The sequence below is a fragment of the Pseudomonas sp. REST10 genome (assembly GCF_029542605.1).
In the GTDB taxonomy this organism is placed as follows: Bacteria; Pseudomonadota; Gammaproteobacteria; order Pseudomonadales; family Pseudomonadaceae; genus Aquipseudomonas; species Aquipseudomonas khazarica.
This window is the reverse complement of sequence record NZ_CP035677.1, coordinates 4,152,244-4,199,216: the sequence shown is the minus strand read 5'-3', so window position 1 is coordinate 4,199,216 and position 46,973 is coordinate 4,152,244. Positions and strand designations below refer to the sequence as shown.

The window sequence follows — 46,973 nt, the reverse complement described above, 5'->3', positions numbered from 1 at the left end:
AGAACTGGGCAAGATCAATAGGATGCACGGTGGCAGCAGGGCGTGGGGGTTGGTTCGTTTGGCGACTGCCAATTTACCCACTCCCCTGACTGTCAACGCGCTCTTCCCCCAGACTCCGCGAAGAACCTTTTTTATTGCCTGCGATTCCTCGCGACAGCCCGGTGGGCCGTCGCCAGGCGACTGCAGCAAGCGCTCCCGGCAATTTCCTGTACCCATCGTCCGGGCTTCTAGCGGGCCTCTCCGGCAGCCTGTACCAGCGTTACGCGGGTCGGCTGCGTGGCTGTGCGCGTGTTCGCCTTTGCCTTGCCAGAGATCATGCAAATTGCCCGAGGGTTTTTTCCTGACTCGGCGAAATGCAATTCGCGTCGTATCGACGGCTTTAATTAACTTGTTGTTATTAAAGAATTTTTTGTTTTCTGAAAAGCTGGCACAGCGCTTGCGATAGTACTGGTGAACCTGCAGCCAGGAGTTGGTTTGCAGATTGTCTGGAATGTACAGGAGTCAACCATGAAACAGCCAATCACCCGTTTTGCCGCCGCCACCCTGACCGCCGCTGCGCTGAGCCTGCCGCTCGCCTCGGCAGCCTTCGCTCAGCCGACCATGCTGGCGGCCAATGACACCGTGGACAAAGCCGAGCAGGCGGTATCCGACACCTGGATCACCAGCAAGGTCAAATCCACCTTCGTTGCCGACAAGGACCTGAGCGCGCTGGACATCAAGGTCGAGACCAACCAGGGCGTGGTTTCCCTTTCCGGTGTAGTGGCCACCGATGCCGAACGTGATCTGGCCATCGCCAAGACCAAGGAAATCGAGGGTGTGCGTGATGTATCCGCCGATGCCCTGAAGACCGCCGACTGATACCCGAGCCGGCCGGGTCCACACCCGGCCCCCTCTTGAGTTCTGGGAGAACCACCATGAATAGCGACATCATCAAAGGCAAATGGAAGCAGCTCAACGGTCGCATCAAGGAGCGTTGGGGCAACCTGACCGATGACGACGTGGACGTCGCCGAGGGCCACAGCGAATACCTGGCCGGCAAGCTGCAGGAGCGTTACGGCTGGACCAAGGAAAAGGCCCAGCAGGAGCTGCGCGATTTCAGCGACAAGCTCTAGGCAGGGATAGCCGTGGGCAAGGATGCCGGGTCGCACGGATAGCGACGGGCACGGATGTCGAAAGGCCTCGCCGGTGAATCTGGCGGGGCCTTTCCGTATCCGGGATTCACCAGCTCGCCCGATGGCGAGGCGGCATCAACCTCCGCGCTTGCTGCGGATATCGGTCAGGCGGCCGCCCTCGAAACGCAGGAAGTGGTACATGCCGTTCCTGGGGCCGTAGATCCACTCTTCCACGTTCACCTCGTTGCGAAAGCCGTAGGCATCGGTGACTTCCTTGTAACCGAGAAAGTCCCGGCTGACGGGCTCGCCGCACTTGTGCTGGACCTCGCTGGTCGGCGCATCCTTGCTCACCAGCGCGCTGCCGCAGCGGTAGGTGGAAGACGCCTGCGCCAGGACGGGCAGCAGCAGTAGCCAGAGCAGATGGTTGCGCTTGGGCACGATGAACTCCTTGTCAGTGCTCTCGGCGGCGTTCGATTTCCACCAGGCGGTTGCCCTCGAAGCGCAGGATGCTGAGCATGCCGTTGGTAGGGCCATACACCCACTCCTCGATCCGGTACTCGCGCCTGTCGTAGCTGCCCAGCGTATAGCCTATGGGGCCACGGTACACTGGCGTCCCGCACTTGCGCTCCACCTCGAAGGCGCGATCTCCCAGGCTGACCAGCTGGCTGCCGCAGCGCATCGTTTCCGCATGGACGAGAGGGCTGCCGATGCTCGCCAGCAGCGTTGCCAGTACCAGCAGTCGAGGGTGTTTCATCATTCGCTATCCAGGTGCAGGGGCGTCAGTACACGTCCATTGGACTCGGGTTCTCCCAGGTTGACATCGATCAGGTAGACCCGTTCGTCATCCAGTTTCCCTTGCTCGACCAGATAGGCCTTGATCGCCGCCGCCCGTTGCTGCGCCAGCTGGCGCAGCAGCAGCTTGCTCTGGGCCCAGGAGTCCAGCACCGCCTTGCGCATGTTCTGGGTGCGTTGTTGCGCATCCAGCTCGGCCCACTCGGCGGGCGGCTGCTGTTTCAGGCGGGTGCGGTAGATGCCTTCGAGCAGCGCCGCCTGTTCGTCCTCGCCCACCTCGAGCTCATCCGCACTCGCCGGGACCTTGTCACCGCGGCGTTGCAGCACCTTGTACCAGGTGTCCTGGAATTCGCGTTGCAAGCGCTGTTCGGCCAGGAGCGGGCCATCCGCTTTCGCTGCGCTCTGGCCTTCGACTTCCAGGCGCAGCGCCGGACGTTCCTGCAGGGCCTTGGCGAGGGTATCCAGTGCCTGGCGGGCATCCGCGTCGAGGTCGGCGGAGCCGGCGTCGAAGGGCACCGTGCTCAGGTCGGTATCGCCGCCGCCACTGACCAGCCCGGCAACGAACTTGAACGGCGCCTGGGCGGCGCGCAGCACCAGGTTGCGCAGGGTCTGCCAGACGATGGGCATGACGCTGAACTGCGGGTTGTTGAGGTCGCCCTGGACCGGCAGCTCGATGGCGATGCGGCCCTGGGTGTCCTTGAGCAGCGCGACTGCCAGGCGAATCGGCAGGTCCACGGCATCCGGGCTGTCGACCTTTTCGCCCAGCTGCAGGTTTTCCACCAGCACCTTGTTCTCGGCATTGAGTTGGCCCTGCTCGATGCGGTAGTGCAGGTCGAGGTTGAGGCGGCCCTTGCGGATGCGATAGCCGGCGAACTTGCCGGAGTAGGGGGTGATGGTGGTCAGTTCGACGTTCTTGAAGCTGGTGGCGATATCCAGGCTGTTGAGTGGATCGAACGGCGTCAGCTTGCCCTTGATGCTCATCGGCGCGTAGCGATCGACCTTACCCTTGATATCGACGCTGGCGGCCTGCGGTTTCTGGTTGTCGAGCACGCCGATGCGGCCATTCATCTGCTGGATGGCGGTGGCGAAGCTCGGGGTCAGGCTGAAGTCGGCGAAGTTGGCCGAGCCGTCGTTGATGGCCACGCCACCGATATGGATCGCCAGTGGCTTGCCATCCTCGACCTTGTCCCCGGCCTCCGCCGGTTGCGGCACGATCAGCTCACTGACGTTGGTGCTCAGGTTCTCGTTGATCACGAAGCGCGCGTAGGGCTGGTCCAGTTCGACCCGCTCGATGGCCAGGCTTTCGCCATGACGATAGTCGAGGCCATTGACCCGCACCTGCTTCCAGCGCACGAAGTCGCGCTCGCGCAGGGTGTCGAGGGTGTGCAGCTGGTCGATCCTGGCGTTGCCGGTCACGCTGAGGGCCAGCGGCTCGGTGCTCTTGAGCTGCACGTCGAGGTCGCTGCCGAGCATCCCGCTGCGCAGTTCCAGGCGGATGAAGGGGCTCAGGTAGGCTTGGGCGAGGCGCAGGTCGATGTCTTCCGTGGTGACCTTGAGGTGAGCGCTGGTGGGGCTCAGTTGCACATCACCCGACGCCTGCAGCTTGCCTTGCTTGCCCAGGCCGGTATCGAGGCGGAGGTCGAAGGGCTTGTCGCCCAGGCTGTCGAAGTTCTTCAGGTCGAGGTTCAGCGGCCCGACCTCGACGGCGACGTCCTGCTCGGGAACGCGATCCGCCAGATGAGCCTTGTAGTCACGCAGTTGCACATCCTGCAGCAGCACCTGCCAGGGCTTGCCCTCGTCGCTGCCCTCGGGCTCCGCCTGTTCGGCGGCTGCAGGTTGTCCGGATGCCGGTTTGGCGAACAGCTTCTGCCAGTCCAGTTGGCCGTCGGCTTCGCGCGCCGCCCAGGCTTCCAGGCCCTGGCTGCGCACCTGGCCGATCACCACCTGCTGCTTGGCCAGGTCCAGCGTGCTGTCGTCGACATCCAGGCGCTGGAGCCTGACCAGCGGTTTGCCGGCGGGGTCGTCGATGGCGAAAGGGGCCAGCTGCAGCTTGAGCTTGCTCAGCTGCAACGCGGTGCCGTCGGAGAGGTCGAGGTGGTAGTCAGCGCTGACGTCGACCTGGCCGTCCTTGAGCACCAGCGGCACGGCATCACGGACGTAGGGCCAGAAGGTGCTCAGGTGGCCGTCGCTGACGCTCAGACTGCCGCTGGAGGTGATCGGCGTCAGGCTGATCTGCCCGCGCCAGTCGATCTGCGCACCGTTCGGGCCGCTGGCAGCGAGCGTCATCTGCGCGTTGTCACCGGCCAGCGTGCTGAGGTTGTGCAGCTCGAGGTCGAGCTTGTCGTAGGCGAACTCTACTGGTTCGCTGGGGCGCAGGTCCTGGAAGCGCAGAGCATTCTCGCGCAGGCGGATGCCATCGATGCGCAGCGGGAACGGTTCGCTGCTGGCGGACTCCGGCTGCGGCTCGCTTGCCGGCAGCTTGAACAGTTGGGTCAGGTTCAGCGTGCCGTCCTTCGCGAACAGGACCTCGGTGCGCGCGCCATCGAGTTGCACCTCGCTCAGGTGCAGCGCCCCCGTCCACAGGCTGTCACTCTGCAGGTTGGCGTAAAGGCGCCGGAAGCTCAGCTGTTCCTCGCCGCTGTCGCCGATACGCAGCCCCCAGAGGCTGAGTTCGAGGCTGAACGGGTTGAGCTGCACGCGCTCCAGCGTGGCGGGCACGCTGGCATAGTTGGCCAATTGCTGGTTGACGACGCGCAGGGCGATGCCCGGCACGATCAGGAAGCCGATCAGGCTGTAGAGGAATACGGTGATCAAGAGTGCGCTCAGCGCGCGCTTCAGTCCTTTGGGCATGGCTTGGCGACATCTATCCAGACGGGGAGACGACTTGGAGTATGGCACGGCGGTTCAGTTCCGGTCGTGCTTGCGTCCTGCTCGGCGATCAGAGATGCAGGATCAGCGTTTTCAGCGGTGGCTTGCCGTCATGCGAGGGGAAGTCGCCCGCCGGTGCGATCACCTGGCACTCGCGCACCGGGCGGCCGAGTTTCTCGGCGCAGCGCAGCACCTGCTGGCGCCAATCGTCCATTTCCACCTTCGCCAGGTTGTTGCAGCACACCAGGGTGCCGCCGTCTGCGGTGGCCAGCAGCGCCGGCTTGAGCAGGCTCTGGTAGTCGCGCAGCAGGTCGACGGTGCCGAAGGCGCTCTTGGCCCAGGCTGGTGGGTCGAGAAACACCAGGTCGAACTGGCGCGGTTGCAGGCGCGGATAGCTCGGCAGCTTTTGCCCGCGACGACTGGTGATCGGCAGGCCGGCGAACTGGCGAATCGCCGGGAAGTAGTCGGACTGGATGAACTGCATGCCTGGCAGCCCGGGGTTGAGGGCACCGTTCTCGCGGCCCACGGCAAGGTTGCCCTGGGCGAAGTCGAGGTTGGTCACGTCCCGGGCGCCGCCGGCCGCCGCGCTCAGGCCGACCCCGCAGGTGTAGGCGAACAGGTTGAGCACGGACTTGCCGGCACTGTTGGCCTTGATCCAGCCGCGTGCGTTGCGCAGGTCGAGGAACAGCAGTGGGTCCTGCCCCGCGTGACGGCCGCGGACCCGGTAGTTGAGCCCCCATTCCTGGCCGAGCAGATCTTCCAGTGCCGCCTCCGAGGGCTGGAACAGCGTGGGGTCGCGGTCGATGCGCGAGTTGCCTCTGCTGCGGTCGTTGTAGACCAGCAGCAGGGGCTGGCCCAGGTGACGCTCGACGATGTCGGCGAGGCGCTGCAGGTCATCTGTCGGCAACGGCTGGTGGAAGCTCTGCACCAGCAGCTGTGGGCCGTAGCGGTCGACGGTCAGCCCCGGAGCCCCTTCCTGGCTGCCATGGAACAGGCGGTAACAGTTGGTGCCCTGGGCGTGCAGTTCGGGCAGAAGGTGTTCGCGGGCGGCGAGGGCGGCGCGCAGCGCCTGGTCAAGAGCGGACATGCGCGGCATCTCGGGACGGTGAAAGGGCGGCAGTCTAGCAAGAAATCCGCCTGGCTTCCGCGCGGGGTCGTGCCGCTGCGGCTCAGGGGCGTTACGTCAGGCGCCGTCGGGCACGTTGCGCCGCGCTGTTGCTCACCGCCCAGCGCAGTAGCGTGGCGGTACGCCTCACGCTGGCGCGAATCAGCGGGCGACGCCAGTCGGGCTGCCGCTCGCCAAGCAGGTCGCTGGCCCAGTCCGGCAACAGGTCGACGCCGGCCTGCATCATCAGCTTGCCGAAGGGCTTGGCGAGCATGCTGGGTACCGGGGCGGCGTACAGCAGCCGCACCACTTCCCGGGTGCGTTCATCGCAGAGCAGTTGCGGGCGCATGCGTTCGAGGTAGTCGGCGATCGCCTGGCGGGACGTGGGAACGTCCTGCGCCCCCAGGCGTTCGGCGGTCAATGCCACTTCGCGGTAGTAACGGTCCTGTTCGGCCACCGGCAGCTGCGGGTCGACGTAGCGCAGATATCCCTCCAGAAACTGGCTGACCTCGGAGACGTGCACCCAGGTCAGCAGCTGCGGGTCGCTGGCGGCATAGGGGCGGCCATCCGGCGCGTTGCCGACCACTTGCAGATGAATGGTGCGGACCTTTTCGATCAGCTGCTCGGCATCCTGGCGGCCGCCGTAGGTGGTGCCGGCGATGAACAGGCTGGTGCGGCGCAGGCGCCCGATCATGTCCTGGCGGAAGGTGGAGTGGTCCCAGACGCCAGCCAGGGCCAGCGGGTGCAGCATCTGCAGGAGCAGGGCGGAGACGCCGCCGACCATCATCGACGTGAAGTCGGCGTGCACCTCCCAGACCATCGACTGCGGGCCGAACAGACCGACGTCGCCGCGTGGCTGGTCGAGGTCGAGCACCCCCAGTGCGGCGCCGGTGAGGCTGTGTACCTGTTTTTCGATCTGGCGACGTAGGCTATCCATGGCGCGCATTCTCGGCGCTTGGCTGGTCTACGGCAAGCTCAGCCCGGCCCTTTCGGACCGGGCTGAGGGTCAACGGTTCAGCCGTTGTTCGGTGAGGCTGTCGACGACGCTGGGGTCGGCCAGGGTGGAGGTGTCACCCATGTTCTCCAGCTCGTTGCAGGCGATCTTGCGCAGGATGCGGCGCATGATCTTGCCCGAGCGGGTCTTGGGCAGGCCTGGCGCCCACTGGATCAGCTCCGGCTTGGCGAAGCTGCCGATCTCCTTGCCGACCAGGGTCAGCAGGTCCTTCTTCAAGTCCTCGGACGGCTCCTGGCCACTCATCAGGGTGACGTAGGCATAGATGCCCTGGCCCTTCACATCGTGCGGGTAACCGACCACGGCGGCCTCGGCGACGGCGTCGTGCAGCACCAGGGCGCTTTCCACCTCGGCGGTGCCGATGCGATGGCCGGAGACGTTGATCACGTCATCGACACGACCGGTGATCCAGTAGTAGCCGTCCTCGTCACGGCGCGCACCGTCGCCGGTGAAGTAGTAGCCGGGGTAGGGTTTGAAGTAGGTGTCGATCATGCGCTGGTGGTCGCCGTAGACACTGCGGATCTGGCTCGGCCAACTGGCCCTGATGGCCAGCACGCCCGCGCCGGGTCCGTCGATTTCCTTGCCTTGCTCGTCGAGCAGCACCGGCTGCACGCCGAAGAACGGACGGGTCGCCGATCCCGGCTTGAGGTCGGTGGCGCCCGGCAGCGGCGTGATCAGGATCGAGCCGGTCTCGGTCTGCCACCAGGTGTCGACGATGGGGCAGCGGGTGTCGCCGACCACGTGGAAGTACCATTCCCAGGCTTCCGGGTTGATCGGTTCGCCAACGGTGCCAAGCAGGCGCAGGCTTTCCCGTGAGGTGGCCTTCACCGGGGCTTCGCCTTCGCGCATCAGCGCGCGCAGGGCGGTGGGCGCGGTGTAGAAGGTGTTGACCCGGTGCTTGTCGATCACCTGCCAGAAACGCGAGGCGTCCGGGTAGTTGGGCACGCCTTCGAATATCAGCGTGGTGGCGGCGTTGGCCAGCGGGCCGTAGACGATGTAGCTGTGCCCGGTCACCCAGCCGACATCGGCGGTGCACCAGTAGATGTCGCCTTCGTGGTAGTCGAACACGTACTTGTGGGTCATCGCCGCGCCGAGCAGGTAGCCGCCAGTGGTGTGCAGCACGCCCTTGGGTTTGCCGGTGGAGCCCGAGGTGTAGAGGATGAACAGCGGGTCTTCGGCATCCATCGGCTCGGCCGGGCAGTCCGCGCTGACTTCCTTGAGTGCCTGGTGATACCAGATGTCGCGGCCTTCCACCCAGGCCACGTCGCCCTGGGTACGCTCGACCACCACCACGGTGGAGACGTTCGGGCAACTCTGCAGGGCCTTGTCGACGTTGTTCTTCAGCGGCACGTACTTGCCGCCGCGCACGCCTTCGTCGGCGGTGATCACGGTACGGCAGTCGGCATCGAGGATACGGTCACGCAGCGCGTCGGGGGAGAAGCCGCCGAACACCACCGAATGCACGGCGCCGATGCGCGTGCAGGCGAGCATGGCGTAGGCCGCCTCGGGAATCATTGGCATGTAGATGCACACCCGGTCGCCTTTCTTCACGCCACGGCTCTTCAGCACGTTGGCCAGGCGGCTGACCTGCTGGTGCAGCTCGTTGTAGGTGATGTGCGCGGATTCGCTGGGGTTGTCGCCTTCCCAGATGATGGCTACCTGTTCGCCACGTTGCTCCAGGTGGCGGTCGATGCAGTTGTAGGCGACGTTGAGCTGGCCACCCTTGAACCACTCGGCGCGGCCCTGTTTCAGGTCGCTGTCGTGGACCTTGTCCCAGGGTTTGAACCAGTCCAGAAAGGCCTTGGCCTGCTCGGCCCAGAAGGTGTCGGGCTGCTCGACGGACTGCCGGTACAGGCGCAGGTAGGCGTCGTTGTCCAGGTGTGCACGCTGGCGCACCGCGTCGGCCACGGGGTGACGGGTGATTTCGAACATGGCGGGGTCCTTGTAATTGTTTGTCCGCAACAGGCACAAGGGTGCACCCAAGCGGGCGCCGGCTTCAAGGGGCGATGTTCATGGCGCAGCGCTTGCGCGGTGGAGCCCGGCCCGGCAGGCGTGCCGGGCCGGGTTGGCGGAGGGTCAGCCGCGATGACGCTCGCGGAAATGGGCGATCAGGCCCTGGGTCGACGCGTCCGAGGCGTTGTTGTCGAGTTGGCCGGTCAGGCGCTGGTAGACGTCCTTGCCCATTTCCTTGCCCAGCTCCACGCCCCACTGGTCGAAGGCGTTGATGCCCCAGATCGCGCTCTGCACGAACACCTTGTGCTCGTACAGGGCGACCAGCGCACCGAGCTCGAACGGCGCGATGCGGTTCATCACCAGAATGTTGCTCGGTCGGTTGCCGGGGATGACCTTGTGCGGCGCCAGGCGCTGTACCTCGTCTTCCGCCAGGCCCTTGCCGCGCAGTTCGGCCTCGGCCTCTTCGCGGGTCTTGCCCTGCATCAGCGCCTGGGCCTGCGACAGGCAGTTGGCGAACAGCCACTGATGGTGGTCGGACAGCGGGTTGTAGCTGTTGACCGGAACGATGAAGTCCGCCGGTACCAGCAGGCGGCCCTGGTGCAGCAACTGGTGGTAGGCGTGCTGGCCGTTGCAGCCGACCCCGCCCCAGATGACGGGCCCGGTGCTGATGTCCAGGGCGCTGCCGTCCTGGCGCACGCTCTTGCCGTTGGACTCCATGTCGAGCTGCTGCAGGTGCTTGGTGAAGTTACGCAGGTAGTGGTCGTAGGGCAGGATCGCGTGGCTCTGCGCGCCCCAGAAGTTGCTGTACCAGATGCCCAGCAGGGCCATCAGCACCGGCATGTTCTCGGCCAGGGGTGCCTGGGTGAAGTGCTGATCCATGGCGTAGGCCCCGGCCAGCAGCTCCTTGAAGTTGGACACGCCGATGGCCAGGGCGATGGGCAGGCCGATGGCCGACCACAGCGAGTAGCGCCCGCCGACCCAGTCCCACATGGGGAAGATGTTCTCCTCGCCGATACCGAACTCGATGGCCGCCTCGCGGTTGCTGGTCACGGCGATGAAGTGGCGGTGCAGCTCTTCTTCCGGGCCGCCCATGGCCAGGTACCAGTCACGGGCCGCCAGGGTGTTCTTCAGGGTCTCCAGGGTGCCGAAGGACTTGCTGGACACGATGAACAGGGTGGTTTCCGGGTCGAGGCGGGCGGTCAGCTCGCGGAACTCGCTGCCATCGATATTGGCCAGGTAGTGGCAGCGTACGCCGCGCTGGGTGAACGGGCGCAGCGCCTCGGAGACCAGTTGCGGGCCGAGGAACGAGCCGCCGATGCCGATGTTGACCACTTCCTTGATCGGCTTCTCGCTGTAGCCGCGCCACAGGCCGCTGTGAATGCGGCTGACCAGCTCGGTGACCTGGTTCAGCACCCGATGGACTTCGGGGATGATGTCAGTGCCGTCCACCACCAGGCGGTGGCCGACCGGGCTGCGCAGCGCCGTATGCAGGGCGGCGCGTCCCTCGGAGGCGTTGACGTGCTCGCCACCGAACATCGCGGTGATGGCTTCGTGCAGGCCGGCCTGCTCGGCCAGTTGCATCAGCAGCTCGAGGCTGTGTTCGTCGATCAGGTTCTTCGAGTAGTCCAGCAGCAGGCCACAGGCATCCAGCGAGAAGCGCTGGAAGCGCCTTGTATCGGCAGTGAAGGCCTCGCGCATGCTGAAGCCGGCCATCTCGGCACGGTGCTGCTGCAGGGCCTGCCAGGCGGGCAGAGTGGTGACGTCGTGGGGCTGCTGGTAGTAGGCCATCGGGGCTCCTGATCCGCAAAAGCAAAAGGCCCGGACGTGATCCGGGCCTTTCAGAGTGTAACCGGCTGCCTTCGCAGGCAGCTACTGCGCAGGCAGTTCCACCAGCAGATTGTCGATCAGGCGGGTGCTGCCCAGGTGCGCGGCGGTGAGCACCACCAGGTGGCGGTCGTCGACCTGCGCAGGGCGCAGGGTCAGCGCGTTGCGGATATCCAGGTAGTCGGGGGCGAAGCCCGCCTCGCGTTGCCGGGCCTGGGCCTCGTCGATCAGCCGCGCATAGTCGCGGGCGCCGCGTTGCAACTGCTCGGCGACCGCTTGCAGGCCGCGATACAGGGCGGGAGCGACACTGCGCTGCTCGGCACTGAGGTAACCGTTGCGCGAGGACAGGGCCAGGCCGTCGTCGGCACGGCGAGTCGGCGCGCCGATGATCTGGATCGGCATGTTCAGGTCCTGCACCAGCGCGCGGATCACCGCCAGTTGCTGGTAGTCCTTCTCGCCGAACACGGCCAGGTCCGGCTGGACCATGTTGAACAGCTTGGTCACCACGGTGGCGACCCCTTCGAAGTGGCCCGGCCGGCTGGCGCCGCAGAGACCTTCGGAAACCCCTGGCACGCTGACCCGCGTCTGGTCGCCCATGCCGTGCGGATAGACCTCCGTCACGTCAGGGTGAAACAGCAGGTGGCAGCCGGCGGCCAGCAGCTTCTCCTGATCGGCGGGCAGGGTGCGCGGGTAGGTGTCCAGGTCTTCGCCCGCACCGAACTGCAGCGGGTTGACGAAGATGCTGGCCACCACGAAGTCGGCACGCTGGGCAGCGGTTTCCACCAGCGAGACATGGCCGGCGTGCAGGTTGCCCATGGTCGGAACGAAACCGATCTGCTTGCCATCGGCACGTGCCTGGGCGATGACCGCGCGCAGCTCGCGCAGCGTCTTGACCGTGTTCATGCGGAGAAACCATGTTCTGCAGCAGGGAAGCTGCCGTCCTTGACCGCCTGCACGTAGGCGCCGAATGCGCCCTGAATGCTGCTCTGGCCCTCCATGAAGTTACGCACGAACTTGGGGGCGCGGCCCGACAGCGACAGCCCGAGCATGTCGTGCAGGACCAGCACCTGGCCGTCGGTCGCCGCGCCGGCACCGATGCCGATCACCGGAATCTTCACGGCCTGGGCGATTTCCGCAGCCAGCTCGCTGGGCACGCACTCGAGCAGCAGCATGGCGGCACCCGCCTGCTCCAGCGCCATGGCGTCGGCGCGCATCTGCCGGGCCTGCGCTTCCTGGCGGCCCTGGACCTTGTAGCCGCCAAGGATGTTCACTGCCTGCGGGGTCAGGCCCAGGTGGGCACAGACCGGCACGCCACGCTCGGCCAGCAGGCGAATCGGCTCGGCCAGCCAGCCGGCGCCCTCCAGCTTGACCATGTGCGCGCCGGCTTGCATCAGCCTGGCGCTGTTGAGCAGGGCCTGTTCGGTGGTGGCGTAGGCCATGAACGGCAGATCGGTGACGATCAGTGCGCCCTGGTTGCCGCGTTTGACGCAGGCGGTGTGATAGGCCATTTCCTCGACGCTGACCGGCAGGGTGCTGTCGTGGCCCTGCAGAACCATGCCCAGGGAGTCGCCGACCAGCAGCACGTCCACGCCAGCCTGGCAGGCCGCGTGGGCAAAGGTGGCGTCATAGCAGGTCAGCATGGCGATCTTCTCGCCGTTCTGCTTGAAGCTTTGCAGTGTGGTCAGGGTAACGTCAGGCATTTCAAGGGTCCTCGCTCAGGCTCGGTATACCGCTTCTATCTGGCTGCAATCCGGCCTGGATTGGCATCAAAGGTGCGCCCGGCGCGGGGCGACGGGACGCCTATAGTCCTGATGGGGGGGCATGAAGTCAATTGCAGGTGTTACCGCTCTGTTACTGGCGTTACTGCCAATCCGAGCGGCAGAGGGCTGGGCCAGAGGCGGTGCGGGCTTGCGGCGGGTAACAGGGCGTGTGCAGGGAAGGGGCGGCGCGCGCCATTGCGCGCTACTCCGGCAGGCGTTCCAGGCCGGCGAAAGGGCAGGCATCGAGCAGCGCGGCGAGGCTGCGTCCGTCCGGCAACTGCAACTCGGCGGCGAGTTCGGCCAGCGGGTAGAGCACGAACGGGCGGGCATGCATGTGGTAGTGCGGAACGGTGAGGCGCTCGTCATCGATCAGGCGGTCGCCGAACAGCAGCACATCCAGGTCCAGGGTGCGCGGCCCCCAGCGCTCTTCCTTGCGCACGCGGCCCTGCTCCTGCTCGATGCGCTGCAGGCCATCGAGCAGTGCCCAGGGCTGCAGCTCGGTATCCAGCGCCGCCACCGCGTTGACGTAGCGCGGCTGGTCGGTCGGGCCGAGCGGGTCGCTGATATAGAACGAAGAACGCGCCACCAGCGTGCTGTGCGGCAACTGGGCGATGGCGTTCAGCGCCGCGCGCAGTTGTTGCAGCGGTTCGGCCAGGTTGCTGCCCAGGCCGATATAGACCCGCTCCATCACTCGCCGCTGCCTTCGTTACCGCGCTTGCGCCGGTTGTTGTTGCGGCGGCGCTTGCGCGGTGCGGTGCTGGCGGTGCTTTCGCCCTTGCCTGCAAGGTCGCGGATCATCTGCCGGCGCTCGCTGTCGTTGGCGTCCTGGTAATCCGTCCACCACTCGCCCAGGCCACCGGTGTTTTCGCCGGCCAGTTCGCGCAGCAGGAGGAAATCGTAACCGGCACGGAAGCGCGGGTTCTCCAGCAGCAGGTCGGCACGCTTGCCGCTGCGGCGTGGCAGGCGCTCCTGCATGTCCCAGATCTCGCGAATCGGGATGGTGAAGCGCTTGGGCACGGCGATGCGCTGGCACTGCTCGGCGATCAGCGTGTGAGCGGCTTCCTGCATCGCCGGAATCGGCGGCATGCCTTTGTCCTGCAGGTGCAGGACACGGGCTGGCAGCGCCGGCCAGAGCAGGGCGGCGAAGAGGAATGCCGGGGTGACCGACTTGCCGTCATGGATGCGCTCGTCGGTGTTGATCAGCGCCTGGCGGATCAGCTTCTCGGTGTATTCGGGGTTGCGCTTGAGCACCTCGCCACTGGCCGGGAACAGCTGGGCGAACAGGTCATGCTCCAGCAGCAGGTCGAAGGTGTATTCGGCGTAGCCGGCGAGGAACAGCTTGAGGACCTCGTCGAACAGGCGGGCGGCTGGAATGTCGCGCAGCATCGGCGCCAGCCGGCGGATCGGCGCGGCGCTGTGCTTCTCGATGTCGAAGTCGAGCTTGGCGGCGAAGCGCACCGCACGCAGCATGCGCACCGGGTCCTCCAGGTAGCGTTGCTCGGGATCGCCGATCAGACGCACCAGGTGGTTGCGCACATCGTGCATGCCACGGGCGTAGTCGAGGATGTGCTCCTGGGTCGGGTCGTAGTACAGCGCGTTGATGGTGAAGTCACGGCGCTGGGCGTCGTCTTCCAGGGTGCCGTAGACGTTGTCGCGCAGGATGCGACCGCTCTCGTGGCGCGCGGCGAGGTTGCTGTTTTCCTCTTCCTCTCCTTGCGGGTGATTGGCGCGGAAGGTCGCGACCTCGATGATCTCGCGGCCGAAGTGCACGTGTACCAGTTTGAAGCGACGACCGATCACCCGGGCGTTGCGGAACTCCGCACGCACCTGTTCGGGGGTGGCGCTGGTCGCTACGTCGAAATCCTTGGGGTCGATATCCAGCAGCAGGTCGCGCACGCAACCACCGACCAGGTAGGCCTGGTAGCCGGCTCGCTGCAGGCGCTCGACCACGCTGATGGCGTGCCGACTGATCTCGTTGCGCTTGAGTGGATGTTGGCTACTGCTCAGCACTTCGGGCGTGCTGCGTGGGCGTGGAGCACGGCGCAGAGGTGAGCGGAAAGACTTGAACAGCTTTTTCAGCATGGGAGGCACTGTTTGGATAAGTGACCGGCCAGCCCCGCATGCTGTTGAAGAACGACCTGCTCAGGCTTGGTGGCGTTAAAGGCAGCCTGCCTCGGCAAGGTTTTCAACGGTATGCGAAACGATGACCGCATGATTGCTGCGGATTCTAGCATCGTGTCGGAAGAAGGTGTGTAGAAGGGCGGCAGGCGGGGATCCGGGGACCGGAAGCTACTGGGGGAGCCGAAGCTCCCCCCCAAGTTGGTGCGTGCTCTGTTTTTATTGTTATTGAGGGCCTGTTGTTTTTGTTGTCGACCCTTCCCGGCTCGCCGTGGCTTACCGGGTGCTCCCTAGAATGGGGAGCCAATAGCAAACGGATTTCTTTGGACGCTGATGTTGCCTTGATCAACCAGCTCGGGCGCTGTCTCGAGACAGTTTTGTTGTTCTCGGTCTGGTCGCTGGGGCGAACCCCTTGCGACAACTCCTCTCCAAAAGAATCAGTTAGCTGCGCCTCCGTACCTTATTGTTTTTGTTGTTCTGGAGTCGTTACGTCTTGTTCTTATTGTGTAGGGCATTGCTTGTTATTGTTGTTGTGCCAGAGATAAAGCAGATGCCGTGCCAGTTTTTGAGAATCCTTTAAAATCAATGGCTTGAGGCAAATCAGGTGGTCCGGTGGGGGACAAAAAAGCCGGGTTTTCGTTACCGATAGACCCGGCCTTTGTTACGAGATATTGAAACGGTAACAACCTGTGGAACCTGTGTGCGGGGTGGTTGTCACCGTCGTCGCGCTGTCAAGGGCTGCTGGTCACGCCGGATTTGCGCCGTGGGATGCCCAGGCGTTGACGACGTTCCCACAGGCATTTGCGGCTGATACCCAGCTTGCGGGCCAGCTCGGTTTCGGTCATGTGGTCCTGGTGTTCAAGAACGAAGTGCTGGAAATAGTCTTCCAGCGACAGGTCCTCGGTCGGCTCATGGCTGCCGCTACTGCTCTGGCTGTTGCCAGGCAGGCCGAAGTCGTCGTCTTCGAGGTCGTCCAGCTCGATGTCGATGCCCAGCAGGTCGGCGGATATTTCCGCACCCTCGCAGAGGATCACCGCACGCTCGATGGCGTTTTCCAGTTCGCGCACGTTACCGGGCCAGGGGTAGTGGCGAATCGCCTGCTCGGCGTCGTGGGCAAAGCGCAACGGCTCGCGCCCCATGCGGCTGTACTGACGAACCAGGAAGGCCTGGGCGATCTCGAGCACATCGTTGCCGCGTTCGCGCAGCGCCGGCAGTTTGAGGGCGATGACGTGCAGGCGGTAATAGAGGTCTTCGCGGAACTGGCCGGTCTTGGCCAGGGTCTTCAGGTCGCGGTGGGTCGCCGCGATCAGACGCACGTCTACCTTCTGCGATTGCACCGAGCCGACCCGGCGAATCTCGCCTTCCTGGAGGACGCGCAGCAGTCGTGCCTGGGCTTCCAGTGGCAGCTCGCCGATCTCGTCGAGGAACAGCGTGCCGCCGTCCGCCGCTTCGACCAGGCCGGCACGCCCGGCGCTGGCGCCGGTGAAGGCGCCTTTCTCGTGGCCGAACAGCTCGGACTCGATCAGGGTCTCCGGAATGGCCGCGCAGTTCACCGAGATGAGGGGCGCCTTGGCACGCCTGGACAGGTTGTGCAGGGCGCGTGCGACCAGTTCCTTGCCGGTGCCGGACTCGCCCTGGACCAGTACATTGGAATCGGTGGGCGCGACCTTGCGAATCTTGCTGTAGAGGTCCTGCATGGCGGCGCAGGAGCCGATGATGCCGATCTCGCCGTTGGCGCTTTCCGCGGTTTTCTCCGCGCCACCACCCCGCACGCTGCTTGCGGCAGTGGCTGCCGGGGCGTTGCGGGCTTCCTGGCGGTCCCGCAGGATGCGGGCGACGGCCTGCAGCATCTCGTCGTGGTCGAAGGGCTTGGCGATGTAGTCGACCGCGCCCATCTTCATCGAGTCCACCGCCGAGCGCAGGCTGGCGTAGCTGGTCATGATCAGCACCGGGGTGCCTTCGGCCAGTTTGATCAGTTCGGTACCCGGTGCGCCGGGCAGGCGCAGGTCGCTGACGATCAGGTCGAAGCCGGGAATGCTGTAGCGTTCCTGGGCTTCCTGTACCGAGCCCGCTTCGCTGACCTGGTACTGGTTACGTTCGAGCAGACGGCGCAAGGCAGAGCGGATAATGGTTTCGTCTTCGACGATAAGAATATGTGGCATCAATTCGTTCTCTCGGCGGTCACGGAGGTGCGGTCGGCACCTGCTGTCGCTGTTTACATCGCTACGGACGTCGCCTCGACATGCCTTGGCAGGGTGACCCGAATTCGAGTGCCCAACTGGCGCTCGGGGTCGGCCGGGCTGTCGATTGTTATCTGTCCATAATGCTCTTCCACGATCGAATAGACCAGCGCGAGGCCCAGGCCGGTCCCTTCGCCGGGGTCCTTGGTGGTGAAAAACGGTTCGAACAGGCGGTCGATGATGGCTTTGGGAATGCCGCTGCCTTCATCCTCGACGATCAGGTCGACGGTATGTTCGCTGGCTTCGCTGCGCACGCGGATCGCGCCGCCGGGAGGGGAGGCGTCACGGGCGTTGGACAGCAGGTTGATCAGCACCTGGGCCAGGCGTTGCGGGTCACCCTCGGCCCAGTGTTCCGGGTCGCAGAGGTTGTAGAACTGGATGTCGAAGTTGCGCTTGTTCAGTGACAGCAGGCCGATGGCGTCCTGGGCCACGTCGGCCAGGCACACGGGTTCGTCGCTGCGCTGATGGCTGCCGGAGTGGGCGAAGCTCATCAGCGACTGGACGATGCGTGACACGCGCTTGGTCTGTTCGAGAATCTGCCCGCTGATCTCCGTCAGTTCGCCGTCGTTCTCGCGCTCCTCGCGCAGGTTCTGCGCCAGGCAGGCGATACCGGTGATCGGGTTGCCGATCTCGTGGGCGACACCCGCCGCCAGGCGGCCGATGGAGGCCAGGCGCTCGGAGTGCACCAGCTTGTCTTCCAGTAACTGGGTTTCGGTCTGGTCCTCGACCAGCAGCACCAGGCCACTGTTGCCCGGTGCCAGCGGCTCGTCGATGGCGGCCTTGTGCAGGTTCAGCCAGCGGATCTGCCCGTCCAGGGCCAGGTGCTGCTTGTGCAGGTGCTGGTCGGGGCGTTCGATGAAGTCCTGCAGCAGGCTCTGCCAGGGCTCGGCCAAGGCGCTGAGGCGCGAGCCGACGATGCGCTGGGCGGGAATCTCGGTGAGCTCCTCCATGGCGCGGTTCCACATCAGGATTTCCTGATCCTTGGCCAGCGAGCAGACGCCCATGGGCAGTTCCTGCAAGGTCTGCCGGTGGTAGCGGCGCAGGGCGTCGAGTTCGGCGGCCAGGCCGGTAAGGCGCGACTGGTAATCCTCCAGGCGGCTCTCGATGAAGTGGATATCCTCGGTGACGTAGCCTTCGCTGCCGGACTTGTAGGGCAGGAAGGTTTCGACGATGTCCTGTGCGACGCTGGGGCCCATCAGGCCGGACAGGTTGGCTTCGATGCGGTCGCGCAGGCGGCGCAAGGCATAGGGGCGGCCTTCGTCGAAGGGCAGGTGCAGGTCGCGCAGCGCCTGTTCCACCTCACGCTGGGCCGTCTTGGCGCCCAGCGGCTTGGCCAGCTGCGCGGCGAATTCCTGCGGGGTCGCGGCGACCAGTTCGCGTCGTTGCGGGCGGCGCACGTTGTCCACTGCGCAGGCCTCGGCGGCGCTCTTCTCCTCGGGGCTGGCTTCGGTGAACAGCGACACCAGGGTGAACACCAGCACGTTGGCGGCCAGCGAGGCGATGGCCGCCAGGTGCCAGCTGGCATCGTCGAGCACGTAGATGACGTTGAACAGCGGCAGGTAGAAGCCGTCCAGGTTGCCCAGCAGCGGCAGCAGCATGGTCAGGGCCCAGACGCAGATACCGGCCAGCAAGCCGGCGAGGAAGCCACGGCGGTTGGCGGTCTGCCAGTACAGCACCGAGAGCACGCCCGGGAGGAACTGCAGGGTGGCGACGAAGGCGACGATGCCGAGGTTGGCCAGGTCCTGCTGCGCGCCGAGCAGCAGATAGAAGCCATAGCCGGCCATGATGATGAAGGCGATCAGCGCGCGGCGTGTCCACTTCAGCCAGCGATAGATGTTGCCCTCGGCCGGTGGCTGGTACAGCGGCAAGACCAGGTGGTTGAGCGCCATCCCCGACAGGGCCAGGGTGGATACGATGATCAGCCCGCTGGAGGCCGATAGGCCGCCGACGTAGGCGAGCAGGGCCAGCGCCTCGCTGTTCACCGCGATACCCAGGCCGAGGGTGAAGTACTCCGGGTTGGTGGTCGCTCCCAGCTTGAGGCCGGCCCAGAGGATCAGCGGCACCGCCAGGCTCATCAGCAGCAGGAACAGCGGCAGACCCCAGCTGGCGCTGACCATCGCGCGCGGGTTGAGGTTCTCGGTGAAGGTCATGTGGTACATGTGCGGCATGACGATGGCCGAGGCGAAGAACACCAGCAGCAGGGTGCGCCAGGGACCTTCCTGCAGCGGCGTGTGTAGCGTGGACAGCGCCGCCTGGTTCTGCACCAGCCACAGTTCCAGCTCGTGGGGACCGCCGAACACCTGGTAGAGCGCGTACCAGCCGATCACCCCCAGCGCCACCAGTTTGACCAGCGATTCGAAGGCGATGGCGAACACCAGGCCCTCGTGCTTTTCTCGGGTGGCGATATGCCGGGCGCCGAACAGGATAGTGAAGAGGATGATCAGGCCGCAGTAGCTCAGCGCCACCTTTTCCTGCAGCGGCTCGCGGCTGAGGATGCCGATGGAGTCGGCCACCGCCTGGATCTGCAGGGCCAGCAGTGGCAGCAGGCCGACCAGCATGAACAGGGTGGTCAGCACGCCGGCCCAGGTGCTGCGGAAGCGGAAGGCGAACAGGTCGGCCAGCGATGACAGCTGGTAGGTGCGGGTGATGCGCAGGATCGGGTAGAGCAGCACCGGGGCTAGCAGGAAGGCACCGGAGACGCCCAGGTAGCTGGCGAGGAAGCCGTAGCCGTACTGATAGGCCAGCCCGACCGTGCCGTAGAAGGCCCAGGCGCTGGCATAGACGCCCAGGGACAGGGTGTAGGTCAGCGGGTGGCGGATGATCCAGCGTGGGATCAGGCCGTGTTCGCTGACCCAGGCAACTCCGAACAGCACCAGCAGATAGCCGGCGCTGATCAGGATCAGTTCGCTCAGGCTAAAGCTCGTCAGCATCGCGTTGGCTCTGGAGAATGAAGGTCACGACGATCAGGATCAGCCACAGCAGGTAGGGGCGGTACCAGGCACCATTGGGGTCGATCCACCAGTCCATGATGGCCGGTGAGAACAGGTAGATCCCTACAACCAGGATCAGAACCAGTCGGTAGATATACATGTGGCATCTCGTCGAAAGATGCCGCGATGGTAAAGGAAGCGGCGCGTTTCAGGCCACCTGCTTGAGGGCTGGCCGCTGCGGGGCAGGCGTGGCGCGGGTTGCGCCCGTCAGCGCAGTTGCGCTTCGGCCAGGGTGCGGCTGCGCGGGATGCGCGTGGCATCCCAGTGGGCGATGCCCCATTCCAGCAGCTGCCGGGGGGCGGCGTCCCGCAGGTCGGCGGGTGCTGGCTGGCCGAGCGCGCGCAGGGCACGCAGCAGCAGTGGCCCGGCCTGGTCGGCGGGCAGTGGTGGTGAGCGATAGCTCTTGCCCAGCTTGTGGCCGTCCGGCTGGATGATCAGCGGCACGTGCAGGTAGCGCGGTTGCGGCAGCCCCAGCAGTTCCTGCAGGTAGAGCTGGCGCGGTGTCGAGTCGAGCAGGTCGGCGCCGCGTACCACATCGGTGATGCCTTGCCAGGCGTCGTCCAGCACCACCGCGAGCTGATAGGCGAACAGGCCGTCGCGGCGACGAATGACGAAGTCACCGACTTCGCGGCCCAGGTGCTGATGGAATTCGCCTTGCACGCGGTCGATGAAGTGGTAGTCCAGCTCCGGTACGCGTATGCGGATGGCCGCATTCTGTTCGGCATGGCAGGCATTGCGGCAGAAGCCGGGATAGACCCCGGCATAGCCTTCCAGCTGCTTGCGCGAGCAGACGCAGGCGTAGGCCAGGCCCTGGCTGAGCAGGCGCTCGGTCACCGCCGCGTACTGCGCGTGTCGCTCGCTCTGGCGCTCCAGCTCGCCATCCCATTCGAAGCCATAGGTTTCCAGGGTGCGCAGGATCGCGTCCTGGGCGCCCGGGACTTCACGGGGCGGGTCGAGGTCTTCCATGCGCAGCAGCCAGCGGCCGCCAACGGCGCGCGCATCGAGATAGGAGGCGAGGGCGGCGACCAGCGAACCGAAATGCAGGTAGCCACTGGGCGTGGGGGCAAAGCGCCCGACGTAGGAGCTGTTCATCGAGGCGAGGCTGGTTCGAAGGGGTTGTCTTCTCCCCTCTCCCATTCATGGGCAAGGGGCCGGGGGAGAGGGCATGCGCTAAATCACCCTCTCCCCAGAAATGCAACGGGGCGCCTGAGCGCCCCGTCGTCGGATCAGGAACCGATCTGCTTTTCCTTGATTTCCGCCAGCGTCTTGCAATCGATGCACAGGGTCGCGGTGGGGCGGGCTTCCAGTCGGCGAATGCCGATCTCGACGCCGCAGGAGTCACACCAGCCGTAATCGTTGTCTTCGATCAGCTGCAGGGTCTCGTCGATCTTCTTGATCAGTTTGCGCTCGCGATCACGGGCACGCAGCTCCAGGCTGAACTCTTCTTCCTGGCTGGCGCGATCCGCCGGATCGGGGAAGTTGGCCGCTTCGTCCTGCATGTGGTGCACGGTGCGGTCGACTTCCTGCATCAGCTCCAGCTTCCACTTATTGAGGATGCTGGTGAAGTGAGCGCGCATCGGCTCGCTCATGTATTCCTCGCCCTTCTTCTCTTGATAGGGCTCGAAACCACGAATCAGCTGGCTGGTGCTTTTGGCTTTTTCTTTTGTGGGCATGGATGACGCCTCTCACTCTTTCGAATCCATCGCGCAGGTTATTCCATTGCCAGACGGTTTTCCGGCCCTGCGACTGCAAGCCGGCGAACTTACCAGATCGAATCGGGGCGCGCTACTCCCGGTTGTCTCTGCCCCTCCGGGGTGTGAATGAAATCTGCATGGGCCTGATCGGCAAGTGTAGCGGTGCCCGGCGTCCTTGCCGCTTGCCCGAGCAGCCCTGCTAGAATCCGCCGCTCGCAACCGTGAAGGCAGGCCCATGGCTCAGCTCTACAGTGGGCGCAGTCGCGCCATCGAACCCTTTCATGTGATGGCCCTGCTGGCGCGGGCCAACGAGCTGCAGGCAGCCGGTCACGACGTCATCCACCTGGAGATCGGCGAGCCGGATTTCACCACCGCCGAGCCGATCATCCGCGCGGGCCAGGCCGCCCTGGCAGCCGGGCATACCCGTTACACCGCCGCGCGGGGCTTGCCGCAGCTGCGCGAGGCGATCGCCGCGTTCTACGCCGAGCGTTATCGGCTGAACGTCGACCCGCAGCGCATCCTGATCACGCCGGGCGGTTCCGGCGCCCTGCTGCTGGCCGCCAGCCTGCTGGTCGATCCCGGCAAGCACTGGCTGTTGGCCGACCCCGGCTATCCGTGCAACCGCCACTTCCTGCGCCTGGTAGAAGGGGCTGCGCAACTGGTGCCGGTCGGCCCGGACGTGCGCTACCAGCTGACTCCGCAGCTGGTCGAGCGGCACTGGGACTCCGCCAGCGTCGGCGCCCTGGTCGCCTCGCCGGCCAACCCCACCGGCACCCTGCTGCACAAGGACGAGCTGGCGGCCCTGGCGACGAGCATCAAGCAGCGCGGCGGCCATCTGGTGGTGGACGAGATCTACCACGGGCTGACCTACGGTTGCGATGCGAGCAGCGTGCTGGAGGTGGATGACGAGGCCTTCGTGCTCAATAGTTTCTCCAAATATTTCGGCATGACCGGCTGGCGCCTGGGCTGGCTGGTCGCGCCCGAGGCGGCGGTGCCGGAGCTGGAGAAGCTGGCGCAGAACCTCTACATCAGTGCGCCGAGCATGGCTCAGCACGCGGCGCTGGCCTGTTTCGAGGCCGATACCCTGGCCATCCTCGAAGAACGCCGCCACGAGTTCCAGCGCCGCCGCGACTATTTGCTGCCGGCGCTGCGCGAGCTGGGCTTCGGCATCGCCGCCACGCCTGAAGGCGCCTTCTATTTATATGCGGACATCAGCGCCTTCGGTGGCGATGCCTTCGCCTTCTGCCGCCACTTCATCGAAACCGAGCACGTGGCGTTCACCCCGGGGCTGGATTTCGGCCGTTATCAGGCCGGGCATCATGTGCGTTTCGCCTACACGCAGAACGTCGAGCGCCTGCAGCAGGCAGTCGAACGCATCGCCCGTGGCCTGAAGAGCTGGAATCCCGATGCGCTTTGATCCGCCCCTGGAAGAAGGGCGCCTGCTGCGCCGCTACAAGCGCTTTCTGGCCGATATCGAGACGGCCGGCGGCGAGGCGCTGACCATCCACTGCGCCAATACCGGGTCGATGCTCAACTGCATGAGCGAAGGCTGCCGGGTGTGGTTCAGCCGCAGCAACGATCCCAAGCGCAAGCTGCCGGGGAGCTGGGAAATCAGCGAGACGCCGCAAGGCCGCCTGGCCTGCATCAATACGGCGCGGGCCAATGCACTGGTGGAGGAGGCGCTGCGCGCCGGGCTGATCAGCGAGCTGAACGGTTTCACCGCGCTCAAGCGCGAGGTGCCCTACGGGGTGGAGAACAGCCGCGCCGATTTTCGCCTGGATTTTCCCCAGGGGCCGACCTTCGTCGAGGTCAAGAGTGTCACCCTGGGCTTCGACGGCAGCGATGTCGCGGCCTTTCCCGATGCGGTGACGCAGCGCGGCGCCAAGCACCTGCGTGAACTGGCAGCGCTGGCACGTGCCGGCGTGCGCACGGTGCAGCTTTATTGTGTGAACCTCTCCGGTATCGCCGCCGTGCGCGCCGCCGAGGAAATCGACCCGGTCTACGCGGCGGGGCTGCGCGAGGCCAAGACGGCCGGGGTCGAAGTGCTGGCCTACGGCGCCGAGCTCAGCCCCGAAGGCATCGCGCTGGTGCGTCGTCTGGACGTGCTGGCCTAGGGCGCGATCCAGATTCCGTCGGCGTCTTCCTGGCATTCCAGCGCTTGCAGCGCCTGTCCCTCGCAGGGGCCGGCCACGCATTCGCCGCTCTCGATCAGGAACAGCGCGCCATGGGTGGCGCAGCGGATCAGGCTGCCGCTGTCATCGAGAAATCCGTCCTTCTGCCATTCCAGGGCAACGCCGCGATGCGGGCAGCGGTTGAGGTAGGCGTGCACCTGGCCGTCGCGGCGTACGGCGAACAGGTTCAGTTGCTCGATCAGAAAGCCCCGGCTCTGACCTTCGGTCAGTTCGTGCGGGCTGCATAAGCGGATCATCGTGTTCTCTCGTGTGTGCCCTTCTGCCATGGGTAGAAGGTGGCGCGTGGCACCGTCAGCGAGGCCGATTATCCCGCAGGAAGGAGGAGGGCGCATCCATGCGCCAAGTGGAACTCAGAATTGCCAGGAGGCCGATACGCGGAACGTGCGGCCCGGCTCGCTGTAGTAGTCGACCGGCTGAGGCGTGCTGCGGCCGGCGGCACTGGGCACGTTGAGCGCATTCCAGTACTTCCTGTCGAACAGGTTGAACAGGCCGGCCTGCAGCTTGACGCCGTCCAGAGCCGCGGGCTGCCAGTAGCCCGTCAGGTCGACCACCGCATAGCCCGGGGCCTTGAAGTCACTGTCATTCTCGACCTTGTCGCGACGGCGCGCGGCGGTCAGCATCAGGTCCGCGCCATGGCGCTGGCGGGTGTAACTCAGGCCCAGGGTGCCGCTTAGCGGCGCGACCGAGTTCAGGTGCTGCCTGGTTTCACGGTCCTTGCCCACGGCCCAGGCGATCGAGGACCAGAGCTGCCAGGACGGCATGAACTGCCAATGCGCGCTGCCTTCGGCGCCGTAGATGCGCACCTTGTCGCGGTTGGCCATGACTTCGAAGAAGGTGGGGAATTCGCCCGCCTGGAAACCATAGTCCTCTTCGTCGGCGCTGATGCTGTCGATGAAGTTCTTGTAGTGGTTGTCGAACAGGCTGACCGAGCCCCCCAGCCGGCTGTCGCCGAGGCGGGCGCCGACTTCGTAGCCGGTGCTTTCCTCGGGCTTGAGGTTGGGGTTGCCTACCCGTGCGTAGCCCATGCCGGCGTTGGTGAAGGTGCTGTACAGCTCGTTGACGTCCGGCGCCTTGAAGCCCTGTGCCCATTGCGCATAGAGGGTCGCCAGCTCGTGGGCCTGCCAGGTCAGGAGCAGGCTGCCGGACCACTTGGCGTCCTTGTTCTCGCTGAGCATCACGCTGTCGCCGGCGAGCACGTAGCCGCTGGTGGAGCTGCTCGGCTTGTACGCGTAGTGGTCATAGCGCACGCCCGGCGTCAGGGTCAGGGTGTCGCTGAGGGCAATCTCATCCTTCAGGTAGAGGCCCTGCAGCGTACCGGGCGTCTTCGGCATTTCGGCCTGGTTGGTGTGCAGGTTGACGCAGGAGAAGTAGATGCCGGCTGGCGTGCTGCCCGGTTGCGGCGGGAAGGGAGGCACCAGCACGCTGGGGCAGGCATCGTAGCCGCTGCTGTACTGCTCGGCTTCCAGGCGGCTCCACTCCATGCCCAGGGTCAGGTCGTGGCGGCCCAGTTGTTTGCCCAGGCTGCTGCTGATGCCGTACTGGCTCTTCTCGATCTCGTTGGCGCGGCCGAATGGGCCGGCCAGCGTTCCGGCGCGGGTGGCGTCGACTTCGTCCTCGCGATAGAGCTTCTGCCAGTAGACCACCGTGTCGGCCCAGTCCAGCAGGTTGTCGCTGCCTGTGGCGCGGTACTGATGGTCGAACGAGAGTCGCTTGCGCTCGTTGGTCTCGCGGGTGTCGTAGTGCCGCGGGTAGTTGGCCGTGCCCTGGTTGATGCGGCTGTCCATGTCCTCGACGCGTTCGAACAGCTCGGCCGTCATACCGATGCGGTGGCCTGCGGCGAGCTTCTGCTGGATCTTCAGCAGCAGGCTCTGCTGTTCGCTATCGCTGGGGTTGGCGGTGGTGCGCTGCGTGCCGAGCAGGTTGTCGTTGCCCTGGCTGTCGAGCTCGTGGCCCTGGCGGCCGCCGGCCTGGAGCAGCCAGGCCGTGTCGTTGATCCGGCCGGCCAGGGCCGCATTCAACCCCCAGCTCTGGTCGGCACTGTCGTAGTCGCTCTTCACCAGGCCGGCGAAGTTGTCGTCGTTACCCAGCAGGTCATCCGGACTCAGGGTCCGTAGTTGCAGGGCGCCGCCAAGGGCCCCCGAGCCGAGCTGGCTGGAGTTGGCACCGCGAACCACGTCGATCGATGACAGGCTCTGGAAGTCGATGCTGTCCAGGCCGCCGTTGACTTCGCGCACCGCGTCGTTCAGCCAAGGCATGCGGATGCCGTCGATGGTGGTCAGCACGCGATCGCGATCCAGGCCGCGGATGTTGATGCTGTTGTTGCTGCGGTTGTAGTTCACCCCCGGTTCGGCGCGTCGCGACAAGTCATCGAAACTGCGTATCTGACGACGTTCGAGGGTCTCGGCGTCGGTCCGGGTGGTGGTCGGCAACGGCTGCTCGACCACGCTGGCGGTGACTTCGACATCGGGGAGCTCGGCCGGTGTATCGGCCAGGGCGAGGGAGGGGCACAGCATCAGTAACGCCAGCCATGGGCGGCGGGCATAGGGCGGGGGAAGGGGCATGGCAATGGCTCCGTGCGTGCTGGGCAGTTCTGCGACTGCCTGGTTGGCGACGGCGCAAGACGTTAACCAGATTATTTATCTGATGCAAATAATTCTCATATAGATTATCGTTTGTGGGTTGCCGTCGCTGTGCAGAAACAGCGGGCACGTCTTGCCGTGAGAGGAGTTGTCCCGATGAATAGTGTGAATCCCGCCGCCTTGCCGGCCATCGATCTGTACCGGGCCTGGCAGGCCCTGCGTCTCGAACAGCCCCGTCTGCGGGCCCGTGATGCGGCTGCCGTACTGGGTGTCAGTGAGGCCGAGCTGACCGCCAGCCGCCTCGGCGTGGATGCCGTGCGCCTGCGCTGTGACTGGTCCGAGTTGCTGCCTGCGCTGGGAGAGCTGGGTTACATCATGGCGCTGACCCGCAACGAGCACTGCGTGCACGAACGCAAGGGGCACTACCGCGAGGTTTCCGTCAGCGCCAACGGGGCGATGGGGCTGGTGGTCTCCGCCGACATCGACCTGCGCCTGTTCATGGCGCAGTGGGCCAGCGTGTTCGCCGTCGCCGAGAACGGCGAGCGTGGCGTGCAGCGCAGCATCCAGATCTTCGACCGCCAGGGGCTTGCGGTACACAAGGTATACCTGACCGAGAGGAGCGACGACGCGGCCTGGGCGCCGCTGGTCGAACGTTTCCGGGCCGAGGTGCAGAGTGCCGAGCTGGAGCTGCTGCCGCCGGCCGAGCGCAAGGCGCCGCGTGCCGACGATCAGGTCGATGTGGGGGCACTGCGTGCCGACTGGGCCGCGCTGAAGGACACGCATCACTTCTTCGCCATGCTCAAGCGCCATGACCTGGCCCGTACTCAGGCCCTGCGCCTGGCCGGCCATGAGTGGGCCGAGCCGCTGGCCACCGCCGAACTGTCCAGGCTGATCGAGGCGGCGGCAGCGCGTGAGGTGCCGATCATGGTGTTCGTCGGTAACCGTCACTGCATCCAGATTCACACGGGGCCGGTGCGCAATCTGCGTTGGCTGGATAACTGGTTCAACGTGCTCGATGCCGAGTTCAACCTGCACCTGAGAACCCCTGGCGTGGTCGAGCTCTGGCGCGTGCGCAAACCCAGCGTGGATGGCGTGATCACCAGCCTGGAGGCCTATGACGAAGAGGGTGAACTGGTGGTCCAGCTGTTCGGGGCCCGCAAGCCGGGCATGGCCGAGCGTGACGACTGGCGCGAGCTGGCCGAGTCCATCGCGGCACTGGAGGTCTGACATGCGCTTGAGTGGAACCTTGGCGCTGTGCAGCGCCCTGCTGCTTGCTCCCCTGGCCGGTGCGGGCGAGCTGCCGCAACGCTGGGTCAGCTCCGGTGGCTCGCTCAGCGAGTGGGTGGTGCGCCTGGGGGGCGAGAGCAAGCTGGTCGGCGTCGATACCACCAGCCTGCATCCACAATCGCTGCAGCAGTTGCCGAGCGTCGGTTATCAGCGGGCCTTGTCGGCGGAGGGGGTGCTGTCGCTGCACCCGGACGTGCTGATCGGTAGCGAAGAAATGGGGCCGCCTCCGGTGCTCGCGCAGATCAAGGCAGCCGGCATTCGTATCGAGAGTCTGTCGGCCAGGCCCGATCTGGATGCGCTCGAAAGCAATGTGCTGCGCCTGGGTGAACTGCTCGGCAGGCCGCAGCAGGCGCATGAAGAAATCGCGGCCTATCGCCAGGCCCTGCAGCATCAGGCGGCCTGGGTCGCCAAGGCGCGCGAGCAGCAGCCGGCACCGCGTGTGCTGATGCTGCTCGGTCATGCTGGCAGCAACCTCATGGCGGCCGGCAAGGACAGCCTGGCGGTGTGGCTGATCGAGCGGGCCGGTGGCGAGAGTCGCACCGAGCACAGCGGCTACAAGCCGATCTCCAGCGAGGCCTTGCTGGCGATGGACCCACAGGTGCTGATCGTTGCCGACCGCAGTCTGCAGGGGGAGGAGGCGCGTCAGGCGGTGCTGCGGCAGAATCCGCTGCTGGCGCAGACCAGCGCCGTGCGTGACGGCCGTGTGCTGAGCCTCGATCCGACGCTGCTGGTGGGCGGTCTCGGTCCGCGCCTGCCCGAGGGGCTGGTCGAGTTGTCGGCGGCGTTCTATCCTTCCGAGCCAGCTCTGACGGCCGAACTCGACCGATGAATCCTGTTTTTCGTCCCCGCCCATTGCTGCTGGCGATGGGCGTCCTCCTGCTGCTTTCGTTCTGGCTGTCGCTGGCCCTGGGGCCCGTCAGTCTGCCGCTGGGCGATACCCTGCTTGCCGCGCTGCGCTTGCTGGGCCTGCCCATCGACGGGGAGGGCCTGCAGCAGGCCGAGCTGATCCTCGGTCAGATACGCCTGCCGCGCAGCCTGCTGGGGCTGTGCGTGGGTATCGTGCTGGCGCTGTCCGGCGTGGCCATGCAGGGGCTGTTCCGCAACCCGCTGGCTGACCCCGGTCTGGTCGGGGTCGCCGGTGGCGCCGCGTTGGGTGCGGCTGTCGCCATCGTCGGTGGCAGCATGATCGGCGGTCTGCCGTCGGCCATTGCGCCTTATCTGCTGTCGCTCTGCGCGTTCAGCGGCGGTCTGATCGTGACCGCCGTGGTGTATCGCTTCGGGCGTCGCGACGGGCAGACCCACGTCGCCACCATGCTCCTGGCCGGGGTCGCGCTGACCGCGATGTCCGGCGCCGGTGTCGGCCTGTTCACCTACCTGGCCGATGACGCCACCCTGCGCAGCCTGACCTTCTGGAATCTGGGCAGCCTCAACGGCGCCAGCTATCCACGGCTGTGGCCGTTGCTGCTGGTGACCCTGGCCATCGCCTTGTGGCTGCCGCGCCGCGCCGCGGCGCTCAACGCGCTGCTGCTGGGCGAGTCCGAAGCGCGCCATCTGGGATTCGATGTCGAGCGGATCAAGCTGGAGCTGGTGCTGTGCACGGCGCTGGGCGTCGGCGCTGCGGTGGCGGCGGCCGGCCTGATCGGTTTCATCGGCCTGGTGGTCCCGCACCTGATGCGTCTGCTGGTCGGCCCCGATCACCGGGTGCTGCTGCCGGCATCGCTGCTGGCCGGCGCCAGTCTGCTGCTGCTGGCCGATCTGCTGGCGCGCCTGCTGCTGGCGCCGGCGGAATTGCCGATCGGCATCGTCACGGCGTTGATCGGGGCGCCGTTCTTCCTTTATCTGCTGGTGCGGGGGCGAACCTGATGTTGCGCGCAGAACAGCTGAGCGTGCGCCGGGGCGGCAAAACCGTCCTGGGGGATATCGACCTGACGTTGCAGCCTGGCGACGTGCTGGGCGTGCTCGGCCCCAATGGTGCCGGCAAGAGCACCCTGCTGGGGGCCCTGTGCGGGGAATTCGAGGCGAGCGCCGGGCGGGTGACCCTGGATGCGCGCACCCTGAGTGACTGGGATGGGCGTCAGCGGGCCCGGCGGCTGGCGGTGTTGCCGCAGAGTTCGACGCTGAGCTTCGCCTTCCCGGTGGAAGAGGTGGTCGGCATGGGGCGTCTGCCGCATGCCAGCGGGCGTGTGCGTGACGCCGAGATCGTCGCCATGGCGCTGCGCGCGGCCGATGCCGAGCACCTGCGTGGGCGCAGTTACCTGGCGCTGTCCGGTGGCGAGCGCCAGCGTGTGCACCTGGCGCGCGTGCTGGCGCAGCTCTGGCCGGGCGGAGAGGGGCAGGTGTTGCTGCTCGACGAGCCGACCTCGGCGCTCGATCCGCTGCACCAGCACACCACGCTGCAGGCGGTGCGTGACTTCGCCAGCCAGGGTGCCGCGGCGCTGGTGATTCTGCATGACCTGAACCTGGCGGCACGATATTGCGACCGTATTCTTCTGCTCCAGGCGGGACGCCCCCATGCCTTCGGCAGCCCCGACGAGGTACTGCGGGCCGCGCCCCTGCGTGCGGTATTCGGTCTGGACGTACTGATACAGCGACACCCGGAGCGCGGCCATCCACTGATCGTGGCGCGTTGACTCGATGCAGGAGCTTGCCATGCGAATACTGTTGCTGTGTTGCCTGTCCCTGCTGGTCGCCTGCCAGTCCCGAGGCGTACTGCCACCGCCGGCTCCTATCGCCAGCGAGGGGCGCGACCACGGCGACCTGGGGGTGATACTCGACCTGCGCAGCGGTGAGCGCATCACGCCGCAGCGACTGGTCGAGCGCCTGGCGCGGGCGTCGCGGGTCGTGGTCGGCGAGCAGCACGACAACCCGGATCACCACGCCCTGCAACTGTGGCTGTCACGTGAGCTGGCGGCCCAGCGTCCGCAGGGCAGTGTGCTGCTGGAAATGCTCAACCCGAGCCAGCAGACCAGGGTCGATCAGGTCCGGGCCGAGACGCGTGCGGGGCGCCCTCCGCTCGACGCCATCCGGGCCCTGGCCTGGCAGCCCGGATGGGACTGGGCGATGTACGGTGCGCTGGTTCGCTACCAGCTGCGCCAGCCCTATCCATTGCTGGCGGCCAATCTGGACCGGGAAGAGATCATGCGCATCTACCAGCAGCGTCCGGCGCTGCAGGGGCAGGCCTCTACCGCTGCGGCGGTGCAGCAGCGGCTGCAACGCGATATCCGCGAGTCGCACTGCGGCCTGCTCCCGGAAAGCCAGGTGCCGGCGATGCTGGCCGTGCAGCAGCAACGTGATCGGCGCATGGCCGAGGCATTGCTGGCTGCGCCGCGACCGAGCCTGCTGCTGGCAGGTGCCTTTCATGCGCGCAAGGACCTTGGGGTGCCGTTGCACCTGGCAGACCTTGGAGCGGGGCAGGGCAATGCCGTGCTGATGCTGGCCGAAGTCGGACGTCAGGTGGATGCATCGATGGCGGACTACGTCTGGTTCACCGCGGCGCAGCCGGAGCAGGACCACTGCGCCAAACTGCGACCCTAGCCGCCTTTCCCGGGATGGCTGCGGGGTATCCTCGGCGCTTTGCCGATCTGGAGCCTGCGCCATGCCCGCCGCTGTTCGCGACCTGCTGCACCGTTACTTCAATGCACTCAACGACCGCGATGTCCGTGCCTGTCTGGCGCTGGTCAGCGATGACCTGATCCTGGAGCCCAACCAGGGGTTCGTCGAGCATGGCCGCGCAGCCTTCGCGGACTACCTCGAGCGGCACATGCAGTGTTACCGCGAAACCCTCGAACAGCTGGTGATCCTGACCGATCCGCAGGGCGCCCATGCGGCCTGCGAGTACCACGTCGCCGGGGAGTACCTGGCAACCGACGATGGGCTGCCGGAGGCGTGCGGGCAACGCTACGCGCTGCGGGTAGGGGCGTTCTTCGAGATTCGCGAGGGGCTGATCAGCCGTATCAGCCTGCATTTCAATCTGCCGGACTGGCTGGCGCAGGTCGACGACTGAAGCGGCCGCAGCATGTTTCGTGCGGGCAAAAAAAGACCCGGCAAAGAGCCGGGTCAATAACCGTGATTAGCCTGATGAGGAGATAATCTGAAGAGTCCGACTGAATGGTCTCTTTAGCTTATCGACTGATCTCGCGACCAGATGGGATAATAATAACAATTATCATTTATCGGTCAACACCTTTTTGAGAATTTTTCTCATGAAACGCTGGTGGCGGAGAATCCTGCCGCGCAGGCAAAAAAAGACCCGGCAAAGAGCCGGGTCAATAACCGTGATTAGCCTGATGAGGAGATAATCTGAAGAGTCCGACTGAATGGTCTCTTTAGCTTATCGGCTGATCTCGCGACCAGTTGAGGCAATAATAACAATTCTCATTTTCATGTCAATGCCTTTTGAGAATTTTTCTCAAAAACGGACGGCGGCCGCGATGAGCCTGTCCATAAACGCAAAACCCCGGCATCTGGCCGGGGTTTTCTGTCGGGAGGCGATGATCAGGATTCGCCAGGCTGGCGCAACTGGGTGATTTCCTTGTTCAGCAGGTCGATGCGGCGCGCCATGCTCTCGATCAGGCTATGGGCGATGCGCGGGTTGCTCTGCATCAGGCTGAGGAACTGCTCCTTGGGGATCACCATCACCGTGCAGGGTTCGCTGGCGATGACCGTGGCGCTGCGTTTCTCGCGGGTGAACACCGCCATGGCTCCGAATATCTCGTCCTTCTGCACATCGCCGACCCGCTGGCCGTCGACATAGGCTTCGGCGTGGCCTTCGATGATGATGAACACGTGGTCGGCTTCATCGCCCTGATGGATCAGTTCCTCGCCAGCGGCGAAGTGCTGGAAGCCGGTGGCCGGACGGATTTCCGGCTGCTTGAGGCGCGCCAAGGCGTCGGACAGCAGCGCCGTGTGACCGATCAGGTAGTGGATGAACTGTTCCTGGCGTTGCTCGTCGGCGTGAATGTGCTGGAACACTTCGCTGCGCGAGAAGGGAATCAGGCTGATGGGCTCCTCGCTGCTGTAGCGGCAGCTGGGCAGGTCGATCCCCTGGCGCAGGCCGACCAGATCACCTTCCTGCAGGTAGAACAGCGGGCGCTCGTCGACCACCGCGTGGAGCAGGCCGCTCTCGATGATGAACAGCTGGTTGCCCGGCAGCACCCGCGCCAGATCGTCGACTCGCTCCAGGCGAAGCGCTTCGCCTGCGGGTTGCAGCCCTTCCAGCAAGTGAGTGGGGATACTCTGCAGGCGATTGATCAACTGATCGGCGTAGGCCGGTTGCTCCCCGAGTAAATACATAACCGTAATTCCTTGAACTGGCTGGGCTGGCTGACCACACGAAGGTCCCTGAAACAATAGGCTGCGGCGGCGTTCGAGTAAATCACCTTGCGCTCGTGTTGTGAGCTAGCTCTTGTTGCAGGTCTGGGCTTCGTCCAGCTTGCCGTTCAGTTCTGCCTTGTGCGCAGGCGGAAGTTCATTCCAGTGCACGTCGAGCAGGGCGCCCTCGATGGCGTAGAGCAGCACCTTGGAGGCACGAAACCCACGGGCCCGAACGGCCCGGTAGGCCCCGACGGCACCGTAGCGACGCAGGTCGTTGGCGCTGTGGATGCCCACGGCGTGAAGCCATTGCGCCGAGGTCTTGCCCAGGTTCTTCAGGTGTTGCAGTTCGTCGTTCATCAGGCCTCCATGCGTGCGGCTGAAAATCACGTTGGCATGCCTGCTACTCAGTGTAGCGGCCAATTGCCTTGGTGTTTTTTGCGTCGCTACATCTGCGCAGTCACTTCGTGCGATAGCGCAAGCGTGTGCCGAAGTTCACCGACATGAGGATCTCGTCCGCAGTCAGTTCGACGGGGAAGTAGGCGCCGGAAATCTGCGCGTGCGCCAGGCTCGCGCCTTCTATCCTGGCGTTGCGCAGGTCCAGGCCGCGCAGGTCGGCGCCACGGAAGTAGGCGTCGGTGAAGTTGATGCTTTCGGTGTCCAGATTGCGCAGGTCCAGGCCACGAAAGTCGCCGCCGGACAGGTCGACTTCGACGCCCTTGGGCTTCTGCGCATTGAAGCCTTGCACGTCGTCGTTATGCAGGAGGTGGTAGAGCGGATGATCGAGCTGGCGTGGCTGACTCATGGCAGATACCGGTGGTGGTGTCACCGGCAGTATAGAAGCCCTGCCAGGCTTTGCCCGGCAGGGTGTGGCCAACCTCTGATGGGGTCAGATGCCGGGCAGGCGCTGGCGAATCTGCTCGACCAGGCCGTCGAGGCTGGCGCTGTCGTGCGTGTCGACGCGCTTGCTGTGGCTCAGCTCTTCGCTGCTGAGCGCTTCGCGACTGGCCTGCTGGGCCTTGATGACGTCCAGGGTCGCATCGGAAGGGTCCGTGCCCTCGCTTTGCCGTTGCTCCAGCCAGCCGGCGATCACTGCCTCGGGCGCATGGCAGTCGAGAATCAGGAACGGCGCGCCAAGCTCCTCGGCGACTTCGCTAGCTGCCTCGCGCTGAGCCGCCTTGAGGTAGGTGGCATCGATCACCACCGGGAAACCGGCCTGCAGGATCTGGCGGGCCAACTGGTGCAGGCGGGTGTAGGTCGCCTGGCTGGCGTCCTCGCTGTAGATGCCGGCAGCCAGCTTGTCCTTGGCTGCGGCGTTCTGCTCGCCGAACAGGCGCTTGCGCTCGACGTCGGAACGCAGGCGAATGGTGCCCAGCGCTTCGACCAGGCGCATGGCCACGTGGCTCTTGCCGACGGCCGACACGCCGTGGGTGATGGCCAGGAATGGCGAGGGGATGGCGCTGTAGCTCTCGGCCAGGGCAGCATAGCCGCGGTACTGGCGGAGAATGACGGCGCGCTGCACCGGGTCCTGCTCCTGGCCCAGGCGGAACAGGGCGACCTTGCCGCGCACCATGGCGCGATAGGCCTTGTAGAAATTCAGCAGGTGCAGGGCCGCGTAGTCACCCGTGTGTTCCAGCCAGCCACTGATGAAGCGGCGTGCCAGGCACTTGAGACCACGGTCCTCGAGGTCCATCGCCAGGAAGCCGATGTCCGCGGTAACGTCGGTCATGCGGAAGGGTTCGTTGAATTCGATGCAGTCGAACAGCACCACGCGGCCATCGATCTGTGCCGCGTTGCCCAGGTGGATGTCGCCATGGCACTCACGGATGAAACCCTGTGCCTTGCGCTCCGCCAGCAGCGGTTGCAGGCGGTCGTAGCTCGACTGCGCCCAGGCCTCGAGTGCGTCGAGCTGCTGCAGGTCGTTCGCATCGCTGAGCATCGGGCGAATCTGCTCGAAGTTCTGCTGTACCGGTGCCATCACCGCCTCGGCGCTGCCCAGTGGGTGATCCTGAGGCACGATGGGGGCGTCCATGTGGAATCTGGCGATCTGCTCGGCAAGGGCGTCGATGTGGGCGTCGCCCAGCTCGCCGCGTGCCTGGATGGCGCTGAGCAGTTGCTCCTGGGGGAACTGGCGCATCTTCAGCGCGTATTCGATAGCCGGTGTGCTGCCGTCGAGGCTGGGAGCGTCTTCGCTGCCACCGATGGCCACGACTTCCAGGTACAGGTCCTGGGTCAGGCGCTGGTTGAGGCGCAGCTCTTCTTCACAGAAATGTCGACGTGCGTCGAGCTCGGTAAAGTCGAGAAAACCGAAGTTGACCGGCTTTTTGATCTTGTAGGCATGCTTGCCAGTGAGCAAAACCCAGGAAATGTGGGTCTCAATCACCTGAAACCCTTCCACGGGATGCGGATACAGGGCCGGGTTCTGCAATGCGGCAATCAGGGCTTGGCTCACGTTCGATCCTTGTTCTAGACGCTGTTCGAGCTGGGCATTATGGCCGCTGTGAGCTGCTCTGCAAACTGTCCGGGCGACGCTGCTGGCCCCTATCTAAAGTGCGTATAATTCCGCCATGACTCGAAAACGCTCTCCCCGCTCAAAGAAAAAGTCCCGCTCATCCGCTCTGCGTCCCTGGTTTGCCTGGGGCGTCAAGCTCGGCTTGGTCGGTCTGGTCATCCTGGCCGGTTTTGCCGTCTATCTCGATGCCGTCGTGCAGGAGAAGTTCTCCGGCAAGCGCTGGACGGTGCCGGCGAAGGTCTATGCCCGACCGCTGGAACTGTTCGTCGGGCAGAAACTGGCCAAGAACGACTTCCTGCGCGAACTCGATGCGCTGGGCTATCGCCGTGAAAGCGTGGTCAACGGTCCGGGGGCGGTGTCGGTCGCCGGCAACAACATCGAGCTGCACAGCCGCGGTTTTCAATTCTACGAAGGCGCCGAGCCGTCGCAGCGAGTCCGGGTGCGCTTTTCCGGGGACTATGTCGCCGGCCTGAACAAGGGCGACGGTGGCGATCTGGCCGTGGCGCGGCTCGAACCGCTGCTGATCGGCGGTCTGTACCCGGCGCATCAGGAGGATCGCATCCTGATCAAGCTGGATCAGGTTCCGGCCTATCTGATCGACGCACTGGTGGCGGTGGAAGACCGCGACTACTTCGATCACTTCGGTGTCTCCCCCAAGGGGATCGCCCGTGCGCTGTGGATCAACGCCACCTCCGGGCGCCTGGTGCAGGGCGGTAGTACCCTGACCCAGCAGCTGGTGAAGAACTTCTACCTGAACAATGAGCGTACCCTGGCGCGCAAGGCCACCGAAGCCATGATGGCGGTGCTGCTCGAGCTGCACTACGACAAGCGCGAGATCCTCGAAGCCTACATGAACGAGGTGTTTCTCGGTCAGGATGGCCAGCGCGCCGTACACGGTTTCGGCCTGGCCAGTCAGTACTTCTTCAGCCAGCCGATTTCCGAGCTGAAGCTGGAGCAGGTGGCGTTGCTGGTGGGCATGGTCAAGGGGCCGACCTACTACAACCCCCGGCGCAACCCCGAGCGTGCGATGACCCGGCGCAACCTGGTGCTCGACCTGCTGGCCGAGCAGGGCACGATCACCGCCGAGGAAGCCGCCGCCGCCAAACAGAAGCCGCTGGGCGTCACCACCCGTGGCAGCATGGCCGACAGCTCGTTCCCGGCCTTCCTCGACCTGGTCAAGCGCCAGCTGCGCGAGGATTACCGCGAGCAGGACCTGACCGAAGAAGGGCTGCGCATCTTCACCAGCTTCGACCCGATCCTGCAGCTCAAGGCCGAAGAGGCCCTGGCCGAAACGCTGAAGCGCCTGGCCGGGCGCAAGGGGGTCGACCAGGTGCAGGCCGGCATGGTGGTGACCAACCCCGAGACGGGGGAGGTGCAGGCGCTGATCGGCAGCCGCCAGCCACGCTTCGCCGGGTTCAACCGGGCAATGGATGCCGTGCGCCCCATCGGCTCGCTGATCAAGCCCGCCATCTACCTGTCCGCGCTGGAGCGTCCCAGCCAGTACACGCTGACCAGCTGGCTGGAGGACGAGCCGTTCTCCATCAAGGGCCAGGATGGTCAGGTCTGGACGCCGCAGAACTACGACCGCAAGGCACACGGCACGATCTACCTGTACCAGGGGCTGGCGCATTCCTACAACCTGTCCACGGCCAAGCTCGGCCTGGAGATCGGCGTGCCGAACGTGCTCAAGACCCTGGAGCGACTGGGTGTCGAGCGCAAGTGGCCGGCTTATCCTTCGATGCTCCTCGGGGCCGGAGCGCTGACGCCGATGGAGGTCGCGGGGATGTATCAGACCCTGGCCAACGGCGGCTTCAACACCCCGTTGCGCGGTATCCGCAGCGTGCTCACCGCCGAAGGCGAGCCGCTCGGGCGTTACCCGTTCAAGATCCAGCAGCGCTTCGATCCGGGGGCCATCTACCTGGTGCAGAATGCCATGCAGCGCACCATGCGCGAGGGCACGGGGCGCTCGGTGTACAGCCAGTTGCCCCGCTCGTTGAACCTGGCCGGCAAGACCGGTACCAGCAACGACTCGCGTGACAGCTGGTTCGCCGGCTTCAGTCAGGACCTGCTCTCTGTCGTCTGGCTGGGGCGCGATGACAACGGTCCCACCCCGCTGACCGGTGCAACCGGTGCGCTGCAGGTCTGGACGGGATTCATGCGCAAGGCCGATCCGTTGCCGCTGGACATGCCCATGCCGGATAACGTCACCCTGGCCTGGGTGGATCGCCAGACCGGTCTCGGCTCGGCGTCGGGCTGCCCGGATGCGGTGCAGATGCCTTATATTCGCGGCAGCGAACCCAGTCCTGGCTCCGCCTGCGGTATTCAGGCGCCCGTGGAGTCGGTGATGGACTGGGTGCGGGGCTGGTTGGATTGACGGCCGGGGTGCGTTCCCCGGCGTGAGCTGAAGAGGATTGGATGTGAACAAGAAGTGGCTTGTGGCCTTGCTGGCAACGACGACCCTGGCAGGCTGTAGTACGGTGCCGCGTGGCTCGATTCCCGTCGTCGATGCGGGCACGCCGCTGTCGGCTGGTCGTGTCTCCGATAACGCCGCCGCCGCGCCTGCCGGTGCGCAGTCGCAGCCGTTCGAAGAGGACTCCGGCGTGGTGGTGATGGTGCCTCAGGGCGCCGCTTCCGCGCCGTTGCAGACCGGGCCGCAGGGCGCTCCCGCCAACGGTGGGCTGACCTTCGACGAGCCGCCGGTGAGCATGGGGCAGGGCGGCTTCGACTCGTCCTCCGTGCCGAGTGCGCCCAGCGGCATCCCCAGCGGTGGTGGCCTGGCGGCCGACGAGCAGCTGGATGGGCCGGTCCTGGCGCTGCTGACCACCGCGCAGCAGCAGCAGGGCGGTGGTGATCTCAATGGCGCCGCCTCGAGTCTCGAACGCGCCCAGCGTATCGCGCCGCGTGAGCCGCAGGTGCTCTACCGCCTGGCCGAGGTGCGCCTGGCGCAGGGCGATGCGGCTCAGGCCGAACAGTTCGCCCGTCGCGGCCTGACCTATGCCAGTGGCCGTCCTGCCCTGCAGGCCAGTTTGTGGAACCTGATTGCCCAGGCGCGTGAGCGGCAGGGCGACTCCGCCGGCGCGGCCCAGGCCCGTGAGCGCGCGCGGGTGAGCCTCTGATGGATGCACGAGTGAATGAGCTGGCCGAGCATCTGCTGCTCATCGAGTGTGAGTTGCGCGTACTGGGCTGGTGGCAGGAGCAGGCGCCCAGCACAGAAGCGCTGGCCAGCCAGGAGCCGTTCTGTGTCGACACCCTGACCTTCGAGCAGTGGTTGCAGTGGATCTTCCTGCCGCGGATGAAGCAGTTGCTGGAGGCGGGTGCGGCCTTGCCATCGGTGTCGGGAATCCAGTCGATGGCCGAGATGGTGTACCGCGAGCAGTCGGGTGTCGCCCGTCGCTTGCTGGAGCTGCTGGGTGAGTTCGATCGCCTGTTGACGCGCACGTCCTGAGGGCGCGCGCGTCCGGCGTCACTTGCAGGTTTCGGTGATGGACTTCTTCAGTTCGCTGATGCGTTCCTGACGTTCGTCCTCGTCGATACGGCGCAGCTCGCCTTCCACCTCGACCCGCACGCGCGGATTGTTTTCCAGCTGGGCCAGGCTGGTGCGGGCCTCTTCACAGTACTTCTTGCGCTCCGCTTCCCGCTTCGCCACGTCCTGCTTGACCTTCTTGTCGATGGCCGCCTGCTCGGGGTCGGCTTGCTCGACGGCCGGTGCCGGCACGCTGGGCGCCGGGGCCGGTGGCGGTGCAGAGGTATTGATGGTGGTGGACTGCTGGCCCTGAGGCGGTTGTGCGCCGAAGTGGGTCACGCCGTTGTCGTCCACCCACTTGTAGACCTGGCTGGCCATGGCGGTTGCGCTCAGGGCGAGCATCAGACTGCCCGTTAGAATCATGTGGCGCATGCTGTTTCCTTTGTCGAGAGCTGCGGTACTGCTGGTTACTATAACCAAAAGCCAGGGATCTTCATCCTGCGCTGCGTCACAGCCGCACTTCGAATAATAGGTCAAGCATCTCTTGACTTGCCTGCGTCGAACCCGAACAATCCAGCCTTCCCCGTAGTGGAGTCCGCCGCAAGCGTCCTCCAGCTCGGGGGAAAGAGGCGCTACCCGCGCCGAACCGTGACACCCGCAACGCGTTACCTCGCGCTGGGAGGGCCAGCCCCGCAAGACCATGGGCTGCTCCGTTACTCGTCAAGCTGATGTTCCGAATCCACGATCACCGTCGTGCGTGTCCGCTGACAGTAAGAACCTACTTAGGGCTACCCGTTGGCGGGTGGCATACTGGCGTTCAAGAGGTGAACAACGTGGAGCTTTTATCCGGCGCTGAAATGGTCGTCCGCTTCCTGCGTGACGAAGGCGTTAAGCACATCTATGGGTACCCTGGCGGTGCTCTCCTGCATATCTACGATGCCCTGTTCAAAGAACCGGAAGTGACCCATATCCTGGTGCGTCACGAACAGGCTGCGACCCACATGGCTGACGGCTATGCCCGTGCGACCGGCAAGGCCGGCGTGGTGCTGGTGACTTCCGGCCCGGGCGCGACCAATGCGATTACCGGCATTGCCACTGCCTACATGGACTCCATCCCGATGGTGGTGATCTCCGGCCAGGTGCCGAGCGCCATGGTCGGCACCGATGCCTTCCAGGAAACCGACATGGTCGGTATTTCCCGTCCGATCGTGAAGCACAGCTTCATCATCAAGCACCCGTCGGAAATCCCCGAGGTGCTGAAGAAGGCTTTCTATCTCGCCGAGTCCGGCCGTCCGGGACCGGTGGTGGTGGACATCCCCAAAGACATGGGCGATCCCACCCAGAAGTTCGAATACGTGTACCCGAAGAAGGTCAAGCTGCGTTCGTACAGCCCGGCCGTTCGCGGTCACTCCGGGCAGATCCGCAAGGCGGCCGAGATGCTGCTGGCAGCCAAGCGCCCGGTGATGTACTCCGGTGGTGGTGTGATCATGGGTGGCGCCTCTGCGCCGCTGACCGAGCTGGCGCAGATGCTCAATCTGCCGGTGACCAATACCCTGATGGGCCTGGGCGGCTATCCGGGCACCGACCGCCAGTTCCTCGGCATGCTCGGCATGCACGGCAGCTACACCGCCAACCTGGCCATGCACCACGCCGATGTGATCCTCGCCGTGGGTGCACGTTTCGATGACCGCGTGATCAACGGCGCGGCCAAGTTCTGCCCGAACGCCAAGATCATCCACATCGATATCGACCCGGCTTCGATCTCCAAGACCATCAAGGCCGACATCCCGATCGTGGGCCCGGTGGACAGCGTGCTGACCGAGATGGTCGCCATCCTCAAGGAAATCGGTGAGACCCCGAACAAGGACACCGTGGCCAGCTGGTGGAAGCAGATCGACGAGTGGCGCGGTAGCGGCCGCCTGTTCCCCTACAACGAGGGCGACGGCTCGATCATCAAGCCGCAGAGCGTGATCGAAACCCTGTGCGAAGTGACCCGTGGCGATGCCTACGTCACCTCCGATGTCGGTCAGCACCAGATGTTCGCGGCGCAGTACTACCGCTTCAACAAGCCCAATCGCTGGATCAACTCCGGTGGCCTGGGCACCATGGGCTTCGGTTTCCCTGCCGCCATGGGCATCAAGCTGAACTTCCCGGACGCCGACGTGGCGTGCGTGACCGGCGAAGGCAGCATCCAGATGAACATTCAGGAGCTGTCGACCTGCCTGCAGTACGACCTGCCGGTGAAGATCGTCAATCTGAACAACGGTGCGCTGGGCATGGTTCGCCAATGGCAGGACATGCAGTACAACAGCCGTTATTCGCACTCCTACATGGAGTCGCTGCCCGACTTCGTTAAGCTGGCCGAGGCCTATGGCCACGTCGGCATGCGCATCACCCAGCTCAAGGACCTCAAGTCCGGTCTGGAAGAAGCCTTCGCCATGAAGGATCGCCTGGTGTTCCTCGACATTGCCGTGGACGACAGCGAGCACGTCTATCCGATGCAGATCAGAGACGGTGCGATGCGTGACATGTGGCTGAGCAAGACGGAGCGGACCTAAGATGCGACATATCATTTCCCTGTTGCTGGAAAACGAACCGGGCGCACTGTCCCGCGTGGTCGGTCTGTTCTCGCAGCGCAACTACAACATCGAAAGCCTTACCGTGGCGCCCACCGAGGATCCGACGCTGTCGCGCCTGACCCTGACCACGGTGGGGCATGACGAGGTCATCGAGCAGATCACCAAGAACCTCAACAAGCTGGTCGAGGTGGTGAAGCTGGTCAATCTGTCGGAAAGCGCCCATATCGAGCGCGAACTGATGCTGGTCAAGATCAAGGCCACCGGCGCCCAGCGCGCCGAGGTCAAGCGCACCACCGACATCTTCCGTGGCCAGATCGTGGATGTGACCAGCAGCGTCTACACCGTGCAGCTGACCGGCACCAGCGACAAGCTGGACAGCTTCATCCAGGCCATCGGCACCGCGTCGATCCTGGAGACGGTACGCAGTGGTGTCACAGGTATCTCGCGTGGCGACAAGGTACTGAGTATCTGAAGTGGCCTGAGTGTCCTGCTGAACAGAAGCCCCGCCTCGTGTGGGGCTTTTTCATGGTCAGAGGTATGCTCGCCAGCGACATGCCCGGCAGGGCGTCTGCCCGAATTCAGCGCTGGCGGTTCCAGAACGCGGCGATCAACGGGTCCTTGAGGCGCTTCTCCAGGGCGAACAGGCCGATGTCATAAGCGGCCAGCGGCGGCTGAATATCGTAGATGCGGATGCGTGCGGTCAGCGGGCTGTTGTCGAGCACGATCTGCGGCACCACGCCGATGCCGAAGCCCAGGCTGACCATGCTGACGATGGCCTCGTTGCCGCTCACCTGGGCATAGATGCGCGGCTTGATGTTATGGCTTTTCAGCCAGCGATCCGTGCGCGTGCGCGCCAGCCCTTCCTCCGAGAGAATCATCGGCACGTCCTTCCAGCTGTCCGCCGTGGGCTGCCTGAGTTGCTCGTCGCTCAGCAACTGCGGTGATTGCGGGCCGATGAAGCGCAGTTCCGAGCGGGTGATCGACTGGAAATCGATCCCCGCCGGCAGGTTGTTCGGGCGCGCACCGATGGCGAGGTCCTCGAGCCCTTGTTGCACCCGTTCCACGGCTTTCGCCGGATCGCCGGTGTGCAGCTTCATCTCGATGCGAGGGTAGTCCTGACGGAAGCTGCTGAGAATGTCGTAGAGAAAGCTGTAGCTCGCAGTGACCGAACAGTACAGGGACAGCTCGCCGTGCAGGCTCTGCTGGTCCTGCATGAAGGTCTGGCGGATGGCCTGCCAGCCATTCATGACATCGCTGGCGTACTCGCGAAACTGTTGCCCCTCGCGTGTCAGGCGCACGGAGCGGTTGTCACGCACGAACAGCGTCGCGCCCAGTTCTTCCTCCAGCTGCTTGATGCTGCGGCTGAGCGCGGACGGACTGACGTGCTGTTCACGGCTGGTCTTGCCGAAGTGCAGGTTGTCGGCCAGGGAAAGAAAGAGCCTGAGGGAGTGACTGTCCATGTGTGTTTCAGATATCGGCACGTTGTGTTGCAAATATATCATTTTACGCAACGGGATAGATCACATAAGGTTTCTCTGTCGCGGTGCTTGCACCCCATCCCTTTCGATTCAGAAGAGCCAAGAACATGAAAGTTTATTACGACAAAGATTGCGACCTCTCCATCATCCAGGGCAAGAAAGTCGCCATCATCGGTTACGGCTCCCAGGGCCACGCTCAGGCCTGCAACCTGAAGGACTCCGGTGTCGACGTCACCATCGGTCTGCGCAAAGGCTCTGCGACCGTGGCCAAGGCCGAAGCCCACGGCCTGAAAGTGACCGACGTCGCCAGCGCCGTTGCCGCTGCCGACCTGGTCATGATCCTGACCCCGGACGAATTCCAGGGCCAGCTGTACAAGAACGAGATCGAGCCGAACATCAAGCAGGGCGCTACCCTGGCCTTCTCCCACGGCTTCGCCATCCACTACAACCAGGTCGTACCGCGTGCCGACCTCGACGTGATCATGATCGCGCCGAAGGCTCCGGGCCACACCGTACGCACCGAGTTCGTCAAGGGCGGCGGCATCCCTGATCTGATCGCCGTTTACCAGGACGCTTCCGGCAACGCCAAGAATGTTGCCCTGTCCTACGCTTCGGGCGTTGGTGGCGGCCGTACCGGCATCATCGAAACCACCTTCAAGGACGAGACCGAAACCGACCTGTTCGGTGAGCAGGCCGTTCTCTGTGGCGGTACCGTCGAACTGGTCAAGGCCGGTTTCGAAACCCTGGTCGAAGCCGGTTATGCGCCGGAAATGGCCTACTTCGAGTGCCTGCACGAACTGAAGCTGATCGTTGACCTCATGTACGAAGGCGGCATCGCCAACATGAACTACTCGATCTCCAACAACGCCGAGTACGGCGAGTACGTCACCGGTCCGGAAGTGATCAACGCCGAGTCCCGCCAGGCCATGCGCAACGCCCTGAAGCGCATCCAGGACGGCGAGTACGCCAAGATGTTCATCAGCGAAGGTGCCACTGGCTACCCGTCGATGACTGCCAAGCGTCGTAACAACGCTGCGCACGGCATCGAAGTGATCGGTGAGCAACTGCGCGGCATGATGCCGTGGATCGCTGCCAACAAGATCGTCGACAAGACCAAGAACTAAGGTCTGCGATGTGCGAAAGAACGCGGCTTTATGCCGCGTTTTTTCGTTCTGCGGCGAGGCTTCTGGTATAAAGCCTGCTCGCTTGGTGGCGAACTGAGTCCAGTCGCCCCGGTTGAAATTCGTCAAACCCGTTGCAAGGTGCTGTTCATGAGTGAAGGTCCCGAGGATCAAAAGCCGGCCGGCGACAATCTGGAAAGCCTGCTGCCGATCGACGAGCACATAGAGGAAGGGCAGGACGCCGAAGGGCGCAAAGTTCGTCACCGCGGCATCTACCTGCTGCCCAACCTGTTCACCACGGCAAATCTGTTCGCCGGTTTCTACTCCATCATCAACGCGATGAACGGCAACTTCTACGTCGCTGCCGCCACGGTGTTCGTCGCCATGGTGCTCGACAGCCTGGATGGCCGAGTCGCACGACTGACCAACACGCAGAGCGCCTTCGGCGCCGAGTACGACTCGCTCTCGGACATGGTCGCCTTCGGCGTCGCTCCCGCACTGCTGGCGTTCGAGTGGGCCCTGGGCAGCATGGGCAAGGTTGGCTGGATGGTCGCCTTCATCTATGTCGCCGGTGCTGCACTGCGCCTGGCGCGCTTCAACACGCAGATCGGCAGCGTCGACAAGCGCTACTTCATCGGCCTGGCCAGTCCGGCGGCGGCGGGTGTGGTTGCCGGCACCGTCTGGGCCTTCAGCGATTTCGGCATCAAGGGCTCGAACATGTCCTTCGCCGTCGCGCTGCTGGTGGCGGCTGCCGGCTGCCTGATGGTCAGCAACATCAAGTACTACAGCTTCAAGGATCTCGACCTGAAAGGGCGTGTGCCGTTCGTGGCCATCCTGGCGGTGGTCCTGGTGTTCGCCGTGGTGTTCAGCGACCCGCCGCGTATCCTGCTGCTGATCTTCCTCGCCTATGCGGTGTCCGGGCCGATCCAGTACCTGTTGCAGTTGCGTCGTCGCAAATCCGTCTGACGGTGTAATTTCTCCTCTACTCCGTGGTCTACAGTTCGTTTCTCGAACTGTAGTCGCGGGGTTGCCATGCTCATCCGAGTTCCTTCTTCCTCTCGGGCTCTCGAGTCCGAAGTCACGCCCGAGTCCGTTTACCTGTCCCGTCGCAAGCTGATGCAGGGCTCGCTGGCGCTGGCGGCCATGGCTGCGATGCCGGGCTGGGCAAGCGCCGAGCAGCAGGGCGTCTATGCCGATGTCGAGCCGGCGAAGGCGCCCGGCTGGTTCGACGAGAAACTGTCGGCCACGCGCTGGCAGGCGATGACCGTCGAAGGGGAGAGCATCACGCCCTTCAGGGACGCGACCCACTACAACAACTTCTACGAGTTCGGGACCGGCAAGGGCGATCCTGCCGCCAGGGCCGGCTCGCTGCAGGTCGAGCCCTGGACCGTGACGGTCGATGGCGAGGTGGGCAAGCCGGGGCGCTATGCCATCGAAGACCTGGTCAAGCCTCATGCATTCGAAGAGCGCATCTACCGGCTGCGCTGTGTCGAGGCCTGGTCCATGGTCATTCCCTGGCTGGGTTTCCCCCTGGCCGATTTGCTCAAGCAGGTCGAGCCGACCTCCTCGGCGCGTTACGTGCGTTTCGAAACGCTGGTGGACCATGAGCACATGCCGGGGCAGCGCTCGGGCTTTTCCCTGATCGACTGGCCTTATGTAGAAGGCTTGCGCATGGACGAGGCCATGCACCCGCTGGCCTTCATGGCCGTCGGCATGTATGGGCGGGTGCTGCCCCATCAGAACGGTGCGCCGCTGCGTCTGGTGGTGCCCTGGAAGTATGGCTTCAAGAGCATCAAGTCGATCGTGCGCATCAGCCTGGTGGCCGAGGCGCCCGCGACCACCTGGGAGCGCATCGCGCCGAACGAGTATGGCTTCTATGCCAACGTCAATCCGCAGGTCGATCACCCGCGCTGGTCGCAGGCCACCGAGCGCAGGCTGCCCAGTGGGCTGTTCAGTCCGAACGTGATCGATACCCGGATGTTCAACGGCTATGACGAAGTGGCCGAGCTGTATGCCGGGATGGACCTGGCGAGGTACTACTGATGCGCTATCGACTCTGGCGCGTCGGTGTGTTCCTGGCCGCCTCGGCACCGCCGCTGTACTGGTTGTATCAGGCGCTGTTCGGCCTGCTTGGGCCTGATCCCGGCAAGACCCTGGTGGACAACCTGGGGCTGGGTGCTCTGATTCTGCTGCTGATCACACTGGCCATGACCCCCCTGCAGCAGCTCAGCCGCTGGGGGGGATGGATCGCCGTGCGCCGCCAGCTCGGGTTGTGGTGCTTCGCCTATGTCACCCTGCATCTTTCGGGGTACGTCTTGTTCATTGCCGGGCTGCGTCTGGATCTGGTGCTGCGCGATCTCTACGAGCGCCCGTACATCATTGTCGGTGCGCTAGCGTTTCTTGGTTTGCTGGCACTAGCCGTGACCTCCAACCGTTTCAGTATCAGAAAGCTGGGGCGCAGGTGGAAGGCACTGCATCGTCTGGTCTACGGCATTCTGCTGCTGGCGCTGCTGCATATGCTCTGGGTCGTCCGGGCGGACCTGGGAGAGTGGCTGGCCTATGCCCTCATCGGTGGGGCGCTACTGGCGATGCGCTTCAATGTCGTGGCGAAGGCATTGCTGCGTGCTGGGACCGGCCTGCGCGAAAATCCGAAGAAAGTTGCAATTTAAGCTTGACGCGCGTTCTGTGGGTTGTAGAATGCGCGACACTTCAGCGATGAAGCTCTTCGAAAACTTCTTGTTAATCAATAAGTTAAGTTTAAAAGAGGGGTTGCAAAACTGGATCTGGCGTGTAGAATGCGCGCCGGTCGACAGGGCGGTGGTTGAGCCTTGTTGGTGATTCGGTCGAGTGGATCGAGAGCGGTAGAAAAGAGGTGGTTGACAGCGGTTTTGAACGCTGTAGAATGCGCCTCCCGCTGGAGAGAAGAAGCTCTGATCGAAAGCGCAAGTGGTTGAGTAGAAAGAAAAAATTCTTCGAAAAACAGC

The 46,973-nt window shown here is 64.7% G+C and carries 43 protein-coding genes and 1 pseudogene; 19 read left to right on the top strand and 25 right to left on the bottom strand.

The window, feature by feature from the left end:
* The first annotated feature begins 507 nt into the window (after nucleotides 1-507).
* A complete protein-coding gene (locus EWH21_RS19790) occupies nucleotides 508-858 on the top strand; it encodes a BON domain-containing protein (RefSeq protein ID WP_037050801.1) in 351 nt (116 codons plus the stop codon).
* Nucleotides 859-914: 56 nt separating this feature from the next.
* The gene (locus tag EWH21_RS19785; protein ID WP_047588204.1) at nucleotides 915-1,112 is read left to right on the top strand and encodes a CsbD family protein; all 198 of its coding nucleotides are present in this window, start codon (nucleotides 915-917) and stop codon (nucleotides 1,110-1,112) included.
* A 135-nt stretch (nucleotides 1,113-1,247) separates the two neighbouring features.
* On the opposite strand, the gene EWH21_RS19780 is transcribed toward EWH21_RS19785, so the two are convergent.
* From EWH21_RS19780 to dksA, 16 genes are all read right to left on the bottom strand, one after another.
* Nucleotides 1,248-1,550 (bottom strand): DUF2845 domain-containing protein, encoded by a 303-nt coding sequence (locus EWH21_RS19780; protein WP_037050795.1) that lies wholly within the window; start codon nucleotides 1,548-1,550, stop codon nucleotides 1,248-1,250.
* A 13-nt stretch (nucleotides 1,551-1,563) separates the two neighbouring features.
* On the bottom strand, nucleotides 1,564-1,866 hold the full coding sequence (locus EWH21_RS19775; RefSeq protein ID WP_277699144.1) for a DUF2845 domain-containing protein: 303 nt from the start codon (nucleotides 1,864-1,866) through the stop codon (nucleotides 1,564-1,566).
* Complete coding sequence (locus tag EWH21_RS19770; RefSeq protein WP_277699143.1) at nucleotides 1,866-4,754, bottom strand: DUF748 domain-containing protein; 2,889 nt, start codon at nucleotides 4,752-4,754, stop codon at nucleotides 1,866-1,868. The genes EWH21_RS19775 and EWH21_RS19770 overlap by 1 nt, the downstream gene beginning before the upstream one ends.
* Before the next feature lie 88 nt (nucleotides 4,755-4,842).
* On the bottom strand, nucleotides 4,843-5,859 hold the full coding sequence (locus EWH21_RS19765) for a class I SAM-dependent methyltransferase (protein WP_277699142.1): 1,017 nt from the start codon (nucleotides 5,857-5,859) through the stop codon (nucleotides 4,843-4,845).
* A gap of 91 nt (nucleotides 5,860-5,950) precedes the next feature.
* On the bottom strand, nucleotides 5,951-6,814 hold the full coding sequence (locus tag EWH21_RS19760; RefSeq protein WP_277699141.1) for an oxygenase MpaB family protein: 864 nt from the start codon (nucleotides 6,812-6,814) through the stop codon (nucleotides 5,951-5,953).
* Nucleotides 6,815-6,883: 69 nt separating this feature from the next.
* The gene (gene acs / locus EWH21_RS19755; RefSeq protein WP_277699140.1) at nucleotides 6,884-8,821 is read right to left on the bottom strand and encodes an acetate--CoA ligase; all 1,938 of its coding nucleotides are present in this window, start codon (nucleotides 8,819-8,821) and stop codon (nucleotides 6,884-6,886) included.
* 144 nt (nucleotides 8,822-8,965) lie between these two features.
* Nucleotides 8,966-10,630: a glucose-6-phosphate isomerase gene (gene pgi, locus EWH21_RS19750; protein ID WP_152489522.1), complete on the bottom strand. Its 1,665-nt coding sequence runs from the start codon at nucleotides 10,628-10,630 to the stop codon at nucleotides 8,966-8,968.
* 81 nt (nucleotides 10,631-10,711) lie between these two features.
* A complete protein-coding gene (panC, locus tag EWH21_RS19745; protein WP_277699139.1) occupies nucleotides 10,712-11,569 on the bottom strand; it encodes a pantoate--beta-alanine ligase in 858 nt (285 codons plus the stop codon).
* Complete coding sequence (gene panB / locus EWH21_RS19740) at nucleotides 11,566-12,366, bottom strand: 3-methyl-2-oxobutanoate hydroxymethyltransferase (RefSeq protein WP_277699138.1); 801 nt, start codon at nucleotides 12,364-12,366, stop codon at nucleotides 11,566-11,568. The genes panC and panB overlap by 4 nt, the downstream gene beginning before the upstream one ends.
* Nucleotides 12,367-12,628: 262 nt before the next feature.
* The gene (folK, locus tag EWH21_RS19735; RefSeq protein ID WP_277699137.1) at nucleotides 12,629-13,114 is read right to left on the bottom strand and encodes a 2-amino-4-hydroxy-6-hydroxymethyldihydropteridine diphosphokinase; all 486 of its coding nucleotides are present in this window, start codon (nucleotides 13,112-13,114) and stop codon (nucleotides 12,629-12,631) included.
* A complete protein-coding gene (locus EWH21_RS19730; protein WP_277699136.1) occupies nucleotides 13,114-14,508 on the bottom strand; it encodes a polynucleotide adenylyltransferase PcnB in 1,395 nt (464 codons plus the stop codon). Before EWH21_RS19730 ends, folK begins: the two co-directional genes overlap by 1 nt.
* A gap of 767 nt (nucleotides 14,509-15,275) precedes the next feature.
* Nucleotides 15,276-16,706, bottom strand: coding sequence for a sigma-54 dependent transcriptional regulator (locus EWH21_RS19725; protein ID WP_277699135.1), 1,431 nt, complete (start codon nucleotides 16,704-16,706; stop codon nucleotides 15,276-15,278).
* 53 nt (nucleotides 16,707-16,759) lie between these two features.
* Nucleotides 16,760-19,714 (bottom strand): sensor histidine kinase, encoded by a 2,955-nt coding sequence (locus tag EWH21_RS19720; protein WP_179554843.1) that lies wholly within the window; start codon nucleotides 19,712-19,714, stop codon nucleotides 16,760-16,762.
* Nucleotides 19,698-19,874 carry a hypothetical protein gene (locus tag EWH21_RS19715; RefSeq protein WP_003244646.1) on the bottom strand — a complete coding sequence of 59 codons (177 nt, stop codon included), beginning with the start codon at nucleotides 19,872-19,874 and terminating at the stop codon, nucleotides 19,698-19,700. Before EWH21_RS19715 ends, EWH21_RS19720 begins: the two co-directional genes overlap by 17 nt.
* Before the next feature lie 107 nt (nucleotides 19,875-19,981).
* A complete protein-coding gene (gluQRS, locus tag EWH21_RS19710; RefSeq protein ID WP_277699134.1) occupies nucleotides 19,982-20,866 on the bottom strand; it encodes a tRNA glutamyl-Q(34) synthetase GluQRS in 885 nt (294 codons plus the stop codon).
* Nucleotides 20,867-21,000: 134 nt separating this feature from the next.
* Nucleotides 21,001-21,447: an RNA polymerase-binding protein DksA gene (gene dksA, locus EWH21_RS19705; protein WP_017675309.1), complete on the bottom strand. Its 447-nt coding sequence runs from the start codon at nucleotides 21,445-21,447 to the stop codon at nucleotides 21,001-21,003.
* 256 nt (nucleotides 21,448-21,703) lie between these two features.
* Here dksA and EWH21_RS19700 point away from each other — a divergent pair, with 256 nt between their 5' ends.
* Nucleotides 21,704-22,885, top strand: a complete 1,182-nt coding sequence (locus EWH21_RS19700; protein ID WP_037050764.1) for a pyridoxal phosphate-dependent aminotransferase — start codon at nucleotides 21,704-21,706, stop codon at nucleotides 22,883-22,885.
* A complete protein-coding gene (sfsA, locus tag EWH21_RS19695) occupies nucleotides 22,875-23,582 on the top strand; it encodes a DNA/RNA nuclease SfsA (RefSeq protein ID WP_152489513.1) in 708 nt (235 codons plus the stop codon). The genes EWH21_RS19700 and sfsA overlap by 11 nt, the downstream gene beginning before the upstream one ends.
* On the opposite strand, the gene EWH21_RS19690 is transcribed toward sfsA, so the two are convergent.
* Together EWH21_RS19690 and EWH21_RS19685 are read right to left on the bottom strand one after the other, a co-directional pair.
* Nucleotides 23,579-23,896, bottom strand: coding sequence for a Rieske (2Fe-2S) protein (locus EWH21_RS19690; protein ID WP_277699133.1), 318 nt, complete (start codon nucleotides 23,894-23,896; stop codon nucleotides 23,579-23,581). The two genes, sfsA and EWH21_RS19690, sit on opposite strands and share 4 nt — an antisense overlap.
* A 114-nt stretch (nucleotides 23,897-24,010) precedes the next feature.
* Nucleotides 24,011-26,221 (bottom strand): TonB-dependent hemoglobin/transferrin/lactoferrin family receptor, encoded by a 2,211-nt coding sequence (locus EWH21_RS19685; protein WP_277699132.1) that lies wholly within the window; start codon nucleotides 26,219-26,221, stop codon nucleotides 24,011-24,013.
* A gap of 174 nt (nucleotides 26,222-26,395) precedes the next feature.
* Here EWH21_RS19685 and EWH21_RS19680 point away from each other — a divergent pair, with 174 nt between their 5' ends.
* From EWH21_RS19680 to EWH21_RS19655, 6 genes are all read left to right on the top strand, one after another.
* Entirely contained in the window at nucleotides 26,396-27,466 is a 1,071-nt protein-coding gene (locus tag EWH21_RS19680) for a ChuX/HutX family heme-like substrate-binding protein (RefSeq protein WP_277699131.1), read from the top strand.
* A 1-nt stretch (nucleotide 27,467) separates the two neighbouring features.
* Complete coding sequence (locus tag EWH21_RS19675; protein ID WP_277699130.1) at nucleotides 27,468-28,355, top strand: ABC transporter substrate-binding protein; 888 nt, start codon at nucleotides 27,468-27,470, stop codon at nucleotides 28,353-28,355.
* A 50-nt stretch (nucleotides 28,356-28,405) separates the two neighbouring features.
* The gene (locus EWH21_RS19670) at nucleotides 28,406-29,389 is read left to right on the top strand and encodes an iron ABC transporter permease (RefSeq protein ID WP_167519233.1); all 984 of its coding nucleotides are present in this window, start codon (nucleotides 28,406-28,408) and stop codon (nucleotides 29,387-29,389) included.
* Entirely contained in the window at nucleotides 29,389-30,156 is a 768-nt protein-coding gene (locus tag EWH21_RS19665; RefSeq protein ID WP_277699129.1) for a heme ABC transporter ATP-binding protein, read from the top strand. The genes EWH21_RS19670 and EWH21_RS19665 overlap by 1 nt, the downstream gene beginning before the upstream one ends.
* 19 nt (nucleotides 30,157-30,175) lie before the next feature.
* On the top strand, nucleotides 30,176-31,060 hold the full coding sequence (locus tag EWH21_RS19660) for a ChaN family lipoprotein (RefSeq protein WP_277699128.1): 885 nt from the start codon (nucleotides 30,176-30,178) through the stop codon (nucleotides 31,058-31,060).
* 61 nt (nucleotides 31,061-31,121) lie between these two features.
* Nucleotides 31,122-31,529 carry a nuclear transport factor 2 family protein gene (locus EWH21_RS19655; RefSeq protein WP_277699127.1) on the top strand — a complete coding sequence of 136 codons (408 nt, stop codon included), beginning with the start codon at nucleotides 31,122-31,124 and terminating at the stop codon, nucleotides 31,527-31,529.
* Between the two features lie 491 nt (nucleotides 31,530-32,020).
* On the opposite strand, the gene EWH21_RS19650 is transcribed toward EWH21_RS19655, so the two are convergent.
* The 4 genes from EWH21_RS19650 to EWH21_RS19635 form a co-directional block, all read right to left on the bottom strand.
* Nucleotides 32,021-32,818, bottom strand: coding sequence for a cyclic nucleotide-binding domain-containing protein (locus EWH21_RS19650; RefSeq protein WP_047585437.1), 798 nt, complete (start codon nucleotides 32,816-32,818; stop codon nucleotides 32,021-32,023).
* A 105-nt stretch (nucleotides 32,819-32,923) separates the two neighbouring features.
* On the bottom strand, nucleotides 32,924-33,196 hold the full coding sequence (locus EWH21_RS19645) for a TfoX/Sxy family protein (protein WP_037057288.1): 273 nt from the start codon (nucleotides 33,194-33,196) through the stop codon (nucleotides 32,924-32,926).
* A 100-nt stretch (nucleotides 33,197-33,296) separates the two neighbouring features.
* A complete protein-coding gene (locus EWH21_RS19640) occupies nucleotides 33,297-33,641 on the bottom strand; it encodes a pentapeptide repeat-containing protein (protein WP_037057286.1) in 345 nt (114 codons plus the stop codon).
* 84 nt (nucleotides 33,642-33,725) lie between these two features.
* Nucleotides 33,726-35,288: a bifunctional aminoglycoside phosphotransferase/ATP-binding protein gene (locus EWH21_RS19635; protein WP_277699126.1), complete on the bottom strand. Its 1,563-nt coding sequence runs from the start codon at nucleotides 35,286-35,288 to the stop codon at nucleotides 33,726-33,728.
* A 115-nt stretch (nucleotides 35,289-35,403) separates the two neighbouring features.
* Here EWH21_RS19635 and mrcB point away from each other — a divergent pair, with 115 nt between their 5' ends.
* Genes mrcB through EWH21_RS19620 form a run of 3 tightly spaced genes read left to right on the top strand, consistent with a single transcriptional unit; the run spans nucleotide 35,404 to nucleotide 38,793 of the window.
* Entirely contained in the window at nucleotides 35,404-37,722 is a 2,319-nt protein-coding gene (gene mrcB / locus EWH21_RS19630) for a penicillin-binding protein 1B (protein WP_134675626.1), read from the top strand.
* 43 nt (nucleotides 37,723-37,765) lie between these two features.
* The gene (locus EWH21_RS19625; RefSeq protein ID WP_277699125.1) at nucleotides 37,766-38,464 is read left to right on the top strand and encodes a tetratricopeptide repeat protein; all 699 of its coding nucleotides are present in this window, start codon (nucleotides 37,766-37,768) and stop codon (nucleotides 38,462-38,464) included.
* Entirely contained in the window at nucleotides 38,464-38,793 is a 330-nt protein-coding gene (locus tag EWH21_RS19620; RefSeq protein WP_277699124.1) for a YqcC family protein, read from the top strand. The genes EWH21_RS19625 and EWH21_RS19620 overlap by 1 nt, the downstream gene beginning before the upstream one ends.
* An 18-nt stretch (nucleotides 38,794-38,811) precedes the next feature.
* Here the strand turns inward: EWH21_RS19620 and EWH21_RS19615 are convergent, their stop codons facing one another.
* Nucleotides 38,812-39,243 carry a DUF4124 domain-containing protein gene (locus EWH21_RS19615; protein ID WP_037057279.1) on the bottom strand — a complete coding sequence of 144 codons (432 nt, stop codon included), beginning with the start codon at nucleotides 39,241-39,243 and terminating at the stop codon, nucleotides 38,812-38,814.
* 401 nt (nucleotides 39,244-39,644) lie between these two features.
* Here EWH21_RS19615 and EWH21_RS19610 point away from each other — a divergent pair, with 401 nt between their 5' ends.
* Both EWH21_RS19610 and ilvN read left to right on the top strand, forming a co-directional pair.
* The gene (locus tag EWH21_RS19610; protein WP_037057293.1) at nucleotides 39,645-41,369 is read left to right on the top strand and encodes an acetolactate synthase 3 large subunit; all 1,725 of its coding nucleotides are present in this window, start codon (nucleotides 39,645-39,647) and stop codon (nucleotides 41,367-41,369) included.
* A gap of 1 nt (nucleotide 41,370) precedes the next feature.
* Nucleotides 41,371-41,862: an acetolactate synthase small subunit gene (gene ilvN, locus EWH21_RS19605; RefSeq protein ID WP_037057275.1), complete on the top strand. Its 492-nt coding sequence runs from the start codon at nucleotides 41,371-41,373 to the stop codon at nucleotides 41,860-41,862.
* A 106-nt stretch (nucleotides 41,863-41,968) separates the two neighbouring features.
* Here ilvN and ilvY read toward each other — a convergent pair whose 3' ends face one another.
* Nucleotides 41,969-42,850, bottom strand: a complete 882-nt coding sequence (gene ilvY / locus EWH21_RS19600; protein WP_277699123.1) for an HTH-type transcriptional activator IlvY — start codon at nucleotides 42,848-42,850, stop codon at nucleotides 41,969-41,971.
* A gap of 125 nt (nucleotides 42,851-42,975) precedes the next feature.
* Here ilvY and ilvC point away from each other — a divergent pair, with 125 nt between their 5' ends.
* The 4 genes from ilvC to msrQ all read left to right on the top strand — a co-directional run bounded on the left by ilvC (nucleotide 42,976) and on the right by msrQ (nucleotide 46,658).
* Nucleotides 42,976-43,992, top strand: coding sequence for a ketol-acid reductoisomerase (gene ilvC, locus EWH21_RS19595; RefSeq protein WP_037057270.1), 1,017 nt, complete (start codon nucleotides 42,976-42,978; stop codon nucleotides 43,990-43,992).
* 147 nt (nucleotides 43,993-44,139) lie between these two features.
* The gene (gene pssA / locus EWH21_RS19590) at nucleotides 44,140-44,955 is read left to right on the top strand and encodes a CDP-diacylglycerol--serine O-phosphatidyltransferase (protein WP_037057267.1); all 816 of its coding nucleotides are present in this window, start codon (nucleotides 44,140-44,142) and stop codon (nucleotides 44,953-44,955) included.
* Nucleotides 44,956-45,021: 66 nt separating this feature from the next.
* Nucleotides 45,022-46,032 (top strand): protein-methionine-sulfoxide reductase catalytic subunit MsrP, encoded by a 1,011-nt coding sequence (gene msrP, locus EWH21_RS19585; RefSeq protein ID WP_277699122.1) that lies wholly within the window; start codon nucleotides 45,022-45,024, stop codon nucleotides 46,030-46,032.
* Entirely contained in the window at nucleotides 46,032-46,658 is a 627-nt protein-coding gene (msrQ, locus tag EWH21_RS19580) for a protein-methionine-sulfoxide reductase heme-binding subunit MsrQ (protein ID WP_277699121.1), read from the top strand. Before msrP ends, msrQ begins: the two co-directional genes overlap by 1 nt.
* Nucleotides 46,659-46,732: 74 nt before the next feature.
* Here msrQ and EWH21_RS19575 read toward each other — a convergent pair.
* Nucleotides 46,733-46,973 (bottom strand): annotated as a pseudogene (locus tag EWH21_RS19575) (hypothetical protein); the annotation flags it as partial.

Bases quoted from the DNA above. Each gene is read 5' to 3' on its own strand.
- EWH21_RS19790 (WP_037050801.1), top strand. From the start codon at position 508: ATGAAACAGCCAATCACCCGTTTTGCCGCCGCCACCCTGACCGCCGCT.
- EWH21_RS19785 (WP_047588204.1), top strand. From the start codon at position 915: ATGAATAGCGACATCATCAAAGGCAAATGGAAGCAGCTCAACGGTCGC.
- EWH21_RS19775 (WP_277699144.1), bottom strand. From the start codon at position 1,866: ATGAAACACCCTCGACTGCTGGTACTGGCAACGCTGCTGGCGAGCATC.
- EWH21_RS19770 (WP_277699143.1), bottom strand. From the start codon at position 4,754: ATGCCCAAAGGACTGAAGCGCGCGCTGAGCGCACTCTTGATCACCGTA.
- EWH21_RS19765 (WP_277699142.1), bottom strand. From the start codon at position 5,859: ATGTCCGCTCTTGACCAGGCGCTGCGCGCCGCCCTCGCCGCCCGCGAA.
- EWH21_RS19760 (WP_277699141.1), bottom strand. From the start codon at position 6,814: ATGGATAGCCTACGTCGCCAGATCGAAAAACAGGTACACAGCCTCACC.
- acs (WP_277699140.1), bottom strand. From the start codon at position 8,821: ATGTTCGAAATCACCCGTCACCCCGTGGCCGACGCGGTGCGCCAGCGT.
- pgi (WP_152489522.1), bottom strand. From the start codon at position 10,630: ATGGCCTACTACCAGCAGCCCCACGACGTCACCACTCTGCCCGCCTGG.
- panC (WP_277699139.1), bottom strand. From the start codon at position 11,569: ATGAACACGGTCAAGACGCTGCGCGAGCTGCGCGCGGTCATCGCCCAG.
- panB (WP_277699138.1), bottom strand. From the start codon at position 12,366: ATGCCTGACGTTACCCTGACCACACTGCAAAGCTTCAAGCAGAACGGC.
- folK (WP_277699137.1), bottom strand. From the start codon at position 13,114: ATGGAGCGGGTCTATATCGGCCTGGGCAGCAACCTGGCCGAACCGCTG.
- EWH21_RS19730 (WP_277699136.1), bottom strand. From the start codon at position 14,508: ATGCTGAAAAAGCTGTTCAAGTCTTTCCGCTCACCTCTGCGCCGTGCT.
- EWH21_RS19725 (WP_277699135.1), bottom strand. From the start codon at position 16,706: ATGCCACATATTCTTATCGTCGAAGACGAAACCATTATCCGCTCTGCC.
- EWH21_RS19720 (WP_179554843.1), bottom strand. From the start codon at position 19,714: ATGCTGACGAGCTTTAGCCTGAGCGAACTGATCCTGATCAGCGCCGGC.
- EWH21_RS19715 (WP_003244646.1), bottom strand. From the start codon at position 19,874: ATGTATATCTACCGACTGGTTCTGATCCTGGTTGTAGGGATCTACCTG.
- gluQRS (WP_277699134.1), bottom strand. From the start codon at position 20,866: ATGAACAGCTCCTACGTCGGGCGCTTTGCCCCCACGCCCAGTGGCTAC.
- dksA (WP_017675309.1), bottom strand. From the start codon at position 21,447: ATGCCCACAAAAGAAAAAGCCAAAAGCACCAGCCAGCTGATTCGTGGT.
- EWH21_RS19700 (WP_037050764.1), top strand. From the start codon at position 21,704: ATGGCTCAGCTCTACAGTGGGCGCAGTCGCGCCATCGAACCCTTTCAT.
- sfsA (WP_152489513.1), top strand. From the start codon at position 22,875: ATGCGCTTTGATCCGCCCCTGGAAGAAGGGCGCCTGCTGCGCCGCTAC.
- EWH21_RS19690 (WP_277699133.1), bottom strand. From the start codon at position 23,896: ATGATCCGCTTATGCAGCCCGCACGAACTGACCGAAGGTCAGAGCCGG.
- EWH21_RS19685 (WP_277699132.1), bottom strand. From the start codon at position 26,221: ATGCCCCTTCCCCCGCCCTATGCCCGCCGCCCATGGCTGGCGTTACTG.
- EWH21_RS19680 (WP_277699131.1), top strand. From the start codon at position 26,396: ATGAATAGTGTGAATCCCGCCGCCTTGCCGGCCATCGATCTGTACCGG.
- EWH21_RS19675 (WP_277699130.1), top strand. From the start codon at position 27,468: ATGCGCTTGAGTGGAACCTTGGCGCTGTGCAGCGCCCTGCTGCTTGCT.
- EWH21_RS19665 (WP_277699129.1), top strand. From the start codon at position 29,389: ATGTTGCGCGCAGAACAGCTGAGCGTGCGCCGGGGCGGCAAAACCGTC.
- EWH21_RS19660 (WP_277699128.1), top strand. From the start codon at position 30,176: ATGCGAATACTGTTGCTGTGTTGCCTGTCCCTGCTGGTCGCCTGCCAG.
- EWH21_RS19655 (WP_277699127.1), top strand. From the start codon at position 31,122: ATGCCCGCCGCTGTTCGCGACCTGCTGCACCGTTACTTCAATGCACTC.
- EWH21_RS19650 (WP_047585437.1), bottom strand. From the start codon at position 32,818: ATGTATTTACTCGGGGAGCAACCGGCCTACGCCGATCAGTTGATCAAT.
- EWH21_RS19645 (WP_037057288.1), bottom strand. From the start codon at position 33,196: ATGAACGACGAACTGCAACACCTGAAGAACCTGGGCAAGACCTCGGCG.
- EWH21_RS19640 (WP_037057286.1), bottom strand. From the start codon at position 33,641: ATGAGTCAGCCACGCCAGCTCGATCATCCGCTCTACCACCTCCTGCAT.
- mrcB (WP_134675626.1), top strand. From the start codon at position 35,404: ATGACTCGAAAACGCTCTCCCCGCTCAAAGAAAAAGTCCCGCTCATCC.
- EWH21_RS19620 (WP_277699124.1), top strand. From the start codon at position 38,464: ATGGATGCACGAGTGAATGAGCTGGCCGAGCATCTGCTGCTCATCGAG.
- EWH21_RS19615 (WP_037057279.1), bottom strand. From the start codon at position 39,243: ATGCGCCACATGATTCTAACGGGCAGTCTGATGCTCGCCCTGAGCGCA.
- ilvN (WP_037057275.1), top strand. From the start codon at position 41,371: ATGCGACATATCATTTCCCTGTTGCTGGAAAACGAACCGGGCGCACTG.
- ilvY (WP_277699123.1), bottom strand. From the start codon at position 42,850: ATGGACAGTCACTCCCTCAGGCTCTTTCTTTCCCTGGCCGACAACCTG.
- ilvC (WP_037057270.1), top strand. From the start codon at position 42,976: ATGAAAGTTTATTACGACAAAGATTGCGACCTCTCCATCATCCAGGGC.
- pssA (WP_037057267.1), top strand. From the start codon at position 44,140: ATGAGTGAAGGTCCCGAGGATCAAAAGCCGGCCGGCGACAATCTGGAA.
- msrP (WP_277699122.1), top strand. From the start codon at position 45,022: ATGCTCATCCGAGTTCCTTCTTCCTCTCGGGCTCTCGAGTCCGAAGTC.
- msrQ (WP_277699121.1), top strand. From the start codon at position 46,032: ATGCGCTATCGACTCTGGCGCGTCGGTGTGTTCCTGGCCGCCTCGGCA.